Source organism: Mesorhizobium sp. M0833 (assembly GCF_040319905.1).
GTDB lineage: Bacteria > Pseudomonadota > Alphaproteobacteria > Rhizobiales > Rhizobiaceae > Mesorhizobium.
Map to the genome: position 1 here is coordinate 1 of NZ_JAMYOQ010000026.1, position 57,671 is coordinate 57,671.

51 protein-coding genes and 3 pseudogenes (1 of these 54 running past the window's edge) are annotated in these 57,671 nt (G+C 60.5%); 27 read left to right on the top strand and 27 right to left on the bottom strand.

The annotated features are described in order from the left end of the window. Positions 1-1,593, top strand: a 1,593-nt coding sequence (locus tag NKH98_RS24455) for a calcium-binding protein (RefSeq protein ID WP_352902431.1), incomplete at its 5' end; no start/stop codon positions are given. A 439-nt stretch (positions 1,594-2,032) separates the two neighbouring features. After that, complete coding sequence (locus tag NKH98_RS24460) at positions 2,033-2,920, top strand: LysR family transcriptional regulator (protein ID WP_352902434.1); 888 nt, start codon at positions 2,033-2,035, stop codon at positions 2,918-2,920. Positions 2,921-2,959: 39 nt separating this feature from the next. Here NKH98_RS24460 and NKH98_RS24465 read toward each other — a convergent pair whose 3' ends face one another. Both NKH98_RS24465 and NKH98_RS24470 read right to left on the bottom strand, forming a co-directional pair. Further along, positions 2,960-3,178, bottom strand: coding sequence for a DUF2274 domain-containing protein (locus tag NKH98_RS24465; RefSeq protein WP_352902437.1), 219 nt, complete (start codon positions 3,176-3,178; stop codon positions 2,960-2,962). Further along, positions 3,141-3,815, bottom strand: a complete 675-nt coding sequence (locus NKH98_RS24470; RefSeq protein WP_352902440.1) for a hypothetical protein — start codon at positions 3,813-3,815, stop codon at positions 3,141-3,143. The genes NKH98_RS24465 and NKH98_RS24470 overlap by 38 nt, the downstream gene beginning before the upstream one ends. Before the next feature lie 190 nt (positions 3,816-4,005). On the opposite strand from NKH98_RS24470, the gene NKH98_RS24475 reads away from it, so the two are divergent. The 9 genes and pseudogenes from NKH98_RS24475 to NKH98_RS24515 form a co-directional block, all read left to right on the top strand. Then, positions 4,006-4,212, top strand: a complete 207-nt coding sequence (locus tag NKH98_RS24475) for a helix-turn-helix transcriptional regulator (RefSeq protein WP_352902443.1) — start codon at positions 4,006-4,008, stop codon at positions 4,210-4,212. 760 nt (positions 4,213-4,972) lie between these two features. Beyond that, positions 4,973-6,160, top strand: a complete 1,188-nt coding sequence (locus NKH98_RS24480; RefSeq protein ID WP_352902445.1) for a magnesium transporter — start codon at positions 4,973-4,975, stop codon at positions 6,158-6,160. A gap of 142 nt (positions 6,161-6,302) precedes the next feature. Beyond that, positions 6,303-8,456 (top strand): SulP family inorganic anion transporter, encoded by a 2,154-nt coding sequence (locus NKH98_RS24485; RefSeq protein ID WP_352902448.1) that lies wholly within the window; start codon positions 6,303-6,305, stop codon positions 8,454-8,456. A gap of 312 nt (positions 8,457-8,768) precedes the next feature. Next, on the top strand, positions 8,769-10,043 hold the full coding sequence (locus NKH98_RS24490; RefSeq protein WP_352804766.1) for a tetratricopeptide repeat protein: 1,275 nt from the start codon (positions 8,769-8,771) through the stop codon (positions 10,041-10,043). An 11-nt stretch (positions 10,044-10,054) separates the two neighbouring features. Further along, positions 10,055-10,867, top strand: coding sequence for a FecR family protein (locus NKH98_RS24495; RefSeq protein WP_352902452.1), 813 nt, complete (start codon positions 10,055-10,057; stop codon positions 10,865-10,867). A 15-nt stretch (positions 10,868-10,882) separates the two neighbouring features. Then, on the top strand, positions 10,883-12,928 hold the full coding sequence (locus NKH98_RS24500) for a CHASE2 domain-containing protein (protein WP_352902455.1): 2,046 nt from the start codon (positions 10,883-10,885) through the stop codon (positions 12,926-12,928). A 737-nt stretch (positions 12,929-13,665) separates the two neighbouring features. Beyond that, positions 13,666-13,911, top strand: coding sequence for a type II toxin-antitoxin system VapB family antitoxin (locus tag NKH98_RS24505; protein WP_023678723.1), 246 nt, complete (start codon positions 13,666-13,668; stop codon positions 13,909-13,911). Then, entirely contained in the window at positions 13,911-14,339 is a 429-nt protein-coding gene (locus NKH98_RS24510) for a type II toxin-antitoxin system VapC family toxin (protein ID WP_352689880.1), read from the top strand. The genes NKH98_RS24505 and NKH98_RS24510 overlap by 1 nt, the downstream gene beginning before the upstream one ends. Before the next feature lie 212 nt (positions 14,340-14,551). Continuing rightward, positions 14,552-15,157 (top strand): annotated as a pseudogene (locus tag NKH98_RS24515) (IS5 family transposase); the annotation flags it as partial. 29 nt (positions 15,158-15,186) lie between these two features. Here NKH98_RS24515 and NKH98_RS24520 read toward each other — a convergent pair. Genes NKH98_RS24520 through NKH98_RS24550 form a run of 7 tightly spaced genes read right to left on the bottom strand, consistent with a single transcriptional unit; the run spans position 15,187 to position 21,452 of the window. After that, positions 15,187-15,978, bottom strand: coding sequence for a sugar isomerase domain-containing protein (locus tag NKH98_RS24520; protein ID WP_023678721.1), 792 nt, complete (start codon positions 15,976-15,978; stop codon positions 15,187-15,189). A 36-nt stretch (positions 15,979-16,014) separates the two neighbouring features. Further along, on the bottom strand, positions 16,015-16,785 hold the full coding sequence (locus NKH98_RS24525; protein ID WP_254820103.1) for a GntR family transcriptional regulator: 771 nt from the start codon (positions 16,783-16,785) through the stop codon (positions 16,015-16,017). Continuing rightward, positions 16,782-17,657: an ROK family protein gene (locus tag NKH98_RS24530; RefSeq protein ID WP_352902458.1), complete on the bottom strand. Its 876-nt coding sequence runs from the start codon at positions 17,655-17,657 to the stop codon at positions 16,782-16,784. The genes NKH98_RS24525 and NKH98_RS24530 overlap by 4 nt, the downstream gene beginning before the upstream one ends. Next, entirely contained in the window at positions 17,654-18,394 is a 741-nt protein-coding gene (locus tag NKH98_RS24535; protein WP_352902461.1) for a PIG-L deacetylase family protein, read from the bottom strand. The genes NKH98_RS24530 and NKH98_RS24535 overlap by 4 nt, the downstream gene beginning before the upstream one ends. Next, a complete protein-coding gene (locus NKH98_RS24540; RefSeq protein ID WP_352480121.1) occupies positions 18,391-19,230 on the bottom strand; it encodes a carbohydrate ABC transporter permease in 840 nt (279 codons plus the stop codon). Before NKH98_RS24540 ends, NKH98_RS24535 begins: the two co-directional genes overlap by 4 nt. Further along, positions 19,227-20,159 (bottom strand): carbohydrate ABC transporter permease, encoded by a 933-nt coding sequence (locus NKH98_RS24545; RefSeq protein WP_352902465.1) that lies wholly within the window; start codon positions 20,157-20,159, stop codon positions 19,227-19,229. Before NKH98_RS24545 ends, NKH98_RS24540 begins: the two co-directional genes overlap by 4 nt. Before the next feature lie 27 nt (positions 20,160-20,186). Then, positions 20,187-21,452, bottom strand: coding sequence for an extracellular solute-binding protein (locus NKH98_RS24550; RefSeq protein WP_352902469.1), 1,266 nt, complete (start codon positions 21,450-21,452; stop codon positions 20,187-20,189). 327 nt (positions 21,453-21,779) lie between these two features. Here NKH98_RS24550 and NKH98_RS24555 point away from each other — a divergent pair, with 327 nt between their 5' ends. The 5 genes from NKH98_RS24555 (at position 21,780) to NKH98_RS24575 (ending at position 26,460) form a co-directional block, all read left to right on the top strand. Then, positions 21,780-23,072, top strand: a complete 1,293-nt coding sequence (locus NKH98_RS24555) for an ABC transporter substrate-binding protein (RefSeq protein WP_352902472.1) — start codon at positions 21,780-21,782, stop codon at positions 23,070-23,072. A 43-nt stretch (positions 23,073-23,115) separates the two neighbouring features. After that, positions 23,116-24,006 (top strand): carbohydrate ABC transporter permease, encoded by an 891-nt coding sequence (locus tag NKH98_RS24560; RefSeq protein ID WP_352902474.1) that lies wholly within the window; start codon positions 23,116-23,118, stop codon positions 24,004-24,006. Then, complete coding sequence (locus NKH98_RS24565; RefSeq protein WP_352902476.1) at positions 24,003-24,875, top strand: carbohydrate ABC transporter permease; 873 nt, start codon at positions 24,003-24,005, stop codon at positions 24,873-24,875. Before NKH98_RS24560 ends, NKH98_RS24565 begins: the two co-directional genes overlap by 4 nt. A gap of 228 nt (positions 24,876-25,103) precedes the next feature. Further along, positions 25,104-25,784, top strand: coding sequence for a hypothetical protein (locus NKH98_RS24570; RefSeq protein WP_352902479.1), 681 nt, complete (start codon positions 25,104-25,106; stop codon positions 25,782-25,784). Beyond that, positions 25,777-26,460, top strand: a complete 684-nt coding sequence (locus NKH98_RS24575; protein WP_352902481.1) for an RES family NAD+ phosphorylase — start codon at positions 25,777-25,779, stop codon at positions 26,458-26,460. Before NKH98_RS24570 ends, NKH98_RS24575 begins: the two co-directional genes overlap by 8 nt. A gap of 267 nt (positions 26,461-26,727) precedes the next feature. Here the strand turns inward: NKH98_RS24575 and NKH98_RS24580 are convergent, their stop codons facing one another. From NKH98_RS24580 to NKH98_RS24615, 8 genes are all read right to left on the bottom strand, one after another. Continuing rightward, positions 26,728-26,964, bottom strand: coding sequence for a GFA family protein (locus NKH98_RS24580; protein WP_352902484.1), 237 nt, complete (start codon positions 26,962-26,964; stop codon positions 26,728-26,730). 800 nt (positions 26,965-27,764) lie between these two features. Then, positions 27,765-28,643, bottom strand: coding sequence for an SMP-30/gluconolactonase/LRE family protein (locus tag NKH98_RS24585; RefSeq protein ID WP_352902486.1), 879 nt, complete (start codon positions 28,641-28,643; stop codon positions 27,765-27,767). 37 nt (positions 28,644-28,680) lie between these two features. Then, a complete protein-coding gene (gene kce / locus NKH98_RS24590; protein ID WP_352902488.1) occupies positions 28,681-29,643 on the bottom strand; it encodes a 3,5-dioxohexanoate:acetyl-CoA acetone transferase in 963 nt (320 codons plus the stop codon). Continuing rightward, entirely contained in the window at positions 29,640-30,587 is a 948-nt protein-coding gene (locus tag NKH98_RS24595; RefSeq protein WP_352902490.1) for a 3-hydroxyacyl-CoA dehydrogenase, read from the bottom strand. The genes kce and NKH98_RS24595 overlap by 4 nt, the downstream gene beginning before the upstream one ends. A gap of 10 nt (positions 30,588-30,597) precedes the next feature. Next, positions 30,598-31,404 (bottom strand): SDR family oxidoreductase, encoded by an 807-nt coding sequence (locus tag NKH98_RS24600; RefSeq protein WP_352689864.1) that lies wholly within the window; start codon positions 31,402-31,404, stop codon positions 30,598-30,600. Between the two features lie 13 nt (positions 31,405-31,417). Beyond that, positions 31,418-33,490, bottom strand: coding sequence for an ABC transporter permease (locus tag NKH98_RS24605; protein WP_352902492.1), 2,073 nt, complete (start codon positions 33,488-33,490; stop codon positions 31,418-31,420). After that, entirely contained in the window at positions 33,487-35,025 is a 1,539-nt protein-coding gene (locus tag NKH98_RS24610; protein ID WP_502894317.1) for a sugar ABC transporter ATP-binding protein, read from the bottom strand. The genes NKH98_RS24605 and NKH98_RS24610 overlap by 4 nt, the downstream gene beginning before the upstream one ends. 72 nt (positions 35,026-35,097) lie before the next feature. Further along, positions 35,098-36,225 (bottom strand): sugar ABC transporter substrate-binding protein, encoded by a 1,128-nt coding sequence (locus NKH98_RS24615; RefSeq protein ID WP_352507633.1) that lies wholly within the window; start codon positions 36,223-36,225, stop codon positions 35,098-35,100. A gap of 231 nt (positions 36,226-36,456) precedes the next feature. Here NKH98_RS24615 and NKH98_RS24620 point away from each other — a divergent pair, with 231 nt between their 5' ends. Continuing rightward, positions 36,457-37,137, top strand: a complete 681-nt coding sequence (locus NKH98_RS24620; protein WP_352902495.1) for a GntR family transcriptional regulator — start codon at positions 36,457-36,459, stop codon at positions 37,135-37,137. A 180-nt stretch (positions 37,138-37,317) separates the two neighbouring features. On the opposite strand, the gene NKH98_RS24625 is transcribed toward NKH98_RS24620, so the two are convergent. Continuing rightward, the gene (locus NKH98_RS24625; protein WP_352480134.1) at positions 37,318-37,617 is read right to left on the bottom strand and encodes a DUF1236 domain-containing protein; all 300 of its coding nucleotides are present in this window, start codon (positions 37,615-37,617) and stop codon (positions 37,318-37,320) included. An 872-nt stretch (positions 37,618-38,489) separates the two neighbouring features. On the opposite strand from NKH98_RS24625, the gene NKH98_RS24630 reads away from it, so the two are divergent. The 6 genes and pseudogenes from NKH98_RS24630 (at position 38,490) to NKH98_RS24655 (ending at position 43,329) form a co-directional block, all read left to right on the top strand. Beyond that, positions 38,490-38,915: a YidB family protein gene (locus NKH98_RS24630; RefSeq protein WP_352480135.1), complete on the top strand. Its 426-nt coding sequence runs from the start codon at positions 38,490-38,492 to the stop codon at positions 38,913-38,915. 925 nt (positions 38,916-39,840) lie between these two features. Further along, a pseudogene (selD, locus tag NKH98_RS24635) lies at positions 39,841-40,380 on the top strand (selenide, water dikinase SelD); the annotation flags it as partial. A gap of 572 nt (positions 40,381-40,952) precedes the next feature. Beyond that, positions 40,953-41,348 carry a helix-turn-helix domain-containing protein gene (locus NKH98_RS24640; RefSeq protein WP_352480136.1) on the top strand — a complete coding sequence of 132 codons (396 nt, stop codon included), beginning with the start codon at positions 40,953-40,955 and terminating at the stop codon, positions 41,346-41,348. 567 nt (positions 41,349-41,915) lie between these two features. Further along, positions 41,916-42,380 carry a nucleoside diphosphate kinase regulator gene (gene rnk, locus NKH98_RS24645; RefSeq protein WP_352902498.1) on the top strand — a complete coding sequence of 155 codons (465 nt, stop codon included), beginning with the start codon at positions 41,916-41,918 and terminating at the stop codon, positions 42,378-42,380. A 160-nt stretch (positions 42,381-42,540) separates the two neighbouring features. Then, complete coding sequence (locus NKH98_RS24650) at positions 42,541-43,026, top strand: GreA/GreB family elongation factor (RefSeq protein ID WP_352902501.1); 486 nt, start codon at positions 42,541-42,543, stop codon at positions 43,024-43,026. 174 nt (positions 43,027-43,200) lie between these two features. Beyond that, entirely contained in the window at positions 43,201-43,329 is a 129-nt protein-coding gene (locus NKH98_RS24655) for a hypothetical protein (protein ID WP_352480139.1), read from the top strand. Between the two features lie 87 nt (positions 43,330-43,416). Here the strand turns inward: NKH98_RS24655 and NKH98_RS24660 are convergent, their stop codons facing one another. Continuing rightward, a complete protein-coding gene (locus NKH98_RS24660; RefSeq protein WP_352902504.1) occupies positions 43,417-44,262 on the bottom strand; it encodes a LysR family transcriptional regulator in 846 nt (281 codons plus the stop codon). Positions 44,263-44,387: 125 nt separating this feature from the next. Between NKH98_RS24660 and NKH98_RS24665 the strand changes: the two are divergent. The 3 genes and pseudogenes from NKH98_RS24665 (at position 44,388) to NKH98_RS24675 (ending at position 47,490) form a co-directional block, all read left to right on the top strand. Next, positions 44,388-45,050: pseudogene (locus NKH98_RS24665) on the top strand (5-formyltetrahydrofolate cyclo-ligase). 102 nt (positions 45,051-45,152) lie between these two features. Next, positions 45,153-46,748: a cytochrome c oxidase subunit I gene (gene ctaD, locus NKH98_RS24670; RefSeq protein WP_352902506.1), complete on the top strand. Its 1,596-nt coding sequence runs from the start codon at positions 45,153-45,155 to the stop codon at positions 46,746-46,748. A gap of 49 nt (positions 46,749-46,797) precedes the next feature. Further along, complete coding sequence (locus NKH98_RS24675; protein ID WP_352902508.1) at positions 46,798-47,490, top strand: Tim44/TimA family putative adaptor protein; 693 nt, start codon at positions 46,798-46,800, stop codon at positions 47,488-47,490. 443 nt (positions 47,491-47,933) lie between these two features. On the opposite strand, the gene NKH98_RS24680 is transcribed toward NKH98_RS24675, so the two are convergent. From NKH98_RS24680 to NKH98_RS24715, 8 genes are all read right to left on the bottom strand, one after another. Beyond that, positions 47,934-49,274 (bottom strand): glucoamylase family protein, encoded by a 1,341-nt coding sequence (locus tag NKH98_RS24680; RefSeq protein WP_502894319.1) that lies wholly within the window; start codon positions 49,272-49,274, stop codon positions 47,934-47,936. Positions 49,275-50,086: 812 nt separating this feature from the next. Beyond that, entirely contained in the window at positions 50,087-50,383 is a 297-nt protein-coding gene (locus NKH98_RS24685) for a hypothetical protein (protein WP_352480144.1), read from the bottom strand. A gap of 76 nt (positions 50,384-50,459) precedes the next feature. After that, positions 50,460-51,995, bottom strand: a complete 1,536-nt coding sequence (locus tag NKH98_RS24690) for an FAD-dependent oxidoreductase (protein ID WP_352902513.1) — start codon at positions 51,993-51,995, stop codon at positions 50,460-50,462. A 240-nt stretch (positions 51,996-52,235) separates the two neighbouring features. Continuing rightward, complete coding sequence (gene fsa, locus NKH98_RS24695; protein ID WP_352480175.1) at positions 52,236-52,892, bottom strand: fructose-6-phosphate aldolase; 657 nt, start codon at positions 52,890-52,892, stop codon at positions 52,236-52,238. 137 nt (positions 52,893-53,029) lie between these two features. Then, complete coding sequence (locus NKH98_RS24700) at positions 53,030-53,401, bottom strand: DUF488 domain-containing protein (protein WP_352480146.1); 372 nt, start codon at positions 53,399-53,401, stop codon at positions 53,030-53,032. Positions 53,402-53,659: 258 nt separating this feature from the next. Beyond that, positions 53,660-54,067 (bottom strand): c-type cytochrome, encoded by a 408-nt coding sequence (locus NKH98_RS24705; protein WP_352902515.1) that lies wholly within the window; start codon positions 54,065-54,067, stop codon positions 53,660-53,662. Positions 54,068-54,177: 110 nt separating this feature from the next. Further along, positions 54,178-55,947 (bottom strand): GMC family oxidoreductase, encoded by a 1,770-nt coding sequence (locus tag NKH98_RS24710; RefSeq protein WP_352902517.1) that lies wholly within the window; start codon positions 55,945-55,947, stop codon positions 54,178-54,180. Then, positions 55,914-56,801, bottom strand: a complete 888-nt coding sequence (locus NKH98_RS24715) for a gluconate 2-dehydrogenase subunit 3 family protein (RefSeq protein ID WP_352902519.1) — start codon at positions 56,799-56,801, stop codon at positions 55,914-55,916. Before NKH98_RS24715 ends, NKH98_RS24710 begins: the two co-directional genes overlap by 34 nt. Before the next feature lie 120 nt (positions 56,802-56,921). Between NKH98_RS24715 and NKH98_RS24720 the strand changes: the two genes are divergently transcribed. Then, positions 56,922-57,671, top strand: the 5' portion of a protein-coding gene (locus tag NKH98_RS24720) for a LysR family transcriptional regulator (RefSeq protein ID WP_352480151.1). The gene runs 111 nt beyond the window's last position; the window shows 750 of its 861 coding nt (coding positions 1-750); it begins with the start codon at positions 56,922-56,924; its stop codon lies off the right edge, out of view.

Genomic DNA, 57,671 nt, shown 5'->3' on the forward strand with positions numbered 1-57,671 from the left:
TCCCCGACCAATCCGGATTTTACGAACACCTACAATCCGGCCAACACGCATATCGACTATTTCGGAATAGACCCCTATCCGGTGCGCACGGGAACTGACACGGTCGATTATGACATGATCGATCGAGCCGTGGCTGCAGCGGTGAAATCGGGCATCCCGGTTAGCAACATCGTTCCGGTCTACCAGGCCTTTGGCGGCGGTAACTGGGAGACTTCCGATGGCGGAAGACATGTCATGCCCACCCCCGAACAGATGCAAATCATGATCGATCATTGGGCCGCACTGGTGCCGTCACCTGCCTTCGACTACACCTATAAATGGGGAACGCAGAACGGCGACACCGCGCTTGAAAGCTCCTCCGAATTGCAGGCCTTTTTCCGGGAGCACAACCTCGCTACCACCGGAACCACCCCGCCTCCCGTCGACACAAGCGACATCTTGTATGGCACCAGTGGCGACGATGTATTCCACGGAGCCGGCGGCCACACGATGATCGGCTATGGCGGCAATGACACCTATTATGTCGATGACATCCGCGACAAGGAGATCGAGGCTGCGGGCGGCGGTACCGACAAAGCATTCGCCTCCGTAAGTCATGCGCTTGCGGCCGGATCGGAAATCGAACTTCTCGCCACCAACAGCCCGTCCGGCACCACGGCGATCAACCTAACCGGCAATGCGTTCGCCCAGAACATCCAGGGTAACGCCGGCGCCAATGTCATCAACGGCGGCGGAGGCGCCGACAAGGTGGCCGGCTACGCCGGTAATGACACCTATTACGTCGATAATGCCGGCGATAGGGTGTTTGAGGCAGCCGGCGGCGGCAGCGACAGGGTGCTTGCCTCCGTAAGCTATGCTCTTTTGCACTCGGCCGGCCCGGTCGAGCTTCTTGCTACCACGAACCCCTCCGGTACGGGAGCAATCAATCTTGTCGGGAACGAGTTCGCCCAGACCATCCAGGGCAATGCCGGCGACAACATCATCAGCGGCCGCGGCGGCGCCGACACGCTGACAGGCTATGGCGGTAACGACAACTACTATGTCGACAATGCCGGCGACAGGGTGATGGAGGCGGTCGGCGGCGGCTCCGACAAGGTGCTTGCCTCAGTGAGCTATGCGCTTGCAGCCGGCTCTTACATCGAACGTCTCGCCACCACGAATGCCTCCGGTACGTCGGCCATCAATCTCACCGGCAACGAGATCGGCCAGACCATCCAGGGCAATGCCGGCGCCAATGTCATCAACGGCGCACGAGGTGCCGACATCTTGACCGGTAACGGAGGCAATGATGCCTTCGTGTTCAACAGCGCTCTTGGAGCCGGCAATATCGACAGGATCACCGACTTCAACAAACTCCAGGACAAGATCCAGCTCGACGACGCGGTTTTTGCCGGGCTTAAGCTGGGAGGCCTTTCATCCGATGCTTTCTTTGCGGGTGCAGCCGCACATGATAGCTCCGATCATATCATCTACAACAACTCAACCGGAGCACTCTCTTTCGACAGCGACGGGATCGGTGGCGCAGCTCAAATACAGTTCGCCACGCTCTCTCCAGGTCTGTCGCTTGCAGCAGGTTCGTTTCTTGTGATCTGAACGACCCGGAACGGCGGACCTTCTGCTCGAGCCGGTCCGCCGCTCTAGGTGCCGGTATTTTTCAAGCGAATTGACCAGTCTGGGTGGTGCTTAACTCCTGAGCTAGCGCCGCGTGCCCTCCGTAAGGTTCACCCGCAGATGGAGTGATATCGGCTGGTGAGCGTCGTCCGGAGATTATCGCAGCGAGCATAGCCAAAGGACCTCGCTTCATTGGCTTATGCGAGACCTCTCCACGAGCGGAACCCACGCGTTCCGTCGCGGCATGTTCCGATCGTCGTGGAGAAGTCTTGCTGCACGCCTTCTGGCGTCCTTGTCCTCGTGATCCTGCTTAAAACAGGCCTGGGTGGCTTCACTCAACGTCAATACTGAGATCTGGCGATAGCCCGCAGCGGCCAAAAGCGCTCAAACGCGTTTTGTCGCCAACTTGACTTGAGCAGAGATGCGGAGCTCCATCCAACTTGCTACCCTCAATTATGCACTTGTGGTCGCGGAGGAGGGCAGCTTCCTTCGCGCCTCGCGACGTACAGGGATCGATCATTCCGCGCTCAGCCGGCGCATCCGCGATCTCGAATACGCGATGGGTACGCGGATATTTCATCGCCATGCCCGCGGCGTCGGCCCAACCCCGGCCGGCGAGCGCTTCCTGGAGCATCTGCGCTCCGTGCTGCTCGAGCTCGACAACACGCTCACTCTGGCCAGGACCGGCATCAAAGATGACCAACAAAGGCTGTCCATTGGCTCCAACGGGATCATCCTCGCCGGGCGAGCCTTGGATGCAATCATCGAGTTCGGGCAATCTCATCCCAACGTGACCGTCAGCTTGACAGAAAGTCCTTACCCTTCGCCTGAGGCTGCTCTGGGTGCCACCCAGGTCGACGTGGTCGTGACCTCCTCCTCCCGATTTACCGGCGGCGCATTCGAATTGACGCTGTGGAGAGACACTCTGGCTGTCGTTCTTGCCGCAAATCATTCTCTCGCCAGCCGTTCCATGATCGAGTGGCACGAGTTGCAGCAGGAGACATTACTGGTGCGCAGGGGCGAAGCATTTCAGCTCGCCGACGCCGTTGGACGCGCCGTGCAGCTTCCTTCAATCGTCGAACATCACGTCAGTGCGGGCATCCTTTTGCGCCTTGTCGGAAACGGGCTTGGAGTCGCTCTGATTCACGACCAAGATGCCGACAGTGTTCCTCAGGATGCGGTCTGCCGCAAGCTGCGGATCGGGGGCAAACCAATCCAGATCTCCAGTCTAGCCCGTTGGCGCCCCGACAACGCCAATCCTGCCCTGCCGACCTTCATCTCTTTCCTGCGCGATCCGTATTCGTGCTGACAGTCGTCCGACCGGCATGACCCGATTAGTCATCCCGGCCTAGAGTTTCGTAGGGCTTTGGCAAGCGCTCCTGTCCGTTATGTGCCGTATCAGCATCGGCGCAATCAGCTTTGCCGGATCGAGCAATTCAGCATAAGCGAGAAGATCGCGACCAACGGCGCCGGGCAGTTGGACTGTGATCTTGACCGGCCGGTCATCGGGAATGGCGGAGAGTTTCAGCTTAGTCGTGCCGGATCCTTCGACGCCGCACTGGGTCACCACCGAAGGCCTTGGTGATGCGCACCAGATCGCTGAGCGCAGAGCGGATTTGCGGCCAAGGAAATTCGAGGCATTCCTCCCAAGCTTCGCCCTCGCGTACCACGGCATCGAGCTTGCCCGCCACACCGGCGAGGGTCGTTGCGGGAGTCGTCGAGAACGCTTCCAGAAGATCCTTCGCCCGATCACCAATCTCGCGCTCGGCCCTGACAGCGGCGGTGTAGCCGGTCTCCTCGGCAGCCTCATCCCACCGTGCCTGATGCGCTGCAAAATCAGCTTCGGCCCTCTCGCGGAGAGCGGGGGTATTCAGCCCTTTACCGAGCACTTCTCTTAGCGCTTCGATCGAGTGGACCGTCACGTCCTCACCTCCGGGCAGGCGGACGGTTACACAAGGAAAGCCGACACTCTCGACAAGCTTTGTTTCCAGCCGCTGCTGCATCCGGCATAGCCGCTCGGTCTCCTTGTGGGATCTTACCCATTCCTGCCAAAGCGCTAGTGCAGGATCAAAACACACATTCGTGCATCCGGCGCCACCTGCGGACGCGTTACCTTCGAGCGTCCACGCGGCAACCACTGTTGCCGCAAGCACTCGCCTGCGGGTGACGTAAGGCAGAGTCGTGTTATTGTCGGAATCAGCCATGATCCGAGCTCCAATCAGCTTGGGTTGTGGTCAGGCTGGGCAGGTGCAGCAACACCCGCTCAGCCGTCCTTGTATTCTAATTGCCTGGCACCTCCCATTTAGCCTGATTTCTCAGGCGAAAGTCAACCAAAAAGACTGACTTCGGCCAATGAGCTTAATTTCCGTGGAACAATGCAGGGGAGCTAGGGCAATGCTCGATTGGAGCCAGAGCGAACTTGCAGCGGCGGCAGGCGTCTCCAGAGCGACCGTTGTTGATTTCGAGCGTGGAGCACGCATTCCACATCGGCACAATCTTGCTGCAATACGCTGCGCTCTCGAGGCCGCTGGCGTCGAGTTCATCCCAGAAAATGGTGGTGGGCCTGGCGTGCGGCTCGCCCGCCGATCTGACAGCAAATAATTACAGGAATCGGGCACATGCGACTCAAAACGGCTTTCGCATCTCGAAGACGGCGGTCGCGCAGACCCGATCTTCCCGAATATTTTGGCGACAGAAACGCCTCTCTGTCACCTGACTGGTGTGCCGGAGCGCCCTCGCGAACCTGAAGACTGAGTTCGTGAGCAGACAAGCGACTGCACAGAGCAGAAATCAGCCGAGGGCCCAGTTGGACAACGGGTAGATGACTGGCACGCTCCTGCCCCTGCCCGCGCTCGACCGCCAACAAGTGGCCAGGCCAAATGCTGGCCGTCGTATCGTAGACCGGCACGCGCACTCTTCTTACTGTTTCGTCGAAAACAGGATCGACGAGACTCGTTACGGTCGATCTTGCCAATGTGGAACGGCTCGCTGCCAAGGTTCGGCAGCCCTGGCCGACATTGGCAGCACCACTGCGGCGAATTCTCGGCATAGGGCAAATCAACTCGAAGGCCGTAGGCCCTGCCCTGCAGAATTTCCGGGTTTAAGTTTCATTGGTGCGACGTGCTCGCAAAGCCCCAAAGACCGGTTAAGTTCGCAACACGTCAAATTCTCGGCGACACTCTGACGTTACAGCCCGCCTGTATGCACCCACGCAATGACGCAGATCTGTCTGGGTTCGGTCCACTCGGGCCAGAGAGGCGAAGATTTCGGGGTCGAGGCGTTTGGGCCACCGCGCGCCAGACAGAGCGATCCGATCCGTGTCATACCGTCAGAGGCAAGACACTAGCAATTGGGGGAGCAGATGAAGAAAGAGAATGACGTCGAGAAGCTCGTGCGCACGCTGCGTGCTCGAGCACCTGATGACGCGGCGGAATTGCTGGCCCGAGAGTCTCCCGAGTTTATTCGGGACACACTAAAGTTGTTGCCGGACGGGCACGCCCGTAAGGTGGCGGAGCATTTGCCACCGCATATGCGGCCTATCAAGCCTCATGGCGATGGCAAGGGCCTCGCGATCCCCGATTCGCTCGTCGAGCTGATGGACCCGATTCCCGCCAGCGTTCCTGTCGGGACAACGGTTGCTGCCGCAGTGGAGGCCGTCAGACGCGCAGAGGTGCCGACAGAGCTCACTTATCTCTACGTCACGGACGAGGGCGATAAACTGGTTGGCCTCGTGGTCCTGCGCGATCTGATGCTGAGCGAAGCGGACACCACGGTAGATCAGATCATGCTGCCAAAACCGTTCGCCCTCCCCGTCGATCTGTCCTTGAGCGGCGCCTGCAAGGCTGCGGTACGCCGCCACTACCCTGTCTATCCGGTGGTGGACGCGGAGGACCGGCTGCTGGGGCAGGTCCGCGGCTGGCGCTTGTTCGAGCAACAAATCATCGAGATTTCCGCCCAGTCTGGCCAGATGGTGGGCGTCCAGAAGGAGGAGCGTTCTTTTACGCCGCTGTTTTCAGCCTTCCTGAAGCGTCATCCTTGGCTACAGCTCAACCTGCTGACGGCCTTCATGGCTGCTTTCGTGGTCAGTTCATTCACAGGCACAATCGAGAAGATCGTCGCCTTGGCGGCATTCCTCCCGGTCTTGGCGGGGCAGAGCGGAAACACCGGCTGCCAGGCACTGGCTATGACGCTGCGTGGCCTTGCCCTGGGCGATGTGGATAAGCGACCGAAACTGCACCTGGTGATGAGGGAGGGCGCGCTCGGGATCGCCAACGGCGTGCTCGTCGGTCTTGTGGCGGCTGCGGCCATGTGGTTCTACGCCTCGCGCCAACCGGAGTCGGCAGCCCAGGCGCCCATGCTGGCACTTGTCATCCTGCTCGCCATGTCCGGATCGTGCCTCATGTCCGGAATCTCCGGCGTACTGATCCCATTGGGCCTGCGGCGGGTCGGCGCCGATCCGGCCGTAGCTTCAGCGATCTTTCTTACCACCGTCACCGATATCGTTGGCATGGGCCTGATGCTGGGGCTCGCCACCATGCTCGTGCTGTAGTTAGCGGCGCGTCCGCCGATGCGCGTCCTGCAAAAGGACGCGGTCGGCGGGATTATCACCGTGGGATTTTTTGGAGCTTTGAACCGCCGTGACTGAGCAGGTTGCGATACAGACGGATTTTGCGCGTCGTTTGAGCGCAGGCATGGGCCTTCTGGCCCAGGAACTCACCGCGGGTGTGACGACCGCGGGCGTAGCGCTGCCGATGTGCGTCTCCTCCGGCGTCCTTGCGCTATCGCCGCTCGGCGCAGATCGGGTGGCAGAAGGCGCGCTTGCCGGCGTCATCGCCGCCATTGCCGGCGGCGTTGTCGCGTCCGCATTTCAACGGTCGTTCTTCGTGACGACCATGCCCAGTAACTCGCTGATCCAAGCCAGCCTGCTGGGATCCCTGCTTGTCGCTCTCGACGGCAACACAACCCAAGCGCTGCTTGCCTTCGTCGGTTGCGTGATGCTGACCGGCCTGTGGATGATCCTCATCGGCGCAACCGGTCTCGCCCGGATCGTCAAGCTTGCCCCCCATCCGGTTGTCGCCGGGTTCGTCTCGGGCGTCGGCATCCTGGTCATCAAGAGCCAGATGCCGATGCTTCTCGCGGTCTCCTCCTGGAGCGGCATCGTGGCCGCGGATTTCAGCCTGGCGACGATCACAAGGCTTCCCTTCGGTCTTGCGCTGATCGCGGCCATGGCGATGATCACGCGGCATGCGCCTAAAGTTCCGGCGCTGCTTGCCGGCCTGATCATCGGCTATGTGATCTACCATGCTGCCCGTCTGTGGGCGCCCGACATTGAGCTCGGCCCCGTTATCGGCTCGATCGATATAGAGGGCTGGGCACCGGTAAGCATGATCGAGGCTGCCTCAACGCTCCGGCTGGGGCTGAAACATATCTGGTGGACCCTGATTGCCGGCTCGTTGACCCTGGCAATCGTGGGAACGCTCGACACCGTCTTTACCCTGCGCACTGCGCGCAATCTGGCCGACGTTCAGGTCGGCCAGGACCGCGCCCTCGTCGGGCTGGGAATCGCCAATCTTGTCTCTCCCCTCATGGGCGGGCTGTTCGTATCCACGTCGGCCGCGCTGACCGTCGCCAACTACCGTGCCGGCGGGCGCATGCGTACGTCGACGTTTGCGAGCCGGGCGGTGCTGCTCGCTGCCATCCTTGCGTTCCCGGATCTGATCTTCTCAATGCCGCTGGTTGTGCTGTCCGCCATTCTGGTCTTCGTCGGCATCAATACCATCGACCGTTGGGCGCTGCGGACCGCGCGGCAAGCACTTCTCGGCAACAGCGCGGCGGGCCGAACCCAGGCACGGCGTAATATGGCCGTGGTCGCCGCTGTGGCGCTCGCTACAGTCCTTGGCCAACCCGTTGTCGGCGCCGTGGTCGGCGTGGCGCTGGCCTGCATCGTCTTCATGATCGAAATGAACCGGCCTGTGGTGCGGCGCAAGGAGATCGTCGGCAAGACGCGCTCCAGGCGCATCCGCTCCACTGCTCAGACCGAATTGCTGGCGATTCACGAGCGGGAGCTGGCAGTCCTCGAGCTGCAAGGCGTGCTGTTTTTTGGCAATGCCGATGAGCTCGCGGAGGAAATTGACCGGCTGCCCAGCGTAGTGCGGGTGATCATTCTCGATTTCCGCGCCGTCAGCGACGTCGACGCCTCCGGCGCGTTGACCTTGCAGCAGATCTCCGCTCGCTGCGCCCGGCGCGGTCAGCGATTGTTCTTCAGTGATCTCAGGGATGCCGAGGCCCTGGAGGAGTTTACGTCACAAAGCGATAAGCCCAACATCTACCCCGATCTCGAGGCGGCGCTGGAGCGCTTCGAAGAGGAAATTGTTGAGCGCACGGACAGTTCTGCCCGCTCGGTGATAGAGGTGCCGCTTGGGCGCACCGATTTCGGCATGACCATGGCACCAGAAGATCTGAAAGTGCTGATGAGTTATCTCGACCGCGTCGAGTTCCCCCGAGGCACCGTGCTGTGCCGCGCTGGCGATCAGGCCGACCGACTGTGGATGCTGACGCGCGGCTGTATCAGCGTCTGGGTGGATGCGCCTGGCGGACGGCGCCGGCTGGCGAGCATCGGGGCTGGATGCACAGTGGGGGAAATGGGGTTCCTGACCGAGCGACCGCGCTCGACCGACGTGATCGCGGACGAGGACGTTGTTGCCTATGAGCTGACCTCGTCGGCCGCCAACAAGATATCAAAGGCCAAGCCGCATATCGCGCAAGCCGTGTTGAGAAGCATTGCCCGCCAGCTCTCCGATCGCCTCCGCAATGCGACGGAAGACCTTCGGGTGAGCCATATGTGACATTGATGGATCAGGCCGCGACCAAATACGTGCAGAATCACGCGAACTATATTGATCTTGAAGCAAGCCAGGTTCGCTATCGCGTGATGAGTTTTGTTAGTTTGTATCGCGACCGAATATTTCGACCAATACAGCAACGCCGAGAAGATGTTTTTGCAACCAGCGCAGCCGAAATACGAATGGACCCGATAGTTTGTTGCGCGGCTGCAACAGCTGTTGAAAACTCGGACGATTTCGCCAAAGTTCAGTCGCCTTTTTTCTTGTGGTCGTGCTAAGTCCTTCGCACTGGTCGGGTTTGGGGTGGTTCTCGGCATGCAATCTTCGTTTCGAACAATCGTCGGCTGCGCCGCGGCGCTGCTTTGTAGCGGCGCATTGCCGGCTGGCGCGCAGGGTCTTTTTTCGGCCTATGACGATGCGTTTTCAGCCCGCATCGCCAGTCCGGCCGACAACGGAACGCTCGCCCAGTTCGTCACGGTTGCCGTCAACGCGGGACAGTACGATCAGGCGATCTCCTCAATCGAGCAGTATCTGATCAAATATCCGCGCGATGCGCGCGCCCGGCTGGCGGCCAGCCGGTTGTACTATCATGTCGGCTCCTATGAATTGGCCCGACGGCAGGTGCAGTACGGCATCGAGGTTGGGGGGCTGTCCGCGGCTGAGCAGCAGGAAGCTGCTCGCCTGCTTGCCCGCATCGAGCGCGCGTTGCGTGGCGTCACCTGGGAACTCGCCCTGACCGGCGGCGTGTTCAGCGCATTCACCGATTTTGAGCCGGGTGGGGCGCAGGACGACGACAGCTTCGTCTCGCCCTATGGGCGGGCGGAAGGCTTTGTGCGATGGGACCTCGGCACGCCAAGTGCCGACGCCCTCGTCCTTTCGGGTTCGTTGACGGCGACGCAGCGCTTTTTCACGGAAGACCTGTCGGTTCCCGGCAGCAAGGAGACTTTTGTCCACGGCAACGCCGCTATCACCTGGGACAAGGGGCTGCCCAATAGTGGGATCGATTCGCTGCGCCTGTTACTTTCGGCGTTTACCGTTACAGATCGTTTCGACAGCGACATCCAAGAAACCGGCATCGGCCTCAGTGCACGCTTTCTTGTGCGCCCGACCGTCGAGACGACGCTTTTTGCAGGCGGCGGCTACATCGATCTAAGCGCCTCGCAAGGCATTTTCGCCGATAGCAGGGTTTTCTATGAGGCAGGCGGCAGCTACCGCTTCCGCAATGGCCAGGCGCTCGGACTGCGCTTTGTCGGCTCGAATGACTTCGCCTCCGGATCTGGCGAAATCGGACACAGCTACACGGGCGAGATCCGCTATGGCGGCCTGTTGATGACCGTACCGGATCTTTTCGCATGGTCGCACCAGGTCGCGTTCTCGGCCGGCCACAGCAACACTCCCGATCTGTCCGTTGGCATCGGCACAAATATCAAGAGCGACTTCTGGCGCATTGCCTCGGAAAGCGATTTTCAGCTGACGGAGTGGCAGAAGATCAGCGTCGATCTCGCCTATCGCGAAACCAACTTCGACATCGCCAACCGCGACCGGAAATCGTTCGAAATGCTCATGAGCTACACGTTGACGCTCAATTGAAAGAGGCCGCGATGAGGACCCCGTACCGTCAGATCGCCATTTTTGTCGCCTGCCTTGCCTTCGCGGTACCATCCGCCGCTGAAACGATCGGGTCGATGACGGCCTACCAGACCAACATCGTCCGCAACAACGGCGGGACAATGAACGTCGGTGCCGGCGTCGAACTCGGCGATCAGCTGCGCAGCGATCCCACTGGTCTTGGAATGCTGGTGTTCCGGGACGAATCGAGCGCCAAGATTGGTCCGAACACCAGCCTGACGATCGATGAATTCGTCTACAATCCGGGCTCCGGATCTGGAAAAATCGACATCGGGATGAACAGCGGCCTGGCCCGTTTTTATGGCGGCCAGGTTTCGAAAGGCGGCGTCATGCAGGTTGCGACGCCGCATATGGTGCTCGGGGCCAGAGGCGGCATCATCGAAGTGCTGGTGGCAGCCGGCCAGACCGTCGGCATACTGCGCGCCGGCCGCATGACCTGCACGATCAATGGCAAACGGGTGGTCATCACAAACCCGGGCTACGCCTGCACATCGGACGATGGCAAGCTGCTGACCGGCTACGGCGGCATCGACACCTTCCCGATATTGGACAGCATCGACCGGATAGCCGGCACCGGCCTGCCAGGCGCACCGGGTCCTGGATTGGATGTAAGCGCGATCTGTGCATCGGCACTCGGCGGCTCGCTCAAAGTCTGCGACTCCACCGACGGCGCATTGCCCGGAGTGGTCATGGAGTTCCCCGACAGCCTGACGCCACCTGTGGGCGGCGGGGTGGAGGATGATGGCGAGTGTGAGGGTGAAGGTTGCTGCTATTACTGCAATTAGGCCTGGCCGCACGACATGAGCCTCTTGGTCGGTTGGCGCTGGGCTGATTGGCGGCAAGCTGGCAGGCGCAAAATATCGGGTCTCGCGGTCGTGCTCTTGCTGCTCGCTTGCCATTTGGCTTTCGACGGGCCGCTGTCGCGCCTGCGTGAGCGTACCTACGACTTCTACCAGTTTCTCGCCCCGCGCCAGGCGACCAGCAATCCTGTCGTGATCGTCTCGATAGACGACGCCAGCCTCAAGGCACATGGGCGATGGCCCTGGAACCGTGGCCTCTTGGCCGATCTGGTCGATGGCATCACCGCATCCGGCGCCTCGGTGATCGGGCTTGCGCTGGTGCTGCCCGAGGCCGACACCTCGCCTGAGGGCATCGCCGGAGACAAGCGCCTGGCAGCGGCGCTGGCCAAAAACCGAACGGCGCTTGCCGTCAGCCTGGGCAACGAGGCGACAGTTTCAGAAGCAGAGCCCAAGGCCGGCTGGTCGATCGTCGGGCAAGTACCCGACACACTTCCCGGCTTCACCGGCCTGACCGGCTCGCTTGCCCAATTCTCGAACGCCGCCGCGGGCCTCGGCGTCATTCGCACCTTGCCCGATCCCGACGGCGTACTGCGCCATGTGCCGCTGCTCTGGCTTCGCAATACCGCTCAAGGCGTGCAGCTGTGGCCGTCCTTCGCACTCGAGCTCCTGCGCCTTTATGCCGGGCAGGACGGCTACATAGCCCGCCTGAATGCCGCCGGGTTCGATGCACTCAGGATGGCCGGCGCCATCGTGCCGCTCGAACCGGAGGGGAGCATCCGCCTCTGGGAAACCAGCACCGATACGCCACGCATATCTGCCAGCACTATCCTTTCGGGCGACAGTGATCAGCGGCTGCGGGATGCCATTGTCATTGTCGATCTGTCGGCCGTGGGACTGACGCAGTACCTGCCCACCCCGACACGTCCAGCGCGACCAGGCGCGGACATCCACGCCGATGCAATCGGCCAGTTGCTTGCCGGGCGCTACCTGGCAGAGCCAACGCACGCGCGCACGGTGGAGCGGCTCTGGTTTGTCCTCACTGCCCTCATGTTCATCGGGATTTCCGGAGTGCTCGCCGAGCGTGTCGTGCTTGGTGCCCTGGCTCTCGCGCTGCTGGCCGTCACGCCCTTCGTGTTCGGCGCTCTCGAATACAGCATGCAGGGTACACTCTATGACCCGCTGCAGCCGGCGCTTGCGACGATCCTGGTAGCCGGCTTCGAAGGCTATGTCCTCTACAGGCGCAGCGAGCAGCGCCGGTCCACCCTGGCACGGCAGTTCTCCCAGTATCTGTCGCCTTCCGTGGTGCAGCGCCTCGCAAGCTCGGACACCGAAGCCATCCTGTCCGGCGAGAAGCGCGAGATCACAATCCTGCTCAGCGACATACGCGGCTTCACGACGATGAGCGAACAGCTCGATACCCAGGAAATTGCAAAGGTGGTCAACCACTTCCTCGGCATTGCGACCGATGAGATCCTCAAGCGCGACGGCACCATCGACAAGTTCATGGGCGACGCGGTGCTCGCCTTCTGGAACGCGCCGCTTGATCAGCCGGACCATCGCGAGCGCGCGCTCGCAGCGGGGCTAGCCCTGATAGAACGGGTAAAGCGTGAAGACGCCGCTTTCACCGCCGACGGCCACCCCTCTATCGCAATCGGCGTCGCCATCGAGACCGGCATCTGCTCGGTAGGCAATTTCGGCTCCGAACGGCGCTTCGATTACACCGCGATCGGCTCGCCCGTGAACCGCACGGCACGGCTCGAATCGACGACCAAGAAGCTGCGCATCCCCCTGGTGCTTGGTCCCGGCTTTGCGAAGGGAGCATCGATGCCAGTTGTCCAGGCGGGCGCCTTTGAGCTCCAGGGTTTCAAGGGCGAGGTGCCGGTTTTCACCGTTCCGGAGATGCAGGCTGCTCACCAAAGTATGAGCCGCGACGTAGAGAGCCAACGTGGTGAGCAATCTGGCGCCCCTGCCGTGGTGGTTGGTTCGCCGCCATCCGTGCAAATGGCACCGCCTGATCTTGCACCCCGAACCCGAAGCACACGCTGACCGGATCCAGCGGATCGCAGGGGTGCCGACCTGCTTTGTGAACTAATACTGCTGGGGAGGCCTAGGTGTCATCAAACGGCCCTTCAATTGCGGGTGGCTGTCAATTCGGATCAGCGCGACAGCCGATGAGACGCGTATAGACGGCGAAGGGATCCGTCGAGGTAACCCCGGCACCTTGGGCATGTGGGCGTTGACAGTGACATGGCCGGAGCGACGTGTTTCAGACGCCGAGCAATTCCCAGGACTGGGCACCAGAACCGAACCTCCCGACGGATTTTGCGAGTTGCATTCCTCCCTCCCCTCATCAAAACCGAGGCCGCCGAATTTTCGAGCGAGAAGATAGGCCGTGTTATCCAGTTCACCACGAATAGCAGCACGGCTTCGTTGAGTTCGCCGGCGCCATCATGTGGAGGCAGCGCGTGGTTCAGATTGTTTATCCTCGCCGCCGGATCATGCGCTCGGGATGTTCCCAAGAACATCCAGCCGTAGCACTCCCCGATCTGCCCTAACGAGAGAGTTCGCTGGGCCGGGATTATGGCCGTTATGAACCTGACGCAATCGATGCAGCTGGCGCTGGCCTCGTCGGGCGCGTGGGCGGTCTATCGACATCAATCGGTCGCCGCGGATGTTGGGATGCGCATGCGTCGGCGCACGTAGCGTCGATACGCCGCTCGCGAATTCGCTGGCGAGTATATCTCCGGTATGATATACATATATCACTCATGAGGATATACAAAATGCCGCTCTTCATTCGCGATCCCGACGTCGACGCCATGGCCGTCGAGCTGCAGCACATTACCAACGCGCGCAGCAAGACCGAGGCCGTCAGAACCGCCTTGCGCCATGAGATCGAGCGCAACCGCGGCAGCGTCCCGCTGCGCGAGAGACTTGCCAAAGTCAAGGAAATGGCGCGGCGGATCGGGCCGGCCAACCCTGATTTCGATATGAAGAAATTCACCGACCAAATGTGGAGCGACGACTGATGTTCGTCGATGCCTCGGTGATCGTTGCCATCCTGAATGAGGAACGTGGCGCGGAAGAACTGGAAAAGCGGCTCGCGGCCGCGACCAAGCCGCTGTATGTCTCCCCGCTCGTCCGGTTCGAGGCAGTCCAGGGTCTCGCGCGAGCGTCGGCCGAAGCCATCAAAAAGAACGCCAAGCCCACGGCCAACATGCTGGCGCAGGCCCGTGATACCGTCGACGCCTTTTTGATCGAGATCGCCGGCAAGGAAATCATGATATCCGGCGACATCGGCGACCGGGCGATCGAAGCCAGCATGAAATACGGCAAAGCAGTCGGGCACAAAGCCGATCTCAATTTCGGCGATTGTTTTGCCTACGCTTGCGCGAAGGCTCACCGGCTTGCCCTGCTTTACAAGGGCAATGACTTTTCACAAACTGATCTGGCGTAAGGCTTTCCTGGCCTTGCATCGCGGCGCGAGAGCCGATGGGCCCTTTTGCATGCTTTGGGCGAATCGTCGTCTTTCATGGTTAAACGCAATATTGCGAGGAACGTTCTCTGCAGCACTGGTTTTCTTCGGCATGATCACCGTCCAGGCACAGCGGGCAGACGGCATCTTCTGGGTGCTGCGATCGGTGCGCCATGCCGCGATCTGCCAGGGGGCGATACGGCCCACGCACCACCTGCTACAATCGCTTCGTCGATGGCGGAAAGCAGGTGTGTGGGACCGCCTCATGCATGGCATCACCAAAGCCCACGATTCAACGGTGCAGATGATCGATACCTCCATTGTTCGCGTCCATCAGCAAGGCGCGACAGCAAAAACGGGGATCGAGATTATTGTCTCGGTCGTTCCCGAGGCGGGCTGACGACCAAAATCCATGGTCTTGTCGACGCCGAAGGCAGGCCGATCAAGCTGACGCTCACGGCAGGTCAAATGAGTGACATCGCCTAGCGGACTTGATCAAGGATTGGCCCGAGGGTGCCATGCTGCTCGCCGACAAGGGCTATGATGCCAACGCCTTGCGCAATGCCGTCACCGAGCAAAAGGCATGGGCCAACATCCCGCCCAAGGCCAACCGCAAGGACCCGATGTGCTTCAGCCCCTTCCTCTGCAAGGCCCGCAACCTCGTCGAACGCTTCTTCAACAAGGCCAAGCAGTTCCGTCGCATCGCAACCCAATACGACAAGCTGTCTGAGAACTATCTTGCCGCCCTGAAACTCGTGTCAACTCGCATCTGGCTACACGGTGATGAGTCTACGTCCTAGTCTAGCGTTTTGCGTGGCCTCCCCGGTTGTCATTCGCCGCGCATGGTCGCCTGGAACGTCGGCAGGTGCTTCTTCTGCGCCTCGAGCATTTTCTCGCGATAGACGCCATAGATGACGTCGGTGTCGTGCAGTGTGACGCCGGCAATCGTTGGCGAGGCAAAAACCGGCAGTTCGATGCCGCGTTTCGAAAGCGCCTCGGCGGTGCGGGCGATCAGCTCATGCGCCAGGATCATGGCAAGCACGGTCGACGAACCGGAGACCGGCCGGCTCCAGCCCTCGACCGGCACGATGGCATCCTCGATCGGCGAGCAGGTGTCGATGACAAGGTCGGCGGCATCGGCAAGCCGTTTGCCGGAAGAGTGTGTCGCCGGCTTGTCGAGATTGTTCTTGCTGGTCACCGCAACGACAAAGATGCCGCGTTTTTTCGCGTAAAGCGCGGTGTCGATGCCGGACGAATTGCGGCCGCTGTGGCCGAAGATGATGATCGAATCGCCTTTGTTGAGCGGCTGGTGATCCAGGAATTTCTCGGCGTATTTCTCGGTCCGCTCCAGCCACAGAAGTTCGCGCACGCCGCCGGCGCCGAGCACATTATGCCACATGACACGCGGGTCGGTCAGCGGATTGAAGCCGACATAGCTGCCGTAGCGCGGAAACACTTCCTGAACCGGCAACACCGAGTGGCCAGAGCCGTAGAGATGAACCAAGCCACCGCTCTCGAGCGTGTCGGCAAAGCGGCTGGCCGCCTCACCAAAGGCTTCGGCATTGGCTTTCGAGGCCTGTTCGATGAGGGCGGCAAGGCGAGGTATGTAAAGATCGGACACGTCGGTACTCCTGTTATGGGTCGGCTTGGGTATGGCTCAGCTTCTTGCGGTTGGCGCGGCGCGACCGGCACGCAGCGTCGAGCGGATTTCGTAGCGGTCGCCACGCATGACCGAGACGGTGAATTCGAATGGGCCGCGCTCGTCGGTGGTGATGCGCTCGACCACGAAAGCGGGACTCCCCGCGGGCAGATCGAGCAACTCGGCATCCGCCGCTCCGACCGCACCGACACGGTAGTTTTCGCGTGCCGCGACCGGCACGATGCCGTAATGGCGCTCCAGCGCTTCGTAGAGCGAGCCCTGCAGCAGGCCGGCATCGAGAAAGCCGGGCACGCGCGCGGCCGAGAGCTGCGCCGTCTGGATACCGATGGGCTCGTTGTTGCCGAGCCTGAGCCGGCGGACGCGCACCACCGGGTCGCCTTCCTCGATCTCCAGCGCTCCGGCCGCGGCGGCATTGGCGGTGGTCAGGCTGCAGTCGAGCAAGCGCGAGCCCGCGACCACGCCCATATTGCCCATTTCCTGCGTGAAGCTGGTCAGTTCGCGGGTGCCGGCGACCAGCGTGGTGGAGCGCACGAAGGTGCCACGGCCATGTTCGCGCCTGAGCAGCCCGTGCTCCTCCAGATTGCGCAGCGCGTGGCGCAGCGTGATGCGGCTCACCCCGAACAGGGCGCACAGTCTGTCTTCGGCCGGAATCTGGTCGCCAGTCGCCCACTCGCCACTCTTGACGATGGCGCGAATGGCCTCTTCCACCTGATACCAGAGCGGCTCGGGCCTTTTGCGGTCCGGTTGCTGAAAGCTCGGCTCGCTCATCTTATCTGCCTCCACTGTGCTCCGGCGAGACCGGCCAGCGAGGCGCCGACGAGACCGGCGCGGGAACCGAATTCGCCGGACCGCAGAACGACGCCGCGCAGATGCGGCGGCAGCTGACGCCGCAATGCCGCAAGTAGTGGCGGCCCTACCACGTCCAGCGCATCGGCAAGGCCGCCGGAAATCAGGACTGCCTGGGGATCGAGCAGCGCGGCCGCACCCGCAAGGGCGGTGCCCAGCCGGCGCGCCGGCAGCTCCAATGCGTCAAGGGCGGCCGTCTTGCCAGCCCGGGCCGCCTCGACCAGCCTGCCGCCGTTGGCCAGCCCGATCTGGCGTGCCGCGGCGTCGAACGCCCGCCCGGAAGCGAAGCGCTCCAGCCAGCCGCTGCGGTCCTCGCCTTCATCCTCGATGTCGGCGCAGGCCCAGCCGAATGAGCAGGCGCCGCCACGTGCGCCGGCGACGATGCGATTATTGGCCAGAACGGCGGAGCCGATGCCGGTGCCGATCGCCAGCAGGATGGCATCGGACAGGCCCTTTGCAGCACCTTCGACCGCTTCGGCCAGCATGGCGATCTGTGCGTCATTGCCAACGGACAAGCGCAGACGAGGAAACAACGCCGCGATGTCGACACCGTCGAGATAGGGCAGGTTCGGAACCCAACGACAGACCGAGCCCTCGACAAGCCCCGGCACCGCCAGGCCAAGGGCGTCGACCGGACCGGCCTCGGCGCGCAACGCGCCGATACGGGCAACGAAGGCATCAAGGCTTGCCGGCGCAGGCTCGCGGCTGAGCATCTCCAGCCAGCGAACATCGCCGGTATGGATTGCGGCGCGCAAATTGGTGCCGCCAAGATCGATGGCCAGAACGCGTGTCATCGAGAGCGGCTCCGATTGGCAGCCGGCGCGAACAGCCCGCTTCCGGCATGCCAGGATTGCGACGCTGCCACAAAACCCTGCGCGTAGCGCGTGCCGCGCAGACAGCCGCGCAGCCGATAAAGTGCGCTGTAATAATCGACATACGGGAAACTGCTCAGGCCACGTGCAAGTTCGTATTCCTGCACTGCCTCGCTCCAGGCGTCGAAGCCGTCACTAACATCGACGAGATGCTCGGCACGAAAGCCCTCGTCGTCCTCCCAGTTCTCGCCGAACAGCAGCAGTTGCGGTGTGTGCGCAGCATGGTCGCGCTTCAGCGTCGGCAATGCCGCAAAGAAGATGCCGGTCTGCGTCAGCCGGGCCGCGGCGCGATGGTCCTTGTGCCAGCTGCCATGCCAGTGGGTGATAACGATTTGCGGCTTCAACTGGCGCACAACGTCGCACACCTTGAGCGCCGTCTCGTCGTCGCAAGGCAAGAAGGCGTCGTGCAGCCCCAGACTGCGCATGGCAACGCCGAGCCTGGCTGCGGCCTTTGCGGCCTCCTCCTCCTTCTGGACGCAATAGTGCTCGGGGGCGAGGCTCGGATGGCCCTGCTCGCCCATGCTGAGATGCAGGAAGGTGACTTCAGCGCCACCTTGCACTGCCGCCGCCGCCAGTGGACCGGCAATCACCTCGGCATCGAAGGCGTGCGCCCCCACGACCAGGATCGAGCGTGCGGCATAGACCTTGTCCTCGATCATTTCACGCCTCCCCCGGTGCCGACGCCTTCGCGAATCTGGCGGGCGAGCAGACAGTACATGATCAGGATGGGCGCCATGGAGATCGCAAGCGAGGCGAATACCAGGCCCCAATCCGTGCGGAACTGTCCGACAAAGACGCTGATCGCCAGCGGCACGGTCTTGTAGCGATCATCGAAGATGAAGATCAGTGGGAAGAAGAAGTCGTTCCAGACGGCGATAGCTGTGAAGATGGCGACGATCGATATTGCGGGCTTCACCATCGGCAGCACGATCTGGAACAGGATGCGCGCCTCGCCGGCCCCGTCCATACGCGCCGCCTCGTCGAGTTCGGACGGCAGCACCCGCATGAAATTTGCGAAGATGAAGACGGCGAAGGGAATGCGGATAGCCGAATAGACGAGGATCAGGCCGGTCAGCGAATCGAGCAGGCCAAGGTTGCGCATCAGCGTGAACAGCTCCACCGAGGCAAGCCGGATCGGCAGCATGATGCCGGACAGGAACAGGCCGAGCATGATGCCGTTCCAGCCCAGCCGATAGCGGCTCAGCGGAAAGGCGGCCATTGCGGACACGAAGATGGTCAGGATCACCGCGCCGCCGGTGACGATCAGGCTGTTGATGAAATTCTGGCCGAGATCGGCGCGCGTCCAGGCCGCAACGAAATTGTCGAAGGCAAAGCTTTGCGGCAGGCCGAGCCTGTTGTCGTAGATCTCCGCCGTGGTCTTGAAACAGGAGACGACGAGAATATAGAGCGGCAACAGCACCGCTGCGGTCCACAGGACCAGCGCCGTCCAGCCCGGCAGCCGTGCGAGCTGTTGAGGGATGACGAGCGCGTTCACAATTGCACCGTGCGACGGTCGAAGAAGCGTAGCATCAGAAGCGTGCCGATGCTGAGGATGAGAAACAGCAGCGTTCCCAGCGCAAGCGCCAGGCCTATATCCGTGATGCCGACCGCGCCTTCGGCGCCGAAGGCGAGCCGGTAGAAATAGGTTACCAGCGTGTCGGTCGAATAGCTTGGATTGCCCTGCACGCCTTGCATGACATAGACGATGTCGAACTGGTTGAAGGTGTTGATGAACGACAGCGTCGTCAGCGTGCCGATGGCCGGCATCAGCAAAGGCAGGGCAACCGAGACCAGCATGCGGCCGCTGCCGGCGCCGTCCAGCCTGGCAGCCTCGAATATCTGGCCGGAAATCTGCCTGAGGCCGGCCGTGTAGATCAGCACCGGCAGGCCCATCCAGTTCCAGGCGTCGACGGCGATTAGCATCGCCAATGCGGTGTGGCTGTTGCCGAGCACGGTCAGGCTGCCTTGATGCAGGCCAAGGCCGTTGAGCATCCATTCGATGGCGCCGCCGGGCGCCAGCAGCAGGCGCCACAGGGCGCCAACGATAACCGGGCTCAGTACCGCCGGGAAAAAGAAGACCGACTGGAAGAAGGCCGCACCCTTGTCGCGCAGGAACAGCAGCCAGGCGAACAGCAGGCCAAGGCCGTTCTGAAACAGCATGATGCCGAAGAACCAGGCGACGTTGTGCCAGAGCGCTCCGTAGAGCCGTCCGCCGCTCGGGAAAACGAACAGGCGGGTAAAATTCGACATGCCGGCGTACTCCAGCATGCGCAGGCCCCTCCAGACGAAGAAGCTGCCCCACAGCGACATCAGCAGCGGATAAAGGACAAACAGCGAATAGACGGCCAATGCCGGCAGGATGAAAAGCAGGGCCATGCGCTGCTGGGTGCGCTGAAGGCTGCTTTTGCGGCGACGGGCGATCATGTGCTGTTTCGAGCAGGGTGTGACGGCCTACTGCTTCGGCTTGAACCAGCTGCTGACGGCTGCCTGCATGTCGGCCGCCAGCTTCTGCGGCGTGATGTTGCCTTCGACCATGTCGATGATCTCGGACTGCAGGATCGAGGAGGCCGTCGGCGTCTGCCAGCGGAAGCCGACAAGCGTCAGATAGGGTGTAGAATTCTTCGACATTTCCATCATCTTGGCGAGCACCGGGTCTTTAACGGTGACGTCGGTGCGGGCCGGCGGCCAGCCCAACTCGTCGGCGAAGAGCTGCGCGAACTCGGCCGAGGCCATGAAGTTGAGCACCTTGATCGCTGCCTCCTTGTTGGCGCTTTCAGAGACCAGGCCATAGGAGCCGTCTGAAAAGGCCGAGGTGTAGAGCTTGGTTGCCGGGTCATCGGCGGGGAACGGGAAGATCGAGAATTTCAGCTTCGGGTTCTGCGCTTTGAAGCTGCCGTTCTCGAACGAGCCGCCGAAGAACATGGCCGCCTTGCCGCCGATGAATTGCTGTGTCGATGTGGTGTAATCGACGCCGGCAAAGCCGTCGGAGAAATACGGCTTCAACTCGGCATAGCGTTTCAGGGCACCCACGTAGCGCGGATCCTCGAAGGTCGCCTTGCCGCTCATCATTTCGTCGTAGAAGCCCGGGCCATAGATGGTCGGGCCGACGACACCAACGCCGATCTCCAGTGCCCAGGCGGAGCCGTTGGCGCCGCCGGCGGCAATCGGCGTTATGCCGGCCGCTTTCAGCTTCTCGCAGGCGGCGACGAAATCCTTGTAGGTCTTGGGGATCTCCATGCCCTCGGCGGCAAAAATGTCCTGGTTATAGAAGACGCCCATCATGGGCACCGAATAGGGCACGCCGTAGATCTTGCCGTCGGCGCGGCCACGAGCGCCGCCGAGGGCGGCATCAGCGATGTTCTTCAGCTCCGGCACGCTGTCGTCGAGCGCATCGAGATAACCACCCTCGATGAAAGGTTGCAGTTCCCCGTATGCCTTGAGCTGGGCGATATCAGGCCCGCGGCCGCCACGCAGCGCCGTGCTCAGCCGGTTCTGGTAGTCGGCGTCGGGGGTGAACTGGACGTTGACCTTGATGCCTGGGGTCTTGGCCTCGAAGGCATCGAAGATGCGGCGCATCGCAGCCTGGTCCTCGGTGCGCCAACTCCACAGGGTCACGGTGTCCTCAGCCTTTGCCGGCAGTGCGGTGAGGACCCCGGTGCAGACTGCGGCAAAGCCGCCGATCAGGCCGAGTGCGGCGCGTCGATGAATTGAAAACATACTCAGTCTCCCATTCTTGTCGATTGTCATTCCCACAGCGGTTCAAAAGCCGAGAGGCGGTCATAAGCTTTTCTCATCTCATTATAACAACATGACTTCGACCGCAAGTGCCTTGCAGTAGGTTCGGGCATGGCCGGCAGGGGAGAATCAGCTCGAACTGTATCACCTAATTCTTTGTTTTCACTATGTAATCTCGCACGCCTTGTGGACCGCAGTAAGAAAACGCCGTAACACCGGCAGGACCTCATCACGAAGATAGCGCTTGCATCGTTGCTTTATGTTGTCATAACGTCATGGACATCGCGGTGTGGCTATGCGGAGGGTCGGATGTCTTTGGCTTGGATTTCGAAACTGGCACTGGCTGCAGGGTTGTTGGCCTCGCCCACCCTGGGTTGGGCCCAATCGGTCAATATCTCCTATCTGACCCACTGGTCTCCCGAAACGGTCGCTTTGCTGGACGCCGCGGCCAAGGACTACGCCAAGAGCAATCCGGATGTGACCGTCACCATTCGCGCCGTTCCCTTCGGCGATCTCCTGACGACACTGCGTTCCCAGGGCGGCAGTTCCGATGGGCCGACGATCGGCGGCATCTATGATTTGTGGCTGCCCGAACTGGCGCGAGACAAGCTGGTCGCGCCGGCCCCCGATGCGGTTGCCGGCGAGGTTAAGAGCGCATGGCCGGCTGGTGTCGTCAGTGCGGCATCGGTCGGCGGCACGCTCTACGGCATTCCAAACGAGATCGACGTCTATGCGTTGAACTACAACAAGGAGTTGTTCAAGCAGGCCGGCATTACGGCCGCACCGAAGACCTGGTCCGAATTGAAGGATGCGGCCCAGAAGCTGACCAGGAAAGATGCCGGCCAGCAAGGTTTCGGCATGATCAACTCCTGGGCGGCTGGCGTCGTCCACCCGTTCGCCTCGCTGCTGGTCTCCAATGGCGGCGAGCTGGTCAAGGACGGCAAACCGATGCTCAACAGTCCTCAAGCCGGCGAGACTTTCCAGCTCTACGAGGATCTGATCAAGTCGGGCGCCAGCGATCCGGCGATGGCCACCGCCGACGCCAACACCACCGGCCCCTTCCTAGACAATTTCGTCTCCGGCAAGACCGGCATGATCATCATGGCCAACTGGTGGGAAAGCGCATTGAAGAGCGGCATGGGCGACAAGTTCTCCAATATCGCCACCGCACCCATCCCGGTCGGCCCGAGCGGCGACAAACCGCACTCGATCTCTTATTCGTGGATGACCGTCGTCAACGCCAATGCCGGTCAGGCCGAGCAAAAAGCGGCATGGGATTTCCTGGCATGGCTGAACAGTCCGAAGTCCGGCAAGAACGGCGCCTCGGCAATGTCGGATATTCTGATGTCGATGGGCATTCTGCCGACGCGGACCTCCGACATCGAAGCCCACAAGGACAAGCTCGGTTCCGAGTTCCTGTCCGGCTATGTCAGCGTGCTTGCCGACGCCAAGCCCTTCCCTGTCGTCCCGGGAGGGCAGGAGTTCAGCGAATCGCTCCAGCAGACGCTCGAGGCGTTGCAGTATGGGCAGCTCTCGGCCAAGGATGCGCAGGCGAACGCGCAGGCCGATGCCGTCTCGATCCTGGAGCGTGCCGCCAAATAGCGAAGGCGCCGTTTCGTGAGCCCGACGCTTTGGAAGCAGAGCGATGATCAAGACCTATCGTGCCTCGGCGGGCATCATGCTGGCGCCCGCCGTGACATTGATCGGCGTTTTCATCCTGCTGCCGATGCTGCTCACCATCTGGCTGTCATTCCAGGACTGGTCGACGCAAACACCTTTTTCCAGTGCGAGCTTCATCGGCTTCGACAATTTTCGCGAAATATTCGGACCGACCTCGGTCGGGCGGGATTTCAAGCGAGCACTGCTCAACACCGCGATCTACACGGCATTGTCGGTGATGCTCATCCTGCCCCTGTCGGTAGTGCTCGGCTTGTTGGTCCACCAGCGCGATGTCGCAGGCGGCACGGCGCTGCGGACCGTGTTGTTTTCCACCTACATGGTGCCGATGATCGCCGTGACGCTGGTCTGGTCGAAGCTTTATTCGCCGAGCGAAGGGCCCCTCAACCAGATACTCGGCCTGGCCGGCATCGGCCCGCAACCCTGGCTGTCCTCGCCAAGATCGGCGTTGATCTCGATCGTCGTGCTCAATGTCTGGCAGCAGATCGGCTATTTTACGGTGCTGGCGGTTGCCGGGCTGACCCAGATCCCGGGCAGTCTTTATGAGGCGGCGACTCTGGACGGCGCCAACCGGCGCGAACAGTTCCGCTTCATCACCTTGCCACTACTGCGGCGCACGCTTCTGTTCAGCGCCGTCATCGCCATCATCAACGCCGTGCAGGTATTCGAGCCGGTCGCGCTGATCACCCAAGGCGGGCCGGTCGGCTCGACCAACGTGCTGACCTATCACATCCGCCGTGTCGGCATCGAGCGCGCGCAAGGCGGATTGGGCTCGGCCATGGCGGTGATGCTGATGTTGGCGCTGATCGTCGTTGTGTGCGCGCTGTTTGCATTTGCCAACCGGAAGAACGCCGAATGAGCCCGCGGGGCCGCTCAGGATCGAGCCGGTTGGCTCGCAAACGCCTAGCCGGCCGCAGAGCGCTGCTCGCTACGCTGATACTGCTGGTTGCCGTGGCCTCCGCCTTCCCGCTCTTGTGGATGGTACTCTCCAGCCTGAAGACGCCGGCCGAAACCATGCAGGTGCCGCCGGTGTGGATACCGCGCACGCCGAGCCTCGAAGCCTATGAGAAAGTCTCCGGCGTCATCAATGTCGGCCGCTCGATGTGGAATTCGCTGGTGATCGCCTCGATCACCACCGCAGGCATTCTGGTCACCAGCATGATGGCTGGCTACGCCTTCGCCAAGCACCACTTTCCCGGTCGCTCGCTGCTGTTTTCCGTGCTGATCGCCACAATGTTTCTGCCGCCGATCGTCACGCTGATCCCCTTGTACCGGCTCGTCGGATCGATCGGCCTGAATGCCAGCCTTGCCGGCATCATCGTGCCCAACCTCGCCAATGCCTTCGGCATCTTTCTGATGCGCCAGTTCATCGCCGGCGTGCCGGACGATTTGATCGACGCGGCGCGGATGGATGGAGCGTCGGAACTGCTGATCCTGTTCAAGATCGTCGCGCCGAGCGTGGCGCCCGCGATTGCAGCACTGGCGCTGTTTGCCTTCGTCTATCACTGGAACAGCTATCTCTGGCCGCTGACGGTTCTACAGGGCAATGCACACGACTATCCGATCGTCATCAGTCTGAGCCGTCTGCTCAGCTACAACAGAGGTGCGCTCAACACCGGACTGGTGATGGCCGGCGCCACGCTTGCCGTGCTGCCGCCATTGGTGCTGTTCGTTTTCCTGCAGCGCTTCTTTGTGGATTCGATCGTCGGCTCGGCGATCAAGGGATAGCGTCGGCGGCACTGCCGGCATCCGCCCGGCTGTCATTGGGACGCGCTGGTGCGCATAACGGAGCTACGCTGATAGCCGCGTTCTGATGCTATCTGTTGATCGGCGAATCCGACGCGAATTCCCCCCGCTGCCTACGTCCATCCAGCGCAGCCCGGTCAAGGGGTCTTGATGATATTGGTTATGCTGCTATATATGTAACTGTGATCATCACCCAAGGAGCGGGATATCATGGCACCTACCAACGAGACCATCGAACTGTCGGGATTTGGCGCTCTCACCGGAACGCCGAAGCAGGTTGGTGACCAACTTGATCGGCTAAGTGCGGAGCAGGTCATAGCACTAACGTTCGAGCATGGGAGCGAACCTGCTGTGCGCAGCCTCGCGGCCACGCTCGTCAGCATTGCGCCTCTGGTTCGTACGATCCTGATTAATCATCAACGCGAAGCCATAAGCTCAATAATCGAGGCCCTGGTCCCTCACGTACCGCCCCCGCAGCATATGCTTATGGAAGCGCGGATGACGGCCGAGGCGAGAGGGGCAGTGTTGGAAAGCGGTGATTGGCTGACCGCTCCCCAAATCGCGTCAATGGCAGGGTTCAGCACAAGCAACCCAAGTGCGCAGCCAAACAAGTGGAAAAAAGAAGGGCGGATCTTCGCAGTTCGGCATCGGGGCGTAGACTATTTTCCTGGCTATGCTCTGGACTCTACCGCTGGATACCGGCCTGTCAAAACACTCGCTAAGGTTCTGAGTGTATTGCACAGGAAAAAGGATGACTGGGGGCTCGCCTATTGGTTTGCATCGGTCAATAGCTTCCTTGGAGGCAAACGTCCGCAAGATGTGCTCGCCTCGGACCCCGAGCGTGTTCTTGCAGCCGCCGAGGATGAGCTGGTAGGCGCACCCCATGGCTAAATCAAAGATAGGACGGGAACCGACGACTCCAGTTCCCGTTCCATCGAACGATTTGCAGAACACCATTACTCGAACGATCTGGCCAGTGGACCAGGTCATCCATCGCATCCATTTGAATCTGTATGCCGGCGCGCAGTTCAATCCCGGGTTCAAAGGCAATGCCCGCTTCAGCCCGATCAGGAATGCAAATGGGGCAAGTATCCCAACTCTGTACGGTGGCACAACCTTTCACTGTGCGGCGATGGAAACTGTCTTTCATGATGTGCCATTCGCAGCAGGCCTGAAGACCTACGACAAGGTGAAACTGGCGGGTCAAGTCTATTCGCAAGTGTCACCACGGCATGAATTGGTGCTGGCTGATTTGAGCGTCACGGCGCTTAGAAAACTCGGCATCAAACGCAACCAGATCATAGACACCGAGAAGGCCCTCTATCCCGCAACACGCCTATGGGCCAAAGCTATTCACGCCCAGTGCCCGGATATCCAAGGGCTTTTCTGGATTTCTCGGCAGGACGACCGGGCTTTCGCCGTGATGCTATTTGGCGATCGAATCCCGGCAAAGATGTTGGTACAGTCAGGCGCGTCACTCGATTTGACAGGGGATTTTGAGGTCTATTCCGATTTGCTCGAGCTCGCCGATCGTATCGGCGTAAAGATCGTGGGCGTCGGCTTCTGAAGCGGCAACACACGTGCCCTCAACACCGGACTGGTGATGGCCGGCGCGTCGCTTGCCCTGCTGTCATCGGTGCACTTCGTTTCCTGAAACGCTTCTTCGTCGATTGAATCGTCCGCTCGTCGGTCAAGGGTTAGCGTCGGCGGCACTGCCGGCATCCGTCCGGCTGTCATTGGGACGCGCTGCTGGGAAGAACGGAGCTATGCAGATGGCCACGTTCTGAGAGCGAACAGTACATCAGCGAACCTGGACGCGAATGCCTCCACCGCCTTACTCGCAGCGAGTGAATTGAATCGGACGCTTGGTACCGCCGAGACCGTCCTCACAGTGAACAAATTCCGTGGCCTCACCGGAAATCTCAACAGCGTTAACCGGATAGAATGCTCCCACAATGAATGGCTTAGCGGTCCGTCGCTGGCACGCAACACAATGGCATGCGACAACCAGTTTTGACGGTTCCCGCAACGTAAGTTTAAGAGCGCCGCAAAGGCATTGGGCCTCGGCCATGGCAAATCCCGTCTAGCCGGTCAGGTGATGTGGAAATTTCGGGGTGAGAGGCGGCCGCGCCGCATTGGAAGCGACAAGCAGCCGTCAGGCGTGCGACCCGATCAAGGGTCAGGAGTACACAACAAAAGCACGATACATTTCGAGGCAGCCGTCGACCAGCGAAAAAAGCTGACGACGACGATGTCTGTTATGGGTCGAACTTCCTGTTGACCGCTTGACGCGGAAAACAACCTGTCCTCAACAACACAGGACTGGTGATGGCCGGCGCACTGCCTGTCGGTGCTCTTCGTTTTCCGAAGCGCTTCTTCGTGGATTCGATCGTAGGCTCGACTATCTAAGAGCATCGTCAGGGCGGACCTGCGGTTTTCCACTATTATGATCGGCTCGTGCCCCAATTTTTCTACCAACCTCGCCGCGACTCAAGTATTAGGTTTTGCTTATGGAGCGTCGGCACGCCATCCGGAGGATCAAGGACGGGCTTTGGGAGGTCTATGACATAGACAATGAAGAGGTTGTCTTCGTGGACAGCGTAGCTCTGACCAATTTGCGGGACGAAGACGCACTCGATGCATTGGAGTTGCTAATGGGTGGATTTCTTGTTCCGAGCAGGCTTCCAAGGCTCGGTTGATGGTTTCTCCGGGAACCATGTTCGCGCGCACTTCGCGCGAAGCGACCCCAGCCTCGTCATTGTGGTTTCCATCAGAACCGCAGGGCACGAGCTTCCAGCGCCGGGTGCCCTGCGACGAGACATGGGGGTGGCACCAAGCGGGCGGGAAGGATGATCGCAACTACGCACCGATCTACGCGGCAAATCTTGGCTCAGGAACTCCCGCTACACCGAGGCCGGTGACGGCAAAAAGGCTGCCACGTAAAACTCCGTCGCCCGGAAAGCGCGGCAGCGGCGGCTTGGCCATCGACGTGACGTACAGGGTGTCGAGCTTCGGCCCGCCGAACATGACGCTGGTGATCTTCTTGACGGGCATGTCGATGATGCGATCAACACTGCCGTCGGGCGCGTAACGCACCAGCCTGCCGTCATAGACCAGCGCGTTCCAGAGGAATCCTTCCGCATCGACGGTCGAGCCGTCGGCCGCCCCTCCCCGGCTGGTATCGACGCGCGTGAAAGTGCGCCGGTTGGTGGCGCCACCCGTTTCGATATCATAGTCGTAGGCCCAGATCTCGCCGGTCCAGGTGTCGGCGAAATAGAAAGTGCGGTCGTCGGGGCTCCAGCATGGGCCGTTCGAGCAGATGATGCCGGAATCTATTTTGGTGACGGAGAAATCGGGATCGAGCCGGTAGAGCCCACCGGACGGCCCCTCTTCCATGGTATCCATCGAGCCGGCGAAGAAGCGGCCGCGCCGGTCGACCTTGCCGTCATTGAGTCTGTTCATCGGCCTGTCCGGCTCCGGATCATGGATCGGCGTCACCTCGCCGTTGGCGAAATCGAGCAGATGGAAACCGCGCTGCAGCGACACCACCGCGCCGCCGCCGTCCTTGCGCAATGCCATCGAGCCGATCTTCATCGGCACGTCCCAGCAACGGATCTCGCGGCCGTCGGCGGTCGCTCGAAACACGCGCCCATCGAAACTGTCGATCCAGTAAAGGCGCTCCTGCTCGACGTCCCACAGTGGTCCCTCGCCCAGCGTGGTCTTCACGTCCACTACGACTTCGATCTTCATGCGGTCCTCCTCTGTTTTCGGCGCTCTCGCCAACTGGTCAGAACGCGACCTTGTCGCCGCCTTTCAATGACAGGATTTCGCGAGCCTCGTCGGGCGTCGCCACTTCCATGCCGAGGCCTTCGATGATCTTGCGGGCGAGCACCACCTGCTCGGCGTTCGATTTGGCAAGCTTGCCCTTGCCGGCCCACAGACTGTCTTCGAGCCCGACGCGGATATTGCCGCCAAGCGCTGCCGATTGCGCGGCAATGCGCAACTGGCTGGCGCCCGCGCCCAGCACCGACCAGCGGAATCGATCACCAAACAGCCGGTCGGCGGTGCGCTTCATATGGGCCACGTCTTCCGGATGCGTGCCGATGCCGCCGAGCAGGCCGAACACCGACTGCACGAAGAACGGTGGTTTCACCAGCCCGCGATCTGCGAAATGGGAGAGGTTATAGAGATGGGCAATGTCGTAGCACTCGAACTCGAAGCGCGTGCCGTTGTCGTAACAGGTCTCCAGTATGTACTCGATGTCTTTGAACGAGTTGCGGAAGACCAGGTCACGCGTCGCTTCCAGGTGCGGCCTTTCCCAGTCGAACTTGAATGTTTCGTATTTGTCTACCAGGTGATAAAGCCCGAAATTGATCGACCCCATGTTGAGCGAGGCGACTTCCGGCTTGAACTGCGCGGCGGGGCGCACACGCTCCTCGACCTTCATGTAGGGACTGCCGCCTGTGGTGATGTTGATGGCGGCATTGGTGCCCTGCTTGATGCGCGCCAGGAAGCGCGCGAACGCCTCCGGCGTCTGGTCGGGCTTGCCGGTCTCAGGGTCGCGGGCATGCAGATGCAGGATCGCCGCACCAGCCTCGGCCGCCGCAATCGCCTCCGAGGCGATCTGGTCTGGCGTGATTGGCAGATAAGGCGACATGGTTGGTGTATGGATTGCCCCCGTCACCGCACAGGTGATGATGACCTTGCCCTTGGCTTGCTGGGCGCCGGGCTTGCGGCTTGTTTCCGTCATCGTCCAAACTCCTGATCCGATTTTTTCTTGTGCGCAGCCAGCGCCATCAGTCGGCGGTCGCGCCAGACCTGCCGCTCGCCGAGTTCGTCCCGCGGCAGCCGGTTGCGGCGCTCGGCCTCGACCGTCTCCATGACCTCGCCGGCCCAGTCGACCCGACGCAGCATCTGCGGGAAGATGTTGGAATAGATCGTCTGGTAGCGCTCTACATAGTCGCGCACGCCACCAGGCGCGTTGAGGTCGATCGTTTCGAACGGACCCATGAACGACCAGCGCAGCGCCAGCCCGTCGCGCAGTCCCGTGTCGACATCCTCGACACTGGCATAGCCGTCGGCGACGAGCCGAAACGCCTCCTCCAACAACGCGCCCTGCAATCGGTTCATGATGAAGCCGTCGAGTTCGCGCTTCATCACCAGCGGCGCGTGGCCCGCCTCGACAAGAAACGCACGCGTCCTTTCCACCGTTTCGGCGGAGGTCCACGGCGCCGGCACGACTTCCGCTGCCGGGATGAGATAGGGCGGATTGATCGGGTGCACGACGAGGCAGCGATGGCGCCCCTGAAGATGATCGCTGAATTTCGACGGCAACAGCGCCGAGGTGGAACTGGCGAGCACCGCCTGCGGACCGGCAAGGGCGTCGATCCGGGAGAACACTTCCCGCTTCACCTCGAGGTTTTCCGGCGTGTTCTCCTGGACGTGGACGGCATCGGCCAGGGCCTCGCCAAGCTCCGCCACAATGGTGATGCGGCCAAGCACGGCATCGACCGCCTGTCCCCGCAGCAAATCGTTGGTGGCGAGGTCGCCGAGCACGCCGGCGATATAGTCGCGCGCACCGCTGGCCGCGGCCGGCGCCTGGTCCCACATGCGCACATCATGGCCTGCACGAGCGAAGCTGATCGCCCACGCTCGCCCGATGAAGCCGCTTCCGACAATTGCTACCTTCGCCATGATCTCCCCCTCAGAGTGTCTCGACGTTGCCGTCGACGCCGAGCGACTGGCCGGAAATGTTGATGCCCGCATCGGAAAGCAGGAAGGCCACCATCGCCGCGACATCGTATGGGCTGGTCATGCGGCGCAGCGAGATGTTCTGCAGATAGCGTTGTGTCATCTCCTCGTTTGAAACGCCGAGCTGCTTTGCCCGGTCGGCAATGACCTTGTCGATGCGCGGCCCTTCGATGATGCCGGGCAAGATGGCATTGACCCTGATCCCATGCGGTCCGAGTTCCTTTGCAAGACTCTGGGTCAGGCCGACAACGCCGAACTTGGCAGCCGAGTACGGCGTTCGGAACGCATAGCCATGGCGGCCGGCGGCCGAAGACATCGAGACGATCGAGCCGCCGCCCGCCGCCTTGATCAGCGGCACGGCACGCCGCGCGCACAGGAACTGGCCGGTCAGGCAGATATCTATGCAACGCCGCCAGTCTGCCGGATCGATCTCATCGACGCCGCCGGTCGGCCCGGCAATGCCGGCATTGTTGATCAGGGCGTCGAGCCCGCCGAGCTTCTCCTTGATAGTCTCGAACAGCCGGTCGACATCGTCGTCGCGCGAAACGTCGGCCTTGACCGCAGCGGCAAGGGCAATCCTTTTCGGAGCGGACGCCAATGCCTCGTCCGAAATATCGCAGATCACGATACGCGCGCCGAGCCGCGACAGCGTCTCTGCAATGGCAAAGCCGATGCCGCCGGCGCCCGCCGTGACCAGCACGCGCTGGCCTTTGAGCCCAGTCAGGAATTCGTCCGCCGATGCCGGTGCGCTTGAGCTCATTGTTCCATCCCTTTCACTGAATCCGCCTTTCACGCAGCGCCATGACGGCACCGAGCACCACCAGCCCGAACAGGATCGCCCGCGTCGCATAAGGAAGCGTCGTGCCGGCGAGCAGCATCTGCAACGCGGTCAGGAGCAGCACCCCGCCCAGCATGCCGAGATAATGGCCCCGCCCGCCGGTGATCAGCGCACCGCCGACCACGACGACGGCGATGGAGGGCAGCAGATAATCGTCGCCCATGCCGAGGCTGGCCTGGCCGGAAAAGCCGGTCAGCATGATGCCGACCAGCGCCGCGCAGACTGCCGACAGCACATAGACGAGGATCAGCGTGCGACCGACCGCTATGCCGGAGAGCTGGGCTGCGCGCAGGCTGTTGCCGATGCCGTAGACGCGGCGGCCGAAAGCGGTGCGGCCGAGCAGCAGCACGGCAAAGACGACGAAGGCGATCATGAACAGCACCACCGGCGTGATGGCGAATACCTTGCCGGTCATGAACCAGCGCAGCATCGGCGAGGAGAAGCCGGCCGGCGTACCCTGCGAGTAAAGCAGCGCGACGCCTTGCAGAACGCCGTTGGTGGCCAGCGTCATCACGATCGGCGAGATGCCGAGAAAGACGATACCGATGCCGTTGGCGAGACCGATCAGGCAAGCGATGAGCAGCACCGCCGGTAGCGCATAGGCAAGTGCAGCGTCGGATCCGTTGACCATACCGGCAAGCAGGATGCCCGACAGGCCGATCGTCCACGGCACTGACAGGTCAAGTCCGCCGGTTAGAATCACGCTGCCTTGCCCAAGCGCCAGGATGGCAAGGAAGCTCGACAGCACGAACAGCGAATTCCAGTAACCAAAATTGACGATGGCGCGTCCGAGCCAGATCTGGGTGACGATCACGACAATGGCAAGACAGACATAGGCTGGCAGCGCGTAACGCAGCGTCTCGGCGTTACGGACATGGAAGGCCGGCTGCGGCCCCTGCTGCCCGCCGGCGCTGCCCCGCGCAATTCTCAGTCGCCGGTCGGTGCGATCGATCTGCGAGGGCAGCATTCCGGCCCGCCACGCGGCGAGCCGCGCCCGCAGCGCACGCAGTTGACGGGCAAGCACGGAGTCATGCGACAGCGAGCCGGCAAGCACGGCAAGGATCAGGATGGTGCCTTCGGCGATCGTCGAATAGTAGGCCGAGACGTTGAGCACGAGCAGGATATTGACGACCATCATCAGGATGTAGGCGCCGAAGACAGTGCCGACCGGCCCACCTTGACCGCCGCCCAGCCTTGTACCGCCGACGACGACCGCCGCGAACATCGACAGCAACAACGGGTTGCCGACCAGCGGATCGCCGCTGCCCGTCTGGGCGCTGATGAAAACGCCGGCAAGCCCATAGCAGCCGCCGGCAATGACATAGACCAGGAAGCGTACGAGAACGACCCGCACGCCGACCGAGGCGGCGGCATCCGGATCGCTGCCGACGGCATAAAGCGCCGTCCCGAAGCGTGTGCCTTTGAGCCAGAACCAGCCGAGCAGGACCACGCCGATGACCACCAGCGGCATCGGTAGCCAGCCGGCGATAGCATCACCGAGATAGAAGGCGCCAAGATCGGGCGAGACGAAGCCGCCGGGCTTGTCCATGACCAGCAGCGTTACCCCCTGCAGGATGAACATGGTCGACAGCGTGACGACGATCGGCTGCATGCGCAGGACGGCAATGAAGAAGCCGTTGAAGGCGCCGACCAGCATGCCGACCCCAATTCCGGCCAAAGTCCACAGCGGAACACTGGTGCCGGTCGCCATCGGATCCATGCCGTTTGCCAGGACGACATTGACCAGCGAGATCACCGCGCCGGCGGACAGGTCGAAACCGCCGGACAGGATGACGAGAGTCTGGCCGATCGCGGCCAATGCGGAAGTGGCGCCGCCGCTCGACAGGAACGAAATGTCGAAATAGGTGAGCCGCCCGGCACTGACCAGATCGACGATCAGCAGGAGCAGGGCAAAGACGATCGCCGCGATGATGGCGCCGTGATGCCGCGCGAGGAGCCGCGCCAATGTCGCGGTCGGTGCCGCGGCGGCCGAGCTCGTCACACTCATTCCGCCGCCTCCCGGACCACGTCCCGGTGGCCAAGCGCCGGCCGCATGATCGCGCCTTCGGTGATCTCGTCGCCGGCAAGCTCAGCCACCAGATGGCCGTCATAGAGGACGAGCACCCGGTCGCATTGATGGACCAGCTCGGGAATTTCGGTTGAATGCAGAAGGATCGAGCCGCCGGCCGCCACATAGTCGCGCATCATCACGTAGAGCTCGTGCTTGGTCCCCACGTCAATGCCCCGGGTCGGATCGAAAAGCAGCAGGATCCGGCTTTCGGCGACGAGCCATTTGGCAATGGCTATCTTTTGCTGGTTGCCGCCCGAGAAGGCCCCTGCCCTTGTCCACAAGGCACTGCGGTCGACCTCCACGGTCGAGAAGGCGGACTGTACGGCCTTTGCCTCCTCGTCTGTTCTGATCAGGCCATAACGGGTGAAGCGCGCGACGACCGGCAGCGATGCATTCTGCCGGCCCGAGAGTTTCAGGAACAGGCCTTCGGTCTTGCGGTCCTCCGGCACCAGCCCGATTGCCATATTGGGCTTGAGCGCATCCGCGGGCGAGCCGAGCCACACTTGGCGCCCGTCGACCAGGATGTGGCCGCGCTCGATCTCGGCCATGCCGAAACAGGCGAGGAACAGGTCGAGCTGACCCATGCCCTGCAATCCGGCAACGCCGAGGATCTCGCCCTTGCGCAGGTCGAAATCGATGCCGTCGAGCTTCCTCCCGGCTTTGAGATCGCGCACGCCGAGCACCGGCGGACCAAAGGCGGCCTCGCTTTCTGGTTTCGGCGGGAAGGTCTGGGCGATGCTGCGGCCGATGATTTTTTCAATCACCTCACCATCCGAAACGTCGGCAACCGGCGCGGTGACGATGTGGTGGCCGTTCCTGAGAATGGTCAGCGTGTCGCAGAAAGCCCGCACCTCGCGCATGCGATGGGTGATGAACACGACCGTGGTACCGGCCGCTTTCAACCGCGCGATGAGGGCGCCAAGCCACTCGACATCGCCACCCGACAGCGTCGAGGTCGGCTCGTCGAGCAGTAGGATGCGCGGCTTGCGATAGAGCGCGCGCGCGATTTCGATCTTCTGGCGGATGGCGAGATCGAGAGTCGCTACTTCGGCATCGAGATCGACCGTAAACCCCAGATCGGAGATGTGCTTGCGCACTGCCCTACGCGCGCTCAACCGCCTTATCAGGCCGACTGGGCCAACGGGGGCGTAAGGCAGCAACATGTTGTCGAGAACGCTGAGATCGCGTACCAAGGTCATTTCCTGGAAGGCTGTCTGGACGCCTTTGGCATGCGCGGCCCGCGGCGAACCCAGTGGCGCCGGTTCGCCTGACAGGGTGATTTGCCCGTCGTCGGGCCGCACCAGCCCGGACAGCAGCTTGACGAGCGTGGACTTGCCCGCACCGTTCTCGCCAAGCAAGGCATGCACGCTGCCGGAAGCGATCTCGAAGGAAACGCCATCGAGGGCGACTGTTGCGCCAAACGCCTTGCGGACGCCCTCTATGCCGACAGCTGTCGAATGCGCTGACATCATGATCCCAGTCCCGGCCTGCATGAAAGGTGCGTGGAGCGCCTCGAAAGCACCCCACGCCCACTTTCGGAGTGCCTACTCCTCAGGCTGGCCTACAAGGGCTGCTGCGAGACCGATTTCAGGTGTCTGATCGGAGAAGATCGAGGCGAACCAGCCTGGGTTCGAGACCAGCGACGGTTTGAACGCGTTGCAACCCGCCTTCATCTCAGCCCAGGTGCCCTCGTCGCAAAGCTTTATCGTCTCGTTGGTGACGACCGGCAGCGGCAGGATCGTCTTCTTGGCAACGTCCTTGCCTTCAAGTGCTTCGACGGCAAGCTTGAGAGCGAGCGCCCCGGAATAAGGCGGCGAGGCGTAGGAGATGCGCGACGCGCCGAGCGGCGCATAGGGAGAGGTCGCGCCCTCGACCTCCGTGCCCTCCGGCAGCATCTGGATACGCCCGCCATTCGAACCCTCGCCGGCGCAAGGCAGGAGTTCGCTGCTCTTCTTGCCGGCCTCGAGCTGCATGGAATTGGCGGTGAAGCAGCCGACCTGCATCCATAACCCGTTGATGTCGTCCCAGCTGCGCGTCGCCAATATCTTGGAAAGTTCGGTACGCGCCACCGCCTGGCTCCACATGCCGACAGCCTCGCCGACGATCTTGATGTCGGGATGCTTGGCAAACACCTCCTTCGCGGCCTTGGTGCGCAGATCATCGACCGAGGTGCCGGGAACGCCGGTCACCGCGATGATGTTGCCCTTGCCATTGAGCTTCTTGACCAGCCACTCCGCCGTTACGCGGCCAGCCTCCTCCTGGTCGATGTGGACATTGTAGGCGCAAGGCTCCGTGATCTCGGCATCATAGGCAAACACCTTCACGCCCTTATCGCAGGCGTTCTTCACCACCTGGTTGAGGGCTGTTGGCGAAATCGGGAAGATCACGATGGCTTCGGCGCCGGCCTGGACCATGGCATTGATCTGCTGGATCTGGCGCTGTGCGTTCGGGCCCGCCACCTGGACCTGAAGGTCTACCTTGTCGACCATGCTCTTGTGCGAGGCCATCGCCTTGACCATGTTGGCGGCCTCGGCCTGCCAATCATTGCCGATGAAGCTCATGCTGAGAAATATCTTGTGCTTTCCGGCCGCTTCGGCGCCGGACATCCCAAAAGCGCAAACTGCCATGCCGGCAAGCAGCGCAAGCCGCCGGGCTTTCGATCCGATACCCATTCGAAACTCCTCCCAGTTCAGACGACCGAATGCCTCCCAAGGGCACGAGACGTACGCCTTGTCATTCGATGCGGCTGACCGTATCATGATTTGATCAAAGATCAATGATGAAATAAGTGAGAGGCAAAGCTGGACACGCGGGCGCTTGACGCGGCAATTCGAACCTTGCATTCCCGGCAAAAGCGCCGGGTATGACGAGAGCGTCGCCCGAATGGGGGAAGGTTGGCACAAATGGCTGGGGAGGCATTCAGGAAGCCGGGCGTTGAAATTACGCCACTGTCCAGGGAAACTCTGCAGGACAGGGTCTACCGGCACGTTACCGAGTTGATCCTCGATGGCAGTATCGTTCCAGGTGAAATGGTGACGGTGCAGAGCCTTGCCGACGCTTTTGGCGTCAGCCCGATGCCGGTTAGGGAGGCACTGCGGCGTCTGAGCGCTGCCAACGCATTGATGGTGGTTTCGGGCCGTTCGATCGGTATCCCGGCATTAAGTCGTGCGCGACTCATCGATCTCAGAAACGTCAGGTTTGAAATCGAGGCGATCGCCGCCGCATGGGCCGCAGAACGCATTGACGATCGCGGCGTGATGCTGCTGGGCCAGCATCTGGAGGCACTCGAGCAGGCCAATGCCGCCGGCGACGTAAAATCCTATCTCAGGGCCAATTACGCTTTTCACTTTTCCATCTACCGGGCCGCGGGCTCGGAAAACATGCTCAGCATCATCGAGAACCTGTGGCTGCAGATCAGCCCCTATTTCAACATGCTGCACGATTCTGGAAACTATTCGACCGCCAACCAGCACCATCAGCAGATGTTTGCAGCTCTGCGAGACCGCAATGCGGAAGCGGTTCGGGCGGCGGTTCGCGCCGACATCGACGCGGCTTTCGCAGTGCTGATCAAACTGCTGAAGTAACATTCCTCGAAGTCGCGCCGGTAGCGGCGGCGAGCCGCCGCTAGGCACGAATATGTCCATTTGCACGTAGCGCCCGCCCGACCGGTCATCATCACCAAGAACGGTCGCCCCCTGTGGAGCGGCTGACCCGGACTATTGACGATTGCCACCGCTATCCGGGCCAGCGCTCCCAAGATCAGCTCAGTCGTAGACCTTGATGATCTTGCGCGTGCTCGGATCCACCAGAACGGTCCGGTTGTCGACGATCACATAACGGTATTTGACGTTCGGCACTTCATGAAGCTCGACTGTATCGGGCAGAGGCGAGCCGATGTTGAGCTCCACCCCAGGAATTTTCACCGAAGCGAGCGGCTGCTTCTTGACGTATTCCTTGATGACGGTTTCCTGCTGCGGTTCGATGATCACGTCCTGGGCGGCAGCGGCACCAATGCCGGCCAACAACAGAAATCCCGCCGCTGCGGTGGAAAGATGCATTCTCATAGCCGTCTCCTTGTTGAGATTTTGCCTTGACGCAGCTTCATCGCGCCAAGCTCACCTCAACGCGAGCCAACCAACGAACGTTCCTCGAAGGGGCTTAAACCACTAGACCGTAGGACTTAAGTCTGGCCTGGCCGCGCCATGGTCCGGTGCGCAGGACGCGGCGGGAACCAGCCCTCGCCATTGCCTGTTGGTAGCGTCATCTTCGAGAGGAGATTTGGCGCATAAAAAGTCCCTTCATGCGCTGACGGGGTCCGCCGGCCATTGCTGGATTTGGCAAGCGGACCCTTAGTTCCCAAGAGGCCCCGGATCATCTCTGAGCCTAGCAGCGAAACGTTTCGCCGCGAAGAAACGCGAAAAACCGCCACCTGTAGCGGCCAGCGCGACCCATATCCCGGATCCGCCAACAACGCCATTTCACTGCGAAGCTGCTCCATCGCGTGGTTCCAAGTGGTTTCAGCCCTCAGCCGCTGCTCCCGGAGGCGAGCGGCTGAGGTCTCGTGCCGTGCGCTCGTCGTCGATCAGCGCCCGTGCGGCATCTGACGTACGCTCTGTCGTGTCTTTGCTTCTCGATGGCCAAGCGGCGCTCTCCTATGCGAGGCCCGATCTGGGCGAACAGTGCTACTGATCGAACCATCGTCGCAGGCGGGTTTTCCACCCAAGACAACGAAAAGCCCGCCGAGCGAAGCCGACGGGCCAAGCGCGACCGACAGCTGGCACAATTTGCTGTCTGGCCGGAGTAGAAAGTACCAACACGCGAAAAGGCCGAAAATTCCGCAGATGCCAAATATAGCCCGGAATTCCCGGTGGGAGACCGAACCGTGGAACCTTTCAAAAGCGCATGGCTTTTGCTTTCTTGTGGAAGGAGATGCGAAATGAGCCTTGACATAGGAAAGGTCGCCATAGCGTTGCTCGGCCTGCTTGCCTACAAGAACAGGGACAAGATCGGCGAGTTGATCGCTGGCAGGAAATCGACCGATCCCAACGCTAGCGCTGGCCCCCCGGGCGGCCTCGGAGACATCCTGGACCGCCTCAGAAATGTGGGTGCGGGCGACGAAGTTGATTCGTGGGTAAGCAAGGGATCAAACCGGCCCGTTCAGCGCGAACAGGTTGAGAAGGCAATCGACCCGCAAACATTGGACGATCTTGCCGAGCAAACAGGATTGTCCCACGACGAGCTTATCGACCGGCTCACTAGAGAACTCCCCGACGCAGTGGACAAGCTTACGCCCGAGGGTCAGTTGCCAGCGAGCAAAGGTCCAAATCTCCTGGACGAGGTCCCAAGGACTGGTCGTACTTAGCGCCACCTCGCCACCGACAGCTAGGTCATCCCGGGTCGCTTTTCGATCGCAACCACGCGGTGCGGAAATTGTTGCGAATTTGGTCCTTAAATGGCGGCCCCTTGGCAATAAGGAGAAAGTCGTCATCCGACCAGCCAGTCACTATCCCTTACCGGGCGGAAAAGGGCACCGCGACGGAAATGACAAACCCGCCGAGCGCGAGGCGCGGCGGGCGGTCACGCGTCGCACCAAGCTGGGCGGGGGGCTTGGGGTACCCTGGTGCGAGCAAACGATAGGCTATTAGCAAGCCGACAGATCGTAGTCTACCACCGCCGATGGAGAAGTTGGTCGCCCACGTGCGATGACCGCCTTTGTCGATTATCAACGACGCGGCTCACCCATCCGCCTTTTGGAGGGGTTTTAGTGATCTTTCCACCAAATGACGTACATTGATCCGATCCTGACCACCGGCACGCGACGCTCCCGCTCGCGGACGCGCAGCCCGCTAGGTCTTCACCTTCAGCGTGCCCCCAGGCAGCCTGATGCGTAACGCCATGACCAATATCCTTAATGGCGGCAATCTACGCGCCTTTTGTGACGAAAGAGCAACCCAAGTTTGCTAATTGGCCGATTCTGCATTCGTGGACGTATGATGCAGCCGCGAGATCGTGCCGTTGCTGACATTGTAGCGGCTGGCGACCTGCTCCTCTCCTCCCTATGGTGGAACAAAGGGCAGCCCTCGCGCGAGGCGAAATCCAGCCACTGCCGCGCATCAGGCTGTTCGCAACCTCGTTGCCGCACCACCCGCCTCTGGAAATGCGGTATTTCGAGGTGTCCGAGCGATACGATGCGGTTGCCACGTCAGGCGCAATCATTGAAACAGTTTCTTGAGGCTGCCTCAAAGCGAGAAACTGGTAAGGTTGTAGACGCGACTGTAGGTTGCACCAGGCCGGGCGACACCTTGATCCTGACGAAAGGGCTCGGTGTCGGCATCTATTCCGCCGCCATCAAGATGCAGGCGCTTTCCGAGAGCGGCTATCGCGAAATGATCGCCTCCACCACCCTTCTCAACCGGACGGATCGGAGCTGGCGAAGGACGCGAGCGTCCACGCGGTCACCGACGTGACCGGATTTGGCTTGCTCGGACATGCTCTCGAGATGGCACGCGGTTCCGGGTGCACGCTGATAACTTGCAGCCGCGATGTGCCGCTGTTTTCCGAAGCCGCCTCGCTCGCGGTCGACGGCCACGTCACCGGCGCATCGTGGCGCAACTGGGCGAGTTATGGCGACGCGGTAAGCCTACCTCCCGGCATGCCCGAGTGGCGACGCCACCTTCTCACGGACCCACAGACTTCGGGCGGGTTGCTGGTTGCTTGCGAGACCGACAGCGCAGCGGCGCTCGTCGAGAGGATCGGACGGTAATCCTTCGGCTCGCATCATCGGCCATGCTAGGCCCGGCGCGCCGACAATAGTAGTAGAGGCCTGAACGAATCGGCGAACCTCGTAACATTGATAGATAACGATAATGGCAGGCCCGGAGGGTCAGCTTTTTCACGCAAAATCAATACGTTAGCGGCTGGTTCGCCAACCCATTTACTTCGTATTCTCTCGTAAGGCCTGGCGAACCTAAGGATCAAGAGGGGGACTAATTTTCATGCAAGTGGTGTCTCGTTTTTCCACAAAAAGGATCGATGAACCCTCGGGCTGAAAGCCGACGGTCCGCTATCGGGAGGTATCTAGCTCAGGCGGACATTCCACATACAACGAAGGAGGCCGTTCCGGCTTGGTCGTGCCAAACCCGAACGCTGACGGATTAAGCCGGGACAACACAACGACTTGGCGCTCAGCAAAGTCATCCGTGATGCCGGCAAAGTGACCGTAAACCTTCGGCCGCTTATGACGGTCGATCTCATGTGTTTCCGTTTGGTCGGTTCCACAACTTGGGCCTAAGTCCGACGATCATTTTTTAATCCGATTTGTCGCGTCGCCCGGCGGTGCGGTGGCTTGTATCCGGGCACGCGTCTCAACATATCACTATTCGGCAAGCGGACTCGCGGTTTGGCAACGGTCGCAGGAGCCCGTCTTGCCCGGGCGTCTTGGCTTTCAGCAGGCGGTGATTTCGCTCCCGAAGGCGGCGTAGAAGGAGACTATGTGATGATTACTGGTGCTCAATGCCGCGCCGCTCGCGCGCTGGTCGAATGGACTCGCGAAAAGCTCGCCGGCAATTCAGGCGTGGATGCGTTGGTCATCGAAGAATTCGAGCGTCGGATCACCCTCCCCGACCGTGACATCTGCGACAAGCTACAAACCGCGCTCGAAAACGCCGGTGCCGCTTTCATTGCGGAGAACGGTGGCGGTATCGGAGTTCGCCTTAAGCTCAACCGCTCCGAAGTCAGACGGATCGGCGTTCTGGAAAATGAAGGCGGCATCGTCGGGACAGATGCCGTTCCATAGGCTCAATTGGTTCGAAGTTCGATGGACCTACAGGAGCCATCGGTTTGCGACCAAGGAGGCCGTCGTGACGGTTGTCTGGAACGATCTTACACAGGAGGAGCAGACAGCGCTTAAGGGGTTGAATCGCGGTCCCTACCCGGCGCTATCCAAAGCATTGGCAGAACGCCTTGTCTTTCTCGGACTGGCGGAAGAAAGACCAAGTGGCACGGGCATAAATGGACGAGCGCTAGTGATAAACACCTTGCTGAACGTTCGCCCTGACTAGCTCCGAACTTGATAGCCGAGGCGGTGCCTTGACTTCCGAAATTGCTTCACCAACTATAGCTTTATGGACGTCACCGTCAAAATCCGTTGCGATTTTCTTTTCCGGGTTTGTCCCATCGCGGGATCATAACCCCCGGCTCGGCTGCTATGGGCCCCGAGCCGAGGGGCAACACTCCTAAGTCAACATGTGATCCGTAGGGTGCACCGCCTCTGGGCTTTGGTGCATCGACGAAGATTTTCCCGAATTGGCCACTTCCCGCCACCTTTGATGACGGCTGGCCCAACTAGAATATGAGTATCCAAATGCAGAACAACACGAAAACCGGGCGTAAGCCGAACATCCGCATCTCGCAGTCGGATCATGCGCGTCTATCGGCGCTTGCGAGCACTGTGGCTGTACGAAATCCGAAGGCTTCCGATGAACTGCTCGCCGAACTCGAGCGGGCGCGTATCCTCGCCGATGGTTCGGTCTCCGCTGACACCGTCCAGATGGGTTCGTCGGTGACGTTCAAGCCCGATACGGGCGACGCGAAAACAGTCACGCTGGTTTTTCCTGGCGATGCGGATATCTCCGCAGGCAAGGTTTCAATCCTCACGCCGATCGGCACGGCCCTGATCGGTCTCTCGGCCGGGCAGTCGATCATGTGGACTGCGCGCGATGGGCGCCGGCACGAACTGTCGGTGCTTGCGGTGAGCCAGCCCGCTCCGGAACGCGATATAGCTGATCGGCGCGTGCCAGCGTCTTCGACAATTGCGGCGGGCGTCTAGACATGGGCGTTTCCATCCGTCTCCTCAATCACGCGGGCAGCCTCATCGCGGGAGTGTGACCCCTGCGCCGGCCTATCCTGGCCCGGCACAGGGGTAGCTTTCCACACCCGATCAATTGCTTGACGCCGGATCCCTGCAGAGGGCCGGCCGGAGACGCGCCATGTCCACTATCGATAGCTGCCAACTGACCACCAAGGACAACACGATACTTGAAGTGATGCAGGAGCGCCGCCCTGCCCGCGGCGATGCCTTCTCGACTATACTTCAACGGAAGATCTCGAGCGCGGTTGTAATGTTTCGGGAAGACATCCCGGCCACCGTCGTGACACTCAGTACCCGCGTGGCTTATCGGGTGAACGACGGCCCTGCCGAAACCCGCATCGTCGCCCATGACGAGATGCGCGGTCTGGTCGGCATGCTTTTGCCGATCACCAATCCGCGCGGCCTTGCGCTGCTTGGTCTGGCCGAAGGTCAGTCCATGTCCATTTCGACAACGGACGGCGGCGTTGAGACGCTGACTGTGCATGAAGTGGTCTATCAGCCAGAAGCCGCAACGCGCGAGAGACTGAAGCTGGCGGGGGGGTGCTGCACCGGGTTCGTGGCGAACGGACGGACCGGTTCTGCGCATCGTCCATCGTTCCGATGAGGCGCAAGACAACGCGGCAAAGCAAGTCATGGCGGCTTTCGACCCCGGGTTCGACGACCCGGGCCCGTCAGCCGCCTGAAAGCTCGACTATCCCGAAGGCTGTGAAGGCGGATAAACAAGCATTCCGTTAGCCCTTGCCTGTACCAAGCTAGGCCAACAAACTAGGATCTGATTATGGATGATTACGACAACCAGAAAGGCGCCAAGCCGGAAGATGTGCGAGCCGCGTTGAGAGGCTGGGCATTCTTCGGCGTTCTAATGACCGGAATCTTTGGCCTGGCCTACGCTTTGATCGAAATGTAAATGACCGACGAAGCCGACCAGCTTGTCATTGCAGTCTTTGCGATCCTTCCAGTAACGCGAACCGTGGCTTCGTGCCTGGAGGGACGATCATTGCACAACCTGCTTCAATCCGCGTAGCGCCTCCTGCACGTCGGCTCGCGCCTCGCTTGCTTCTGGATAGACTGCATAGGCCGGATAGGTGAATTCCGGCGCGCCTTCCACGACCTCGAGCTGCCCCGCCTCGATGTGGGGCGCTGCGGCGCCCCTGCGGAAATAACCCATTCCGCCGGCGCGCAGGATGTAGCTCAGCCCAAGCGGGCCAAGGCCGACCATTAATCCCGGCTCGCCGAAGGCAGAGGAACTGGCACCATGCTGGGCCGCAAACAGCGCCCCCCAATCGACATAGACATAGTCCTTGGAGCCGACAGGTTCCCCGTCTTTGTCCGTGGTCCGAACCAGGACGAGCTGCTCCTCGACGAGAAGAACTACCCTGAAACCCGGCAGCAGCTTCGGCGCATAGAGCACCGCAATGTCCAGAACGCCAGTCCTGAGCTGTTCGAGGAGCTGGTCCGGCACGCCGACTTGCGCTTGGATGGCGATCTCCGGCCTGGCCTTCTTCATCCAGACCAGCCAGTCGAGCAGCAGCGGGTTCCATAGACTGAGCTCTCCGCCCAAGGCAACGACGCTTGTCCTTCCCGATGGGATGGCGAGCTGGTGCCGTGCCCGTTCCCAGATTTGCACGAATGACTGGGCAAACCGCTCGAACTCCCGGCCCGCCGACGTCAGCTGCGCGCCATTACGGTTGCGGATAAAGAGCTGACGTCCGAGCTCTTCCTCCAGCGTGCGTATCCGCGCGCTGACAGTTGTCTGAGTGACGTGGAGTCGGTCGGCAGCTCTCAGAAAGCTGCCGGAATGGACGATTTCTAAAAACGTGCGTGCGCGGTCGATGTCCATCACAGGTTCCAGTTCAGTGCAATAATCTTGCACTAATACAGCATTTAATTCCGTTTGCCTTCCTGTTTTACGCAGCGCAACGTCCAGATAGGCGGGGTTTCCGCTGCAAGGATATGGAGCGTGCGATGTCTGATCAGGAGGATGTTTACCCGGAGAGGAGAGAATACGCCTCTCCGCCATGCTTTATGCATGAGCTTGTCCTCGGGTACGGCACCGAGTCGGTCGTCCAGGACGCATGGCCCGATGTCTGTCGATGGCGCAAGGCGGAGCGCAAGCGCCTGATCGACGAGCGTCTTGCCGTCGACGCCGAGGAACGCGTTGCGAGGTCTTTACGCATCGCTTCCGCTCTCGACCTGGCTGTCGGCCGGGTGAGCGGCCGCATCGTCAGCGGCTACTGGCCCTTTCGAGGCGAGCCGGACCTTCGCAATTGGGCGATACGGGTGATCGAGCGCGGCGGGCGGATCGCGTTGCCGGTCGTTATCAAAAAGGGCTAGCCGCTGGAGTTTCGTATCTGGGGACCGGGAGACCCGCTGGAACGCGGCGTCTGGAATATTCTTATCCCCTCTCATGGACCTGCCGTCCAACCGGATGTGGTCATCGCGCCCGTTGTCGGTTTCGACCAGGCAAACTATCGCCTGGGCTATGGCGGCGGCTTTTTTGACCGGACCCTGGCCGCCGCGCCGAAGCGGCCTTTCGTCGTAGGCGTCGGTTACACCGGCAGCAGGGTCCAGACGATCTATCCGCAGCTGCACGACATTCCGATGGATGTGATCGTCACCGATGAATGAGTAAGTGCAGGCAAGGCCTGATCCCCTTGTGACGGCCGATTGCAGATGCCGTCCATCGTTGAGTCGGCTTGCCTGCCAACAGTGAAGAGCAGGAAGCACATCATGTCTGATCCAGCCACGGCCTTGGACGATCGCAAGCCCCGGTTTGTCATCAGGTGGCTGTTCTCCACCAACCACAAGGATATCGGGACGCTTTACCTGCTGTTCTCGATCATGGCCGGGGTTTTCGGTACAGCGCTTTCCGTATTGATCCGCATGGAGTTGCAGGAGCCGGGCCTGCAGATATTTGGCGATCCGGGGGTCTACAACGTCGTCGTCAGTGCCCACGGACTGGTCATGATCTTTTTCGTCCTAATGCCGGCACTGATTGGTGGCTTCGGCAACTGGATGGTGCCGATCATGATTGGCGCCCCCGACATGGCTTTTCCCCGCTTGAACAACATCTCATTCTGGCTGCTGGTGATGTCATTTATCCTCTTCATCACCTCGATGTTCGTTCCGGGAGCGCCCGGCACGCTTGGCCATGGCGGCGGCTGGACGCTCTACCCGCCCTTGTCGACTGATGGCCAGCCAGGCCCCGCGGTCGACCTCGTGATTCTGTCAATCCACCTGTCAGGTGCCTCTTCGATCCTTGGCGCTATCAACTTCATCACCACCATCTTCAATATGCGCGCGCCTGGCATGACGATGCACAAGATGCCTCTGTTCGCCTGGTCGATGCTGGTTACTGCCTTCATGCTTCTGATGTCGCTGCCGGTACTCGCCGGCGCCATCACCATGCTTTTGACCGATCGCAATTTCGGGACGACCTTCTTCGCGCCCGCCGGCGGCGGTGATCCGATCCTCTACCAGCATCTGTTCTGGTTCTTCGGCCATCCCGAAGTCTACATCATGATTCTACCCGGCTTCGGCATCATCAGCCATGTCATCTCGACCTTCGCCAGGAAGCCGATCTTCGGCTATCTCGGCATGGCCTATGCGATGGTGGCGATCGCCGCGATTGGCTTCGTCGTGTGGGCGCATCATATGTATACGACCGGCCTGTCGGTGGACACCCAGCGTTACTTCGCCTTCGCCTCGATGGTCATCGCCGTTCCAACCGGCGTGAAGGTGTTTTCGTGGCTGGCGACTATGTGGGGAGGATCGATAGACTTCAAGACACCGATGCTCTGGGCTCTCGGTTTCGTCCTGCTGTTCACCATCGGCGGCGTAACCGGCATCATGGTTGCAAATCCTGGTATCGACCGCGTGTATCACGACACCTATTTTGTGGTCGCCCACTTTCATTATGTGCTGTCTTTGGGCGCGGTCTTCGCCATCTTCGCCGGCTTCTATTACTGGTTCCCGAAGATGACCGGCTATATGTACAACGAAACGATGGGCAAGCTGCATTTCTGGGTGATGTTCATTGGCGTCAACCTGGTCTTTTTCCCGCAGCATTTTCTCGGTATGGCCGGCATGCCGCGACGCTATGCCGACTACCCCGACGCCTTCGCCGGCTGGAATTTCGTCTCGTCGATCGGGTCCTACATTTCAACGGCCGGACTTGTCGTCTTCTTCATCACGGTAGCGGAAGCCTTCAGACGCAAACGCCAGGCTGGCGCCAACCCATGGGGCGAAGGGGCGGCCACCCTCGAATGGCTGCTGCCGTCGCCGCCACCCTTCCACCAATGGGAAAAGCTGCCGCGCATTCTCTAACACTGGCCTCTGCTCCAAATCGGCGTTTGTTATTGTTGGGGAGACTGTCATGAACGAGACCACAGATCCAAACAACCAGATCCTGCTCGTAGTAATTGTCGCGTTTTATTGGGCATTGCTGGCAGGTTGGGACCAGCTGCTGCCGCGCTCGGATGACGACAAGACCAAGCGGGGCGATGCGGTGACTGAGCAACGAAGCAGCGTTGCCGATTACACTTCATCGGCGGGCCCTCCCTTGGATGTGATCCGGGACATCGATCCGAATTTTGACCTCGCCGCGTTTCTGATCGGCGCGAAAACGGCCTATGAAGTTATCCTGCGGGCCTATGCAGATGACGACATCCAAACGCTGAAACGCCTTGTCGGGCCGGAAGTGCTTGAGACCTTCGAACGAGCTATTGCCGGGCGCCGGGATCGGGAGGAGATGCTGCAGCTGACCCTCATCGGCGTGAGTGAAGCAAAAGTCATCGAGGCTCTCGAGGAGAATGGGACCGCAGAGATCGGCGTTCGCTTCGTTTCAGAGGTGGTCAGTGTCACCCGTTCAGCCAACGACTGGGTCGTGGCTGGCGATCCCACGCTGATTGTTGAGGTGATCGATACGTGGACGTTCGCCCGCGAAACACAGTCAACGAAGCGCGACTGGGTTTTGATCGCCACCGAGGGCGACTCACAGGTATGTGCTCTCCCCTGCCTCCCCGTGTCACCGTTGAAGGCAGTCAACCCGGAGCGTTGGGTGGCCTGAGCGGATTTGTCAGTTTTTGACAACACCCACGGACTATTTGCCTGTCGCGATCAATTGGACATGACACGGCTTCAGTCGACCATTTTTCAAGCAGCGAGATGCGTAGCACGGCCTAGAAATAAATTACCAGATCGTATCCTTATGTGATATGGTCAAACCTTGGCCGAGAAAAATTAATAAGAAACAAAGGAGGCCGCGATGAGAGAGTATTTTTCATTTCAGCTATTCATGAGAATGTCGACTGCGTTATTTATTGGTGCCGCTATCTATTCCATCGTTTTCGGGAATACATAATAGCGCTTCGAGCCCGCAGTTAGACTTTCTCGAGACCAAGTCGCTGACATTTCCCGATCCTGAGCAGTAGCTAGGACGCGGCGGGACGCGCTTCGCGAACTGCTCCGACCTGCCAGCAGATCACTCAGGGACAAAACCACCCTGCGGCGCTAAGTGCAACCCAGTGGAACCATACCCGCGGCAGCTCGTGGCCCCTGGCCAGACGTTGATGCGTCGAGGTGCTGGCTGGTGAAGCCCAGTCTCGCCAAGCCCCTGCGTACTTCCGGCGCGCCCATGAACAGCCTCCACAAAAGCCCTGTACGATGGTTCTCGATCATTGCGATGATTGGCCCCTGATTGATCGCCAGATATGTCCGGGAGTACCAGTTGCGAGGTTCGCAAAACGCGTCGACAAAGCCGAAGCGGCCCCATATGCGGTTTCGAGGCTTGGTCAGGAAACCGCGCAGTGCGCGCATCGCTTCCCCGGGAGCATAAGGGAAACTCGACAGGGCAGCGGACGGGGTGATTACGCCAAAGTCCCTGTCAGGTGCACTCGCGATGTATCCTCGCGGTCCATGGCTCGCGGTCAGACCCCAGCAGTCAGGGCCGTATCCCAAATGGTTATGGGGGTTGCGGACGCAATGCCGATAATTGATCTGCGTATGACGGAGGTTCTGTTGCCAGTAGTCGGCGTATCGGTCGCTTAGGCCTCGTGGATCGAGCCCGCAGAAGGAATATTGCGAAAAAAAGAGCGGACCACCAGAATCCATTCCCAATGGTAGCACGATCCCGTAATGATCGCGCCCGTTTCGAAAGTCGGATCCACCAGCAAAGCCTTCGTGATAGATGCCCGGATCGATGGGGTGGCGAGTTGATCCCGCCGCCAGCACGAAGGTGAGCATGCATTCGTTCCAACCTCTGATCGGGCTGTCCATCGCCCAGCCGTGGTTCGGGCTCCAGTGCCACATCAGTTGCCGGGCTCCGCGTGTGAACCAGTTCCATTCGACCTGCAGCAACAGCGCGTTCACGCTATGGCGAAGGCGTACCTCCTCGGTTGCCATCCCGGCGAAATACTCGCGGGCGCAGATCAGACCTTGAAACAGGAAAGTGGTTTCGACCAGATCAGCGCCGTCATCCTTGCGACGGAATGGAATTGTAGCACCGGTTCGGCCATTGATGAAATGCGGGAACACGCCGTGGTAGCGCGGCGAGCTTTCCAGGAAATCCAGCATTCGCAGCAATCGGCATAATGCCACAGTGCGATCGATCCAACCGCGTTCAACCGCAACGATGATTGCCATGATACCGAAGCCAGAGCCGCCAATAGCTGTGAGATCGTTGGCCGGAGCACCGATGGTCTTCTGACGATCTCGGGCAAGACCACTGACGGGATGTGCGCCTTCCCAGAAGTACCGGGCCGTTTGCCGTTGCACGATATCCAGCAGCGCTTCATCGTCGAGCTCGCGATCGTTTGCCGGGAAGTCGTGTGCTTGGAGCGTGCTGGGAATCATCGGGACGGTGTTCCTGAAATGGGCATACAGGCCGCCGGTCAATATGCCGTACCGGCTTTGCGGCATATTGAAAAGTTTTTAGAGTTTCTCCGCCGGGCCGCTGGCGCCAAAGCCCGCTATACCGATGAAAGTGCCGCGGCGCCTTCTCGTCGAGCATGGCCTTGGCGGTCATCAGATCGTCGCTTCGCTTTTATGAGACCGCAGCCTAAATATACCAGCACCGACCACAGCCCAAGGCATTGCAAACGCGCCAATGACGTTACCGATCTTCTCGGGCAATCCGAAAGGCTAGCTGCTTCGTGGGCCACTACATCTCAATTAGGACGTAGGCGACACCAAAGACTACTCATTAGAACACCAAACAATGCCCACCCCTTCAATGCGGCGCGCACGTCCTCAGGCTCAGCGCCTTTCTGGTTGTGGTAGTCGTCCATAATTAGATCCCAGGTTTGTCGATCGGTACTTGGTACAAAATCAATAGAGAATGAGTAATCCCAACCCCCTGCCCGCTAAGCGTTCGCGGGATTCGCGCTCCTATCTTTCCTCAGAGAACGGCAACGGCCCTTTACATCGCATCTTATAATTTGACGTAGTCAGGGCAAAACCACACTTTCATACGCGCAAGCTAGAGAAGCTGGAGAATTTCTCTCACAAAGTCCGTCTGGTCTGTTGACAATGCCGGAATATCAGCCTGAGACGTCCTTGCCTCCGGCTCGGCTAGACGCCGGAGGCGTGCTCTGCATTATTCGAAAACTCATGACGATCATTGTAGCAGGAGTCAACCGGCCGGTGTGATCGAAAGGGTTCCTTCTCTACTCGAACATGATCCGAGCAGCACCTCTTTTGGCGAGCAACATTCTCCGAGCTTCCTGGATACGCTGAGCCTGTTGTTTGGTATATGGACCCATCGGCCGGGTCTTTTCATCGCCGCGACGAACACGGCAATACCAGCGGCCGCTGTCCGAGAAAATTTCAACCAGGGTCGGTGCATCGTTAGCCGCCTGCTCAGCGACCTCGTCGACGAATTTCACGATCTTTGAATAACGCTGGACGGGCGCAACCGTGTCCAAGCCATTGGTGACACCTAGTTCCTGCTGCACTGTGGACATAGTCGAACTCCTTTCAGTCACAACCACATTCCGCTTCGCCATTCCGACTCTGACTTCCGCTTTTCGGAAGTCGAAGCTAGCTTGTCATTTGGCGCTCCATTTCCACCTCGGCCTCCAGACTTTCAACGTCGCGAAAGATTGAGGCGACAGCCAGCGTGCGCCCTTCTCGTTTGAAGCGGAGCAGGCAATCTTTGGCAGCAATGTCGCCGTCTACCGCGATCTCCTCCCACCGTTCGGCGTGACCGACATAGTTGATGGGAACATCGTAATGCTGGCTCCAGAAGAACGGCACGGCCTCGAATTTCTCACGATGACCGAGCATGTTGAGCGCGGCTGCTTGCCCCTGCCTCTCTGCAACCACCCAGTGCTCGACCCGAATGTTCTCGCCACTGTGAGGATCTGGCCACCGCGCAATGTCGCCGGCGGCGAATATGTCTGGCGCGCTCGTCTCCAGAAAGGCGTTCACCAGGACCCCGCGGTCAAGGATGAGCCCAGCCTTTTCCGCGAGGCCGATCCGCGGGCGCACGCCTATGCCGGCGACGACGAAGTCGGCAGCTAACGTGCCGCCGCTGCTGAGCTTCACCTTTTTGCCATTGATGCTGCTCGCCGTGTCCTGAAGATGGAAAACAACGCCGTTTTCCTCATGGATAGTGCGGATGAAGTCACCCATTTGCGGACCGAGGACCCGCTCCATGGGGCGCTTATCCGGCGCCACGACATGAACTTCGATCTTGCGCGAGCGCAGGGCCGCGGCAGCTTCCAGCCCAATGAAACTGGCACCAATCACGACAACGATATGCGCAGTGGTGGCTCGCTCAATGATCGCCTTGCAATCTGCGAACGAGCGCAGTGTGTGAACATGCGGCTGGTCTGCCCCGGGTGTGGTCAAGCGAACCGGCTCGGCCCCGGTCGCAAGAAGCAGCTTGTCGTAAGGAGTCGAGGTCCCGTCCGCGAGTACAACCTCGCGAGAACGTAGGTCGATCCGCGCGACATTCGCATTAAGATGCAGGTCGATACTATTCTTTGAGTAGAAGCTTTCGCCACGCAACGGAATCCAGTCCTCCGGTGCCTTGCCGGCGAGGTAGTCCTTGGAAAGGTTGGGGCGATCAACCGGCGGTGCTTCATCATTGCTGAGCATGACGATACTGCCTTGATAGTGTTCGCGCCGCAATTTTTCGGCCGCCGCGAAACCGGCTGCGCCGCCGCCGACGATGACGATTTTCTCCGGAACGGTGCCGGAGCCTCCATCGCGCGGCTTGGGTGCGGTCCGTTTGCGCTTCTCGCCCACGAATATCTGATCATCGCGTTGTCCCACCGACCAGCACGCGAGTGGACTGAAGGCAGGCGTTCGCAAGGCTTCGCCTGTACGCAAATCAAAGCACGCGTGATGCCACGGACACCGGACCGTGTCTTCCACCACAAGACCGTTGACGAGCGGCCCGCCGTAATGCGTGCAAGTCGCCCCGACGGCGAAGATCTCGGCCCCGCGGCGTACCAGCAGCACCTGCTCATTGCCGCAATGGCCGACCAGCTTTCCACCGTCGGGAAGATCGGCGAACGCGATGCCCTTGACCAGGTCTGGCCCGATCACTTCGGTAGGGTCCACAGCCATTTTCTTCTCCTTGGCGATTTCGACAAAATCGCATCCAGGGGAGCGGCGACAGGCTCATCAGCCTCTGAGCGCACAAAGCCAGCGCGTCTTCAAATTCTCGATTTCGCTTTCACCTGACTAGGGCGAAACTGGCGCTCCACGGCTCAACTTCCCGCCATTCCCGGCATCATGCAAACGAATTTAATCGGTAATTGAGTGCAATTTTTATGGTGGCTTCCTCAGCCATTCCACTGCGGGCAATTACAGAATCGCTTGCCCCGTCTTACCCCAGTCGGCGAGAAAGGACTCGAGGCCCTTGTCGGTGAGTGGGTGTTTGACGAGGTTTCTGAGTACCGCTGGTGGTACGGTTGCGATATCGGCGCCTGCGATCGCCGCCTGTTTGACATGGAGAGGCGTGCGAATCGAGGACGCCAGGATTTCCGTGGTGAAGGATTTGTCGTTGTCGTATATCGTGCAGATTTCTCGGATCACTTCCATGCCGTCCAGACCGAGATCGTCGAGCCTGCCGACGAAGGGCGAAATGAAGGTCGCGCCTGCCTTGGCTGCGAGCAGTGCCTGGTTGGCTGAAAAGCACAGGGTGACATTGACCTTGTGCCCAACCTGACTGAGCGCCCGGCAAGCCCTGAATCCTTCCCAGGTCGACGGCACCTTGACGGCCACATTGCCGGCAATGCCGGCCAAACGCTCTCCCTCGGCGATCATGCCGTCGAAGCCGGTCGCGGTGACCTCTGCCGAAACTGGGCCCTCAATTGTCTGGCAAATCTCTTTTATCACATCCCTGATCGGTCGGCCGGTCTTTGCGATAAGGGACGGGTTTGTGGTCACCCCGTCGAGAATGCCAGCGGCGGCAAGCTCGCGAATTTCAGAAATGTCGGCTGTATCGACAAAGAATTTCATTGTTCTTCTCCTCAACTGAACGCGCCCATCGATGATTGGATGGATTTTCCTTGGTTTGGTTCCGGAGAAACGAGTTTGTTGTCGCTGTCGAGACCGCAAGCCAGTGTCTTCGGCAGTGGAGGAGGGGCGCGCCGTTTTCATCGATGTCTCAGCAAAACCTCTCTAAGGACGACGGCATCGTTGTGAGCCTCGTCATGAGCCGCGTAGACGAGTGTGACGGCGCCTTGCCGTAGCAGATCGCGTAGTCGGTCGAGCACATCGCGATGCTCATGGATTTCCGCCGCATATCGCTGGCGGAATTCCTCCCAGCGTGCTGGATCGTGTCCGAACCATTTCCGAAGCTCGGTGCTTGGCGCGAGTTCCTTCATCCAATAGTCGATCGCTGCTTCCGTCTTCTTGACCCCGCGCGGCCAAAGCCGGTCAATCAGCACGCGAATGCCGTCGTCGGCGGCCGGGCTCTCATATGCCCGTTTCAACTTTACTCTCTCGTTGAAGATTTTTTCGCTCATCGAGGTCGAGTCCCGTCCGTGTCTATGTCGTTGACGGCATCGAGAAGGCTGGCGAATTTGCTTCTCAGGATTTTCTTCGTCGACCGCATCCGACACGAATACGAAGATCTCGCCGCGATATCGCTCGATCCAGTGATGGCCGGCGCGGCGGCTACGCAGGTAGCTACCGATCTGTTGGATCGTGGAATCTCCCAGACCCTTGTGCAGGAGAAATTTCATCAAGGTTGCACTTTGCCCAGGGACAGGTTCCCGTCTGATTCAGGGGCCGACCTTCTGGCCCTGAGCGTTGAACTGTTTCAGATAGGCGATGACGTCGGCGATCTCCTGGTCCTTGCTGAGACCGGCAAACGCCATCTTTGTGCCCGGCACCAGCTTGCGCGGCGCCCTCAGATAGGTCGTCAGCGTCGGTTCATCCCAGGTCAGACCCGAATTCTTGTTCGCCGAGGAATAGCTGTAATCGGGATACTCACCGGCCGCTCGGCCGACGACGCCGTTCAAAACCGGACCTACCCCGTTTTGTGCGTCAGGGCCGACCTTGTGGCAGGCCATGCACCTCCTGAAGACGACGGCACCGGCTTCGGCGTTGCCGGGGGATGAATCCTGCGCATGGGCCGAACCGACTGCAGTGAGAATCGCGGTCGCCAATCCAAGCATGGTCGATTTCATGGTTGCTGCTTTCAATGAGCGGCGGCTTGGTTTTCGCCAAGTCCGCCCCTGGCAATATCGGGATTCACACAGCCTGCCGGATCCAAATCGCGGATCCGGCAGACGTTGCCTCAGGAGGGAACCAGTGGGCCGGGGTTCTTCAGATACTGATTCTTGATCGCGTCCACCGCCCAGTAGGCAAGAGCGCCTACCGGTCCGGTCGGGTTCTTCCCCGCGTTCTGGGGGAACACGCAAGCGCCGGTGACGAACACGTTCGGGACATCCCAGACCTGAAGGTATTTGTTCAGAACACTGGTGCTCGGGTCGGCTCCGAATACTGCCCCGCCTGTGTTATGTGTGCTCTGGTAAGGCACGATCGAATAAGGCACTGGGGGAATGCTCCGATCGACCTTGGCCGCACCCATCTCCTTGGCGATCGTCACGCAGATGTCGGCCTGAGCGTTCATCTGCTTTACCTCGTTGTCCTGGAAGTCGAACGTCATCCTCATCAGCGGACGCCCGAAAACGTCGGTGTAGGTCGGATCGAGACTCAAATAGTTCTGCCGGTAGGCCATCACCGCGCCTTGATTGCCAATGCTGGCCGCGTGGTCATAATTGTCGACCACTGCCTCCTTCCAGTCGGAGCCCCAGCGCGGCGTGCCGCGCGGTGTTGGATGCGACTGGATCGGCCTGGCACCCGAGTTGCTGCAGCTGATGCCGCCGCCACCGATGTAGCCGGCCTTCTCGAAATCGTAGTTGTCGGCGTTGAAATCATCCATGCAGGTGCCGAGCGCGCCGGCCCCCATGAAGCGATTCAGGATGGTTTTCTTGTCGAAGAAGGCGGTAGCTCCGCCACCGCACTGATAGGCATAGTTGCGGCCGACCACGCCCTTTCCCGTTGCCGGGTCATAGGGCACGCCAATCCCCGAATGCAGCAACAGGTTGACGTTGCCGAGCGCATAGGCCGCCAGGATGATGAGGTCGGCAGGCTGTTCCAATTCCCGCCCGCGTGCGTCGAGATAGGTGACGCTGACCGCCTTCTTGCTGGTCGAGTCGAGATTGACCTTCAGCACGATCGAGTTGGTGCGCAGTTCGAAATTCGGGTTCTCCAACGCCAGCGGGATGACGGTGAAATGCGGGCTAGCCTTGGCATTCGCCTCGCAGCCGAAACGTTCACAGAATCCACAGTAGTGACACTGGCCGAAGGCAACGCCGTCCGGATTGACGTAATCCCGCGACGCGTTTGACGACGGGTTGGGGAAAGGGTGGTAGCCGAGATTGCGGGCCGCCTTCTCAAACATCACCATGCTCTGCGCGGCAATCATCGGCGGATTGGGGTACTCGTCCTTTCGTGGTCCTTCGAAGATGTTGCCGCCATCGATCTTTCGGCCGTTAATGTTGCCGGCTTTGCCGGAGGTGCCGCAAGTTTTTTCGAACTTGTCGTAATAGGGCTCGAGATCGTCATAGGTGATCGGCCAATCCTGCAGGTGCATATCCGAAGGGACGAGCTTTTCGCCGTATTTGTCGACCGTCCGGGTGCGTGCCTGATGATCCCATTCTAGCCAGCGCCAGGTCACGCCATTCCAGTGCACGCCGGCGCCGCCGACGCCCAGGCCGGGCAGGAACGAGCCGAGTTGACGCATCGGCAGCGCCGTCTGCGATTCATTATTGCGGAATGTGATGGTTTCCCGCCGCACGTTCTGCATGAGGTCGTAGCGGGCGGCGTAGCGCAACTCGTCATGGATCTGCGGGTCGATGAAATCCGGATTGGTGTCACGCGGGCCTCCCCGCTCAAGGGCGACGATTTTCAGCTTTGTCGATGCAAGCTCCTTGGCAATGATGCCGCCTGTCCACCCAAGACCGACAATCAGGACATCGACCGCGTTGAGTTTGGTGGCCATGTTAGAGTCTCCTTTTTATTGCGTGAATTAAATGAGATCCTGTATGCCCTTCGGATCGGCCGCGTAGGGCTTGTTCCGAAACGGTTCGATCTTGTCCATGTACATGGCGTCGGCGCCTGGGAGCCGATCATCTTCCACGCCGCGCCATCCTTGTTTCCGCCATACATCGGGTCGGCGAAATAACCCTCGATCGTGAGCTGGAGCAGAAGCCCGAAGAACGTTTCGGTTGGCACTGTTGGAAGCTCGACCATCTTGCCCTCGAGTTCGCTCATCACCGCGACACGATCTTTTGCCGAAAGGTTCTCGAAAGTGCTCTTGTGGTTTTTCTGCACATAGGCACTGACGTCGGCGATGCCGGCCCGGATCAATTCCGATGGCGTCATCAGCAATTGATAGCCTTGTTCTGGCGTGCCCTCGCCGAACGGCCCTTCCAGATACAGCCGGTCGCCCTTGCCGTATCCGCCGGCCATTTGCCGATCGATGTAGATCGCAACGCCGAGTTCCTTGGCGCCGGGGCCGGTTGAATCGCTGGGAATGAGCGTGTCGATCGCTGCCTCGATGAAGGCGGATTCGTCCACATTGAAGAATTCATAGCCAGAGCCTCCAGCTTGAGGTTCGGTGGCGGCGGTTCCGCGATGATGTTTTGTATCGGCCGTCGCGGCCACCATTTCGTCCGCCGATGCGGATCCTCCAAGCGGTAGTGTACTCGCGGCCGCGCCAGCCGCGCCGAACAGCTTCAGAAAGTCGCGACGCCCCACATCGCCTTGGCTCTTTTCTCTCGTCGACATGATTTCTCCTGTGACGCTGCAGGCAAAACGATGTGGGAGGATGGAGAGAGCTTCCGCCCGCTCCAACCGGCGCTGCGCAGCATCCAGCGCTAGGCTTGGTGGAATTCTTCGAGCCTAGTGCTGGAGCTAAGTATCTAGCAAACGAATTTGATTGACATTTAAACGCAATTTTTATGCTATTACCTTATGGATATTGAGCTCGCCCGCACTTTTATCGAGATCGTTTCGACCGGGAGTTTTATTCGGGCCTCGGAGCGCTTGAATGTCGCCCAGACGACCGTAAGCGCACGAATCCGCAACCTCGAGCAGCAACTGGGCCGCACCCTTTTTGTTCGCCACAAAGGCGGAGCTTCGCTGACCGCGGCCGGCGAGCAATTTCTGCGCCACGCCCCGATGTTCGTCCAACTATGGCAACGCACCCTTCATCAGGTTGCCGTGCCGCAGGGACGCCGGGCTGTTCTTACGGTCGGCAGCGAAGTCAGCCTTGCGCAACCTCTGCTGCTTGATTGGGTCCGATGGATGCGCGGCTCGCTTGAGGATATTGCGCTTCGAGTACACGTCGATGTGCCGCAGGATTTGATCAATCAGGTCGCATCGGGAATGGTCGACTTAGCTATCATGTACGCGCCCCCGCACAGACCGGGTTTGAAGATCGATCTGCTTCTGGAGGAAAAGCTCGTCCTTGTGACTACCAATTCCGAAGCGCGCCTCATGGACGGGTCCGATTATGTTTATATGGATTGGGGACCGGATTTTGGACTTCACCACGGGATGAATTTCCCCAGTGCTGCGCCGGATCTTTCTTTCGATCTCGGTCCACTCGCGCTGAACTATGTTCTCGCGGCTGGCGGCTCCGGATATTTCAGGATGAGCGCGGTTCAGCCGCACATAATGGCGGGCCGACTGCACCTTGTGCCTGAAATGCCGCAGTTCTCC

Bases quoted from the DNA above. Each gene is read 5' to 3' on its own strand.
- NKH98_RS24460 (WP_352902434.1), top strand. From the start codon at position 2,033: ATGCGGAGCTCCATCCAACTTGCTACCCTCAATTATGCACTTGTGGTC.
- NKH98_RS24470 (WP_352902440.1), bottom strand. From the start codon at position 3,815: ATGGCTGATTCCGACAATAACACGACTCTGCCTTACGTCACCCGCAGG.
- NKH98_RS24475 (WP_352902443.1), top strand. From the start codon at position 4,006: ATGCTCGATTGGAGCCAGAGCGAACTTGCAGCGGCGGCAGGCGTCTCC.
- NKH98_RS24480 (WP_352902445.1), top strand. From the start codon at position 4,973: ATGAAGAAAGAGAATGACGTCGAGAAGCTCGTGCGCACGCTGCGTGCT.
- NKH98_RS24485 (WP_352902448.1), top strand. From the start codon at position 6,303: ATGGGCCTTCTGGCCCAGGAACTCACCGCGGGTGTGACGACCGCGGGC.
- NKH98_RS24490 (WP_352804766.1), top strand. From the start codon at position 8,769: ATGCAATCTTCGTTTCGAACAATCGTCGGCTGCGCCGCGGCGCTGCTT.
- NKH98_RS24495 (WP_352902452.1), top strand. From the start codon at position 10,055: ATGAGGACCCCGTACCGTCAGATCGCCATTTTTGTCGCCTGCCTTGCC.
- NKH98_RS24500 (WP_352902455.1), top strand. From the start codon at position 10,883: ATGAGCCTCTTGGTCGGTTGGCGCTGGGCTGATTGGCGGCAAGCTGGC.
- NKH98_RS24505 (WP_023678723.1), top strand. From the start codon at position 13,666: ATGCCGCTCTTCATTCGCGATCCCGACGTCGACGCCATGGCCGTCGAG.
- NKH98_RS24510 (WP_352689880.1), top strand. From the start codon at position 13,911: ATGTTCGTCGATGCCTCGGTGATCGTTGCCATCCTGAATGAGGAACGT.
- NKH98_RS24525 (WP_254820103.1), bottom strand. From the start codon at position 16,785: ATGAGCGAGCCGAGCTTTCAGCAACCGGACCGCAAAAGGCCCGAGCCG.
- NKH98_RS24530 (WP_352902458.1), bottom strand. From the start codon at position 17,657: ATGACACGCGTTCTGGCCATCGATCTTGGCGGCACCAATTTGCGCGCC.
- NKH98_RS24535 (WP_352902461.1), bottom strand. From the start codon at position 18,394: ATGATCGAGGACAAGGTCTATGCCGCACGCTCGATCCTGGTCGTGGGG.
- NKH98_RS24545 (WP_352902465.1), bottom strand. From the start codon at position 20,159: ATGATCGCCCGTCGCCGCAAAAGCAGCCTTCAGCGCACCCAGCAGCGC.
- NKH98_RS24550 (WP_352902469.1), bottom strand. From the start codon at position 21,452: ATGTTTTCAATTCATCGACGCGCCGCACTCGGCCTGATCGGCGGCTTT.
- NKH98_RS24555 (WP_352902472.1), top strand. From the start codon at position 21,780: ATGTCTTTGGCTTGGATTTCGAAACTGGCACTGGCTGCAGGGTTGTTG.
- NKH98_RS24560 (WP_352902474.1), top strand. From the start codon at position 23,116: ATGATCAAGACCTATCGTGCCTCGGCGGGCATCATGCTGGCGCCCGCC.
- NKH98_RS24565 (WP_352902476.1), top strand. From the start codon at position 24,003: ATGAGCCCGCGGGGCCGCTCAGGATCGAGCCGGTTGGCTCGCAAACGC.
- NKH98_RS24570 (WP_352902479.1), top strand. From the start codon at position 25,104: ATGGCACCTACCAACGAGACCATCGAACTGTCGGGATTTGGCGCTCTC.
- NKH98_RS24575 (WP_352902481.1), top strand. From the start codon at position 25,777: ATGGCTAAATCAAAGATAGGACGGGAACCGACGACTCCAGTTCCCGTT.
- NKH98_RS24580 (WP_352902484.1), bottom strand. From the start codon at position 26,964: ATGGCCGAGGCCCAATGCCTTTGCGGCGCTCTTAAACTTACGTTGCGG.
- NKH98_RS24585 (WP_352902486.1), bottom strand. From the start codon at position 28,643: ATGAAGATCGAAGTCGTAGTGGACGTGAAGACCACGCTGGGCGAGGGA.
- kce (WP_352902488.1), bottom strand. From the start codon at position 29,643: ATGACGGAAACAAGCCGCAAGCCCGGCGCCCAGCAAGCCAAGGGCAAG.
- NKH98_RS24595 (WP_352902490.1), bottom strand. From the start codon at position 30,587: ATGGCGAAGGTAGCAATTGTCGGAAGCGGCTTCATCGGGCGAGCGTGG.
- NKH98_RS24600 (WP_352689864.1), bottom strand. From the start codon at position 31,404: ATGAGCTCAAGCGCACCGGCATCGGCGGACGAATTCCTGACTGGGCTC.
- NKH98_RS24605 (WP_352902492.1), bottom strand. From the start codon at position 33,490: ATGAGTGTGACGAGCTCGGCCGCCGCGGCACCGACCGCGACATTGGCG.
- NKH98_RS24610 (WP_502894317.1), bottom strand. From the start codon at position 35,025: ATGATGTCAGCGCATTCGACAGCTGTCGGCATAGAGGGCGTCCGCAAG.
- NKH98_RS24615 (WP_352507633.1), bottom strand. From the start codon at position 36,225: ATGGGTATCGGATCGAAAGCCCGGCGGCTTGCGCTGCTTGCCGGCATG.
- NKH98_RS24620 (WP_352902495.1), top strand. From the start codon at position 36,457: ATGGCTGGGGAGGCATTCAGGAAGCCGGGCGTTGAAATTACGCCACTG.
- NKH98_RS24625 (WP_352480134.1), bottom strand. From the start codon at position 37,617: ATGAGAATGCATCTTTCCACCGCAGCGGCGGGATTTCTGTTGTTGGCC.
- NKH98_RS24630 (WP_352480135.1), top strand. From the start codon at position 38,490: ATGAGCCTTGACATAGGAAAGGTCGCCATAGCGTTGCTCGGCCTGCTT.
- rnk (WP_352902498.1), top strand. From the start codon at position 41,916: ATGCAGAACAACACGAAAACCGGGCGTAAGCCGAACATCCGCATCTCG.
- NKH98_RS24650 (WP_352902501.1), top strand. From the start codon at position 42,541: ATGTCCACTATCGATAGCTGCCAACTGACCACCAAGGACAACACGATA.
- NKH98_RS24655 (WP_352480139.1), top strand. From the start codon at position 43,201: ATGGATGATTACGACAACCAGAAAGGCGCCAAGCCGGAAGATGTGCGA.
- NKH98_RS24660 (WP_352902504.1), bottom strand. From the start codon at position 44,262: ATGGACATCGACCGCGCACGCACGTTTTTAGAAATCGTCCATTCCGGC.
- ctaD (WP_352902506.1), top strand. From the start codon at position 45,153: ATGTCTGATCCAGCCACGGCCTTGGACGATCGCAAGCCCCGGTTTGTC.
- NKH98_RS24675 (WP_352902508.1), top strand. From the start codon at position 46,798: ATGAACGAGACCACAGATCCAAACAACCAGATCCTGCTCGTAGTAATT.
- NKH98_RS24680 (WP_502894319.1), bottom strand. From the start codon at position 49,274: ATGATTCCCAGCACGCTCCAAGCACACGACTTCCCGGCAAACGATCGC.
- NKH98_RS24685 (WP_352480144.1), bottom strand. From the start codon at position 50,383: ATGTCCACAGTGCAGCAGGAACTAGGTGTCACCAATGGCTTGGACACG.
- NKH98_RS24690 (WP_352902513.1), bottom strand. From the start codon at position 51,995: ATGGCTGTGGACCCTACCGAAGTGATCGGGCCAGACCTGGTCAAGGGC.
- fsa (WP_352480175.1), bottom strand. From the start codon at position 52,892: ATGAAATTCTTTGTCGATACAGCCGACATTTCTGAAATTCGCGAGCTT.
- NKH98_RS24700 (WP_352480146.1), bottom strand. From the start codon at position 53,401: ATGAGCGAAAAAATCTTCAACGAGAGAGTAAAGTTGAAACGGGCATAT.
- NKH98_RS24705 (WP_352902515.1), bottom strand. From the start codon at position 54,067: ATGAAATCGACCATGCTTGGATTGGCGACCGCGATTCTCACTGCAGTC.
- NKH98_RS24710 (WP_352902517.1), bottom strand. From the start codon at position 55,947: ATGGCCACCAAACTCAACGCGGTCGATGTCCTGATTGTCGGTCTTGGG.